Annotated in this window: 57 protein-coding genes (1 of these 57 running past the window's edge); 36 read left to right on the top strand and 21 right to left on the bottom strand. The window is 64.3% G+C overall.

The features are described from left to right. On the top strand, positions 1–231 hold the final stretch of the coding sequence (locus C7G42_RS34475; protein ID WP_106953273.1) for an NAD-dependent epimerase/dehydratase family protein. 666 nt of this gene lie to the left of the window's left edge; the window shows 231 of its 897 coding nt (coding positions 667–897); its start codon lies off the left edge, out of view; its stop codon occupies positions 229–231. A 229-nt stretch (positions 232–460) separates the two neighbouring features. Here the strand turns inward: C7G42_RS34475 and C7G42_RS34470 are convergent, their stop codons facing one another. Next, positions 461–1,438: a LysR family transcriptional regulator gene (locus tag C7G42_RS34470; RefSeq protein ID WP_106953272.1), complete on the bottom strand. Its 978-nt coding sequence runs from the start codon at positions 1,436–1,438 to the stop codon at positions 461–463. A 119-nt stretch (positions 1,439–1,557) separates the two neighbouring features. On the opposite strand from C7G42_RS34470, the gene C7G42_RS34465 reads away from it, so the two are divergent. From C7G42_RS34465 to C7G42_RS34415, 11 genes are all read left to right on the top strand, one after another. Further along, the gene (locus C7G42_RS34465) at positions 1,558–2,595 is read left to right on the top strand and encodes a class 1 fructose-bisphosphatase (protein ID WP_106953271.1); all 1,038 of its coding nucleotides are present in this window, start codon (positions 1,558–1,560) and stop codon (positions 2,593–2,595) included. A gap of 12 nt (positions 2,596–2,607) precedes the next feature. Next, the gene (locus C7G42_RS34460; protein WP_106953270.1) at positions 2,608–3,483 is read left to right on the top strand and encodes a phosphoribulokinase; all 876 of its coding nucleotides are present in this window, start codon (positions 2,608–2,610) and stop codon (positions 3,481–3,483) included. 16 nt (positions 3,484–3,499) lie between these two features. Beyond that, entirely contained in the window at positions 3,500–5,518 is a 2,019-nt protein-coding gene (tkt, locus tag C7G42_RS34455; protein ID WP_106953269.1) for a transketolase, read from the top strand. A gap of 21 nt (positions 5,519–5,539) precedes the next feature. Further along, on the top strand, positions 5,540–6,625 hold the full coding sequence (gene fba / locus C7G42_RS34450) for a class II fructose-bisphosphate aldolase (RefSeq protein WP_106953268.1): 1,086 nt from the start codon (positions 5,540–5,542) through the stop codon (positions 6,623–6,625). A 41-nt stretch (positions 6,626–6,666) separates the two neighbouring features. Beyond that, positions 6,667–8,127 (top strand): form I ribulose bisphosphate carboxylase large subunit, encoded by a 1,461-nt coding sequence (locus C7G42_RS34445; RefSeq protein ID WP_106953267.1) that lies wholly within the window; start codon positions 6,667–6,669, stop codon positions 8,125–8,127. A gap of 12 nt (positions 8,128–8,139) precedes the next feature. Beyond that, the gene (locus C7G42_RS34440; protein WP_106953266.1) at positions 8,140–8,547 is read left to right on the top strand and encodes a ribulose bisphosphate carboxylase small subunit; all 408 of its coding nucleotides are present in this window, start codon (positions 8,140–8,142) and stop codon (positions 8,545–8,547) included. Between the two features lie 96 nt (positions 8,548–8,643). Continuing rightward, positions 8,644–9,558 (top strand): CbbX protein, encoded by a 915-nt coding sequence (cbbX, locus tag C7G42_RS34435; protein WP_106953265.1) that lies wholly within the window; start codon positions 8,644–8,646, stop codon positions 9,556–9,558. Beyond that, complete coding sequence (gene rpe / locus C7G42_RS34430; RefSeq protein ID WP_106953264.1) at positions 9,555–10,292, top strand: ribulose-phosphate 3-epimerase; 738 nt, start codon at positions 9,555–9,557, stop codon at positions 10,290–10,292. The genes cbbX and rpe overlap by 4 nt, the downstream gene beginning before the upstream one ends. A 209-nt stretch (positions 10,293–10,501) precedes the next feature. Beyond that, a complete protein-coding gene (locus tag C7G42_RS34425; RefSeq protein WP_106953263.1) occupies positions 10,502–11,653 on the top strand; it encodes an FIST signal transduction protein in 1,152 nt (383 codons plus the stop codon). 2 nt (positions 11,654–11,655) lie between these two features. Beyond that, positions 11,656–13,527 carry a putative bifunctional diguanylate cyclase/phosphodiesterase gene (locus tag C7G42_RS34420; RefSeq protein ID WP_245428153.1) on the top strand — a complete coding sequence of 624 codons (1,872 nt, stop codon included), beginning with the start codon at positions 11,656–11,658 and terminating at the stop codon, positions 13,525–13,527. A gap of 181 nt (positions 13,528–13,708) precedes the next feature. Next, positions 13,709–13,918, top strand: a complete 210-nt coding sequence (locus tag C7G42_RS34415) for a hypothetical protein (RefSeq protein WP_106953261.1) — start codon at positions 13,709–13,711, stop codon at positions 13,916–13,918. 15 nt (positions 13,919–13,933) lie between these two features. Here the strand turns inward: C7G42_RS34415 and C7G42_RS34410 are convergent, their stop codons facing one another. Then, positions 13,934–14,770 (bottom strand): universal stress protein, encoded by an 837-nt coding sequence (locus C7G42_RS34410; protein WP_199581297.1) that lies wholly within the window; start codon positions 14,768–14,770, stop codon positions 13,934–13,936. A gap of 207 nt (positions 14,771–14,977) precedes the next feature. On the opposite strand from C7G42_RS34410, the gene C7G42_RS34405 reads away from it, so the two are divergent. Both C7G42_RS34405 and C7G42_RS34400 read left to right on the top strand, forming a co-directional pair. After that, the gene (locus C7G42_RS34405) at positions 14,978–16,513 is read left to right on the top strand and encodes a Do family serine endopeptidase (protein WP_199581296.1); all 1,536 of its coding nucleotides are present in this window, start codon (positions 14,978–14,980) and stop codon (positions 16,511–16,513) included. Between the two features lie 272 nt (positions 16,514–16,785). After that, positions 16,786–17,148, top strand: coding sequence for a hypothetical protein (locus C7G42_RS34400; protein WP_106953285.1), 363 nt, complete (start codon positions 16,786–16,788; stop codon positions 17,146–17,148). A 12-nt stretch (positions 17,149–17,160) separates the two neighbouring features. Here the strand turns inward: C7G42_RS34400 and C7G42_RS34395 are convergent, their stop codons facing one another. The 3 genes from C7G42_RS34395 to C7G42_RS36285 all read right to left on the bottom strand — a co-directional run bounded on the left by C7G42_RS34395 (position 17,161) and on the right by C7G42_RS36285 (position 18,222). Next, the gene (locus C7G42_RS34395; RefSeq protein WP_106953258.1) at positions 17,161–17,466 is read right to left on the bottom strand and encodes a DUF6496 domain-containing protein; all 306 of its coding nucleotides are present in this window, start codon (positions 17,464–17,466) and stop codon (positions 17,161–17,163) included. 85 nt (positions 17,467–17,551) lie between these two features. Further along, positions 17,552–17,746 carry a DUF3072 domain-containing protein gene (locus tag C7G42_RS34390; RefSeq protein ID WP_106953257.1) on the bottom strand — a complete coding sequence of 65 codons (195 nt, stop codon included), beginning with the start codon at positions 17,744–17,746 and terminating at the stop codon, positions 17,552–17,554. Between the two features lie 38 nt (positions 17,747–17,784). Then, the gene (locus tag C7G42_RS36285; protein WP_158537657.1) at positions 17,785–18,222 is read right to left on the bottom strand and encodes a hypothetical protein; all 438 of its coding nucleotides are present in this window, start codon (positions 18,220–18,222) and stop codon (positions 17,785–17,787) included. Positions 18,223–18,473: 251 nt separating this feature from the next. Here C7G42_RS36285 and C7G42_RS34375 point away from each other — a divergent pair, with 251 nt between their 5' ends. Beyond that, positions 18,474–19,034 (top strand): type 1 glutamine amidotransferase domain-containing protein, encoded by a 561-nt coding sequence (locus tag C7G42_RS34375; RefSeq protein WP_106953254.1) that lies wholly within the window; start codon positions 18,474–18,476, stop codon positions 19,032–19,034. 74 nt (positions 19,035–19,108) lie between these two features. Here the strand turns inward: C7G42_RS34375 and C7G42_RS34370 are convergent, their stop codons facing one another. Next, positions 19,109–19,357, bottom strand: coding sequence for a hypothetical protein (locus tag C7G42_RS34370; RefSeq protein ID WP_106953253.1), 249 nt, complete (start codon positions 19,355–19,357; stop codon positions 19,109–19,111). Between the two features lie 95 nt (positions 19,358–19,452). Next, positions 19,453–19,710 carry a hypothetical protein gene (locus C7G42_RS34365; protein ID WP_106953252.1) on the bottom strand — a complete coding sequence of 86 codons (258 nt, stop codon included), beginning with the start codon at positions 19,708–19,710 and terminating at the stop codon, positions 19,453–19,455. On the opposite strand from C7G42_RS34365, the gene C7G42_RS36060 reads away from it, so the two are divergent. Continuing rightward, a complete protein-coding gene (locus C7G42_RS36060; RefSeq protein ID WP_245428148.1) occupies positions 19,709–20,089 on the top strand; it encodes a hypothetical protein in 381 nt (126 codons plus the stop codon). The two genes, C7G42_RS34365 and C7G42_RS36060, sit on opposite strands and share 2 nt — an antisense overlap. A gap of 52 nt (positions 20,090–20,141) precedes the next feature. On the opposite strand, the gene C7G42_RS34355 is transcribed toward C7G42_RS36060, so the two are convergent. The 3 genes from C7G42_RS34355 to C7G42_RS34345 form a co-directional block, all read right to left on the bottom strand. Next, positions 20,142–21,629, bottom strand: a complete 1,488-nt coding sequence (locus C7G42_RS34355) for an HWE histidine kinase domain-containing protein (protein ID WP_106953250.1) — start codon at positions 21,627–21,629, stop codon at positions 20,142–20,144. Between the two features lie 14 nt (positions 21,630–21,643). Continuing rightward, complete coding sequence (locus C7G42_RS34350; RefSeq protein WP_106953249.1) at positions 21,644–27,940, bottom strand: HAMP domain-containing protein; 6,297 nt, start codon at positions 27,938–27,940, stop codon at positions 21,644–21,646. A 413-nt stretch (positions 27,941–28,353) separates the two neighbouring features. Next, a complete protein-coding gene (locus tag C7G42_RS34345) occupies positions 28,354–28,866 on the bottom strand; it encodes a DUF4142 domain-containing protein (RefSeq protein WP_106953248.1) in 513 nt (170 codons plus the stop codon). A 94-nt stretch (positions 28,867–28,960) separates the two neighbouring features. Between C7G42_RS34345 and C7G42_RS34340 the strand changes: the two genes are divergently transcribed. From C7G42_RS34340 to C7G42_RS34335, 3 genes are all read left to right on the top strand, one after another. Beyond that, positions 28,961–29,155 (top strand): hypothetical protein, encoded by a 195-nt coding sequence (locus tag C7G42_RS34340; protein ID WP_106953284.1) that lies wholly within the window; start codon positions 28,961–28,963, stop codon positions 29,153–29,155. Positions 29,156–29,272: 117 nt separating this feature from the next. Continuing rightward, positions 29,273–29,404 (top strand): hypothetical protein, encoded by a 132-nt coding sequence (locus tag C7G42_RS36220; protein WP_283809880.1) that lies wholly within the window; start codon positions 29,273–29,275, stop codon positions 29,402–29,404. A 70-nt stretch (positions 29,405–29,474) separates the two neighbouring features. Then, the gene (locus C7G42_RS34335) at positions 29,475–29,711 is read left to right on the top strand and encodes a hypothetical protein (RefSeq protein ID WP_106953247.1); all 237 of its coding nucleotides are present in this window, start codon (positions 29,475–29,477) and stop codon (positions 29,709–29,711) included. Positions 29,712–29,865: 154 nt separating this feature from the next. On the opposite strand, the gene C7G42_RS34330 is transcribed toward C7G42_RS34335, so the two are convergent. Beyond that, a complete protein-coding gene (locus C7G42_RS34330) occupies positions 29,866–30,114 on the bottom strand; it encodes a hypothetical protein (protein WP_106953246.1) in 249 nt (82 codons plus the stop codon). A 172-nt stretch (positions 30,115–30,286) separates the two neighbouring features. Between C7G42_RS34330 and C7G42_RS35615 the strand changes: the two genes are divergently transcribed. Then, the gene (locus C7G42_RS35615) at positions 30,287–30,445 is read left to right on the top strand and encodes a hypothetical protein (RefSeq protein WP_199581295.1); all 159 of its coding nucleotides are present in this window, start codon (positions 30,287–30,289) and stop codon (positions 30,443–30,445) included. 405 nt (positions 30,446–30,850) lie between these two features. Here the strand turns inward: C7G42_RS35615 and C7G42_RS34315 are convergent, their stop codons facing one another. Together C7G42_RS34315 and C7G42_RS34310 are read right to left on the bottom strand one after the other, a co-directional pair. After that, a complete protein-coding gene (locus C7G42_RS34315) occupies positions 30,851–31,741 on the bottom strand; it encodes an SDR family oxidoreductase (RefSeq protein ID WP_199581294.1) in 891 nt (296 codons plus the stop codon). Positions 31,742–31,943: 202 nt separating this feature from the next. Continuing rightward, positions 31,944–32,495 (bottom strand): DUF4142 domain-containing protein, encoded by a 552-nt coding sequence (locus C7G42_RS34310; protein ID WP_106953243.1) that lies wholly within the window; start codon positions 32,493–32,495, stop codon positions 31,944–31,946. A 240-nt stretch (positions 32,496–32,735) separates the two neighbouring features. Between C7G42_RS34310 and C7G42_RS34305 the strand changes: the two genes are divergently transcribed. Then, positions 32,736–33,110, top strand: coding sequence for a PRC-barrel domain-containing protein (locus tag C7G42_RS34305; RefSeq protein WP_106953242.1), 375 nt, complete (start codon positions 32,736–32,738; stop codon positions 33,108–33,110). A gap of 20 nt (positions 33,111–33,130) precedes the next feature. Then, positions 33,131–33,289: a hypothetical protein gene (locus tag C7G42_RS35610; protein ID WP_199581293.1), complete on the top strand. Its 159-nt coding sequence runs from the start codon at positions 33,131–33,133 to the stop codon at positions 33,287–33,289. Positions 33,290–33,422: 133 nt separating this feature from the next. On the opposite strand, the gene C7G42_RS34300 is transcribed toward C7G42_RS35610, so the two are convergent. After that, positions 33,423–33,887, bottom strand: a complete 465-nt coding sequence (locus tag C7G42_RS34300; RefSeq protein WP_106953241.1) for a winged helix-turn-helix transcriptional regulator — start codon at positions 33,885–33,887, stop codon at positions 33,423–33,425. 162 nt (positions 33,888–34,049) lie between these two features. Between C7G42_RS34300 and C7G42_RS34295 the strand changes: the two genes are divergently transcribed. The 5 genes from C7G42_RS34295 (at position 34,050) to C7G42_RS34275 (ending at position 39,305) form a co-directional block, all read left to right on the top strand. Continuing rightward, positions 34,050–34,787 carry an SDR family oxidoreductase gene (locus C7G42_RS34295; RefSeq protein WP_106953240.1) on the top strand — a complete coding sequence of 246 codons (738 nt, stop codon included), beginning with the start codon at positions 34,050–34,052 and terminating at the stop codon, positions 34,785–34,787. Positions 34,788–34,949: 162 nt separating this feature from the next. After that, positions 34,950–35,951, top strand: a complete 1,002-nt coding sequence (locus C7G42_RS34290; protein ID WP_106953239.1) for an NAD(P)H-dependent flavin oxidoreductase — start codon at positions 34,950–34,952, stop codon at positions 35,949–35,951. A 108-nt stretch (positions 35,952–36,059) separates the two neighbouring features. Further along, the gene (locus C7G42_RS34285; RefSeq protein WP_106953238.1) at positions 36,060–36,479 is read left to right on the top strand and encodes a hypothetical protein; all 420 of its coding nucleotides are present in this window, start codon (positions 36,060–36,062) and stop codon (positions 36,477–36,479) included. Between the two features lie 118 nt (positions 36,480–36,597). Next, complete coding sequence (locus C7G42_RS34280; RefSeq protein ID WP_106953237.1) at positions 36,598–38,172, top strand: alkaline phosphatase D family protein; 1,575 nt, start codon at positions 36,598–36,600, stop codon at positions 38,170–38,172. A gap of 314 nt (positions 38,173–38,486) precedes the next feature. Beyond that, on the top strand, positions 38,487–39,305 hold the full coding sequence (locus tag C7G42_RS34275; protein ID WP_106953282.1) for an aldo/keto reductase: 819 nt from the start codon (positions 38,487–38,489) through the stop codon (positions 39,303–39,305). A 99-nt stretch (positions 39,306–39,404) separates the two neighbouring features. On the opposite strand, the gene C7G42_RS34270 is transcribed toward C7G42_RS34275, so the two are convergent. Both C7G42_RS34270 and C7G42_RS34265 read right to left on the bottom strand, forming a co-directional pair. Then, entirely contained in the window at positions 39,405–39,638 is a 234-nt protein-coding gene (locus C7G42_RS34270; protein WP_106953281.1) for a hypothetical protein, read from the bottom strand. A gap of 95 nt (positions 39,639–39,733) precedes the next feature. After that, the gene (locus C7G42_RS34265; protein ID WP_199581298.1) at positions 39,734–40,186 is read right to left on the bottom strand and encodes a hypothetical protein; all 453 of its coding nucleotides are present in this window, start codon (positions 40,184–40,186) and stop codon (positions 39,734–39,736) included. A gap of 156 nt (positions 40,187–40,342) precedes the next feature. On the opposite strand from C7G42_RS34265, the gene C7G42_RS34260 reads away from it, so the two are divergent. Continuing rightward, entirely contained in the window at positions 40,343–40,615 is a 273-nt protein-coding gene (locus C7G42_RS34260) for a helix-turn-helix domain-containing protein (RefSeq protein ID WP_026202606.1), read from the top strand. Positions 40,616–40,633: 18 nt separating this feature from the next. Next, positions 40,634–41,488, top strand: coding sequence for a 3,4-dihydroxyphenylacetate 2,3-dioxygenase (gene hpaD, locus C7G42_RS34255; RefSeq protein ID WP_106953235.1), 855 nt, complete (start codon positions 40,634–40,636; stop codon positions 41,486–41,488). An 8-nt stretch (positions 41,489–41,496) separates the two neighbouring features. On the opposite strand, the gene C7G42_RS34250 is transcribed toward hpaD, so the two are convergent. Continuing rightward, complete coding sequence (locus C7G42_RS34250; RefSeq protein WP_106953234.1) at positions 41,497–42,729, bottom strand: aminotransferase-like domain-containing protein; 1,233 nt, start codon at positions 42,727–42,729, stop codon at positions 41,497–41,499. A gap of 89 nt (positions 42,730–42,818) precedes the next feature. Then, positions 42,819–43,346 carry a DUF3124 domain-containing protein gene (locus tag C7G42_RS34245; RefSeq protein WP_199581292.1) on the bottom strand — a complete coding sequence of 176 codons (528 nt, stop codon included), beginning with the start codon at positions 43,344–43,346 and terminating at the stop codon, positions 42,819–42,821. A gap of 67 nt (positions 43,347–43,413) precedes the next feature. On the opposite strand from C7G42_RS34245, the gene C7G42_RS34240 reads away from it, so the two are divergent. The 4 genes from C7G42_RS34240 to C7G42_RS34225 all read left to right on the top strand — a co-directional run bounded on the left by C7G42_RS34240 (position 43,414) and on the right by C7G42_RS34225 (position 48,821). Further along, complete coding sequence (locus C7G42_RS34240) at positions 43,414–45,144, top strand: cation:proton antiporter domain-containing protein (protein ID WP_106953233.1); 1,731 nt, start codon at positions 43,414–43,416, stop codon at positions 45,142–45,144. Positions 45,145–45,291: 147 nt separating this feature from the next. Continuing rightward, complete coding sequence (gene ribB / locus C7G42_RS34235) at positions 45,292–46,368, top strand: 3,4-dihydroxy-2-butanone-4-phosphate synthase (RefSeq protein ID WP_106953232.1); 1,077 nt, start codon at positions 45,292–45,294, stop codon at positions 46,366–46,368. Between the two features lie 127 nt (positions 46,369–46,495). Continuing rightward, on the top strand, positions 46,496–47,710 hold the full coding sequence (locus tag C7G42_RS34230; protein ID WP_106953231.1) for an acyl-CoA dehydrogenase: 1,215 nt from the start codon (positions 46,496–46,498) through the stop codon (positions 47,708–47,710). Positions 47,711–47,900: 190 nt separating this feature from the next. Continuing rightward, on the top strand, positions 47,901–48,821 hold the full coding sequence (locus C7G42_RS34225; RefSeq protein WP_106953230.1) for an MBL fold metallo-hydrolase: 921 nt from the start codon (positions 47,901–47,903) through the stop codon (positions 48,819–48,821). Between the two features lie 129 nt (positions 48,822–48,950). Here C7G42_RS34225 and C7G42_RS34220 read toward each other — a convergent pair whose 3' ends face one another. Both C7G42_RS34220 and C7G42_RS34215 read right to left on the bottom strand, forming a co-directional pair. Then, positions 48,951–49,805: a DUF1499 domain-containing protein gene (locus C7G42_RS34220; protein ID WP_106953229.1), complete on the bottom strand. Its 855-nt coding sequence runs from the start codon at positions 49,803–49,805 to the stop codon at positions 48,951–48,953. 164 nt (positions 49,806–49,969) lie between these two features. After that, positions 49,970–51,598, bottom strand: coding sequence for a fatty-acid--CoA ligase (locus tag C7G42_RS34215; protein WP_106953228.1), 1,629 nt, complete (start codon positions 51,596–51,598; stop codon positions 49,970–49,972). Between the two features lie 64 nt (positions 51,599–51,662). On the opposite strand from C7G42_RS34215, the gene C7G42_RS34210 reads away from it, so the two are divergent. Continuing rightward, complete coding sequence (locus tag C7G42_RS34210; RefSeq protein WP_106953227.1) at positions 51,663–52,739, top strand: extensin family protein; 1,077 nt, start codon at positions 51,663–51,665, stop codon at positions 52,737–52,739. A 36-nt stretch (positions 52,740–52,775) separates the two neighbouring features. Here the strand turns inward: C7G42_RS34210 and C7G42_RS34205 are convergent, their stop codons facing one another. Beyond that, positions 52,776–53,462: a L,D-transpeptidase gene (locus tag C7G42_RS34205; protein ID WP_106953226.1), complete on the bottom strand. Its 687-nt coding sequence runs from the start codon at positions 53,460–53,462 to the stop codon at positions 52,776–52,778. 336 nt (positions 53,463–53,798) lie between these two features. Here C7G42_RS34205 and C7G42_RS34200 point away from each other — a divergent pair, with 336 nt between their 5' ends. Then, positions 53,799–54,776: a magnesium transporter CorA family protein gene (locus C7G42_RS34200; RefSeq protein ID WP_094975514.1), complete on the top strand. Its 978-nt coding sequence runs from the start codon at positions 53,799–53,801 to the stop codon at positions 54,774–54,776. A gap of 204 nt (positions 54,777–54,980) precedes the next feature. Next, on the top strand, positions 54,981–55,199 hold the full coding sequence (locus tag C7G42_RS34195; protein ID WP_094975513.1) for a hypothetical protein: 219 nt from the start codon (positions 54,981–54,983) through the stop codon (positions 55,197–55,199). Positions 55,200–55,610: the final 411 nt, after the last annotated feature.

Genomic DNA, 55,610 nt, shown 5'->3' with positions numbered 1-55,610 from the left:
GAGGTACGCAGCCTGCGCAGCGTGATCGAGCATGTGGCTGGTCTGCTCGACGCAACGCATCTGGTCAGGTTCGGGGCCCTCGCCGCAACGGGCGTCGATGCCGAACCGATCCTGGCCGCCGACGTCCGCCGCATGCGCGGAGTCACCGCCGGCGTGCCGGTCATCGGATTCGCGGCGGGCGCTGCGCGCACTCTCGCATGGTGGCTTGACCGTCTGCCGGGGATGGGATGACGTGCGGTCTCCGCGCAACAGGCCAGCGGCAAGCGGCAGGCGTGGCAATTACGGAGTTGTCTCGCTGGCCGCCTGTGCTAGCAACGGGCCGATCGAAATCTCCTTCACGTCGGCCGGGGCAAGTGATGACCACGTTCAACCGCATCTTCACGACCGAGCGCCTGTTCCAGATCATCGTGGTTCTGGCGGCGACCGTCGCCATGAAGCTGATGAGCTGAATGCCGTCCGGTTATCGCGCGCCGAAGTCGGGTACGTCGGGCAGATAGTTCGACCCTTCCGAGCCCAGAAAATCGAACATCGCCTGCGCTGGCGGCAGCAGCACCTTGTCGCTGCGGCGGATCACATACCATTGCCGCACGATCGGCAGGCCGGCGACGTCGAGTACGACGAGCCGGCCCTCGGCGAGTTCGTGCGCGACCGTGTGGGCCGAGATGAAGGCGATGCCGAGCCCGGCGATCACGGCCTGCTTGATGGTCTCGTTGCTGCTCATCTCCATGCCGACGATCGGCTCGAGGTCGGACTTCTGGAACATGCCCTCCATCAGCGTCCGCGTGCCCGAGCCGGGCTCGCGGGTGAGAAATGTCTCATGCACGAGGTCGGTCAGGTTGAGGCCGGAATCGTTCTCCAGCCAGTGCCCCTTGCGCGCGACGATGATGTGCGGATTGCGCCCGAGCTGGCGGACGTCGACGGTGACGTCGGCCGGTGGCCGACCCATCACCGCGAAATCCAGGTCGTAGCCGTGCATGGCCTCGCGGATCTCCTTGCGATTGCCGATGGTCAGCTTGATCTCGATCTTGGGGTGGCGTTTGGAAAATGCTGCGATCGCATGCGGCACGAAATATTTCGCGGTCGAGACCGCGCCGAGATGCACGCTGCCGCCGGTCCGCCCGGCGAGCAGGTCCAGCGCGCCCTGGCAGTCCATGATGGCGGCCTCGACCCGCTCGGCCAGCACCAAGACCTCCTTCCCCGCCTCGGTCAGCAGCATGCCATCGCCGGTCCGCTGCACCAGCGGCAGGCCGGCGAGATCCTGAAGCTGCCGCAGCTGCTGGGTCACGGCCGGCTGGGTCAGCCCGAGATGGCCGGACGCCGCCGTCACGCTGCCCTTGGCTGAGAGCGCCGCAAGCGAACGCAGCTGACGGATCGTCAGGTGCCGGAGCTGGGCGGTCGCGTGGCCGGGACCATTATAAGAAAATTCTTTGACGCTCATTATGATTAGAAATTTCCCTTATTAAGCGGCCCCTGTCAATCTCCTGATGCCGGGACTGACCGTACCGACCTCCAGAGCGGACGGAACTGGATACGGCACCGGCAACGGGATGGACGCTGATGACCGGGCAACTGAGGCTGGACGACCACCTTCAACGGTATTCCGAGACCGCGCCTCATGCGCTGGCCGTGGCGGCCGCGGTCGACGCGATCGCGGCGGCCGCGATCGAGATCGCCGATCTCATTGCCACCGGTGATCTCGCGGACGCCTCCGGCCTGACCACCGGCCGCAACAGCGACGGCGACGTCCAGCGCGATCTCGACGTGCAGGCGGACGCGATCCTGCGCCGCTGCCTCAACAGGCTGCCGATCGCAGCGCTTGCTTCGGAAGAGATGCGCGAGGCCCAGTTGGGCGATCGCGAAGGCTGCATCTGCATCGCGATCGATCCGCTCGACGGCTCTTCCAACATCGACATCAACATGACGGTCGGCACAATCTTCTCGATCCTGCCCGCGCCCGATGACCTGTCGCTCGCCTTCCACCAGCGCGGCACCGCGCAGCTTGGGGCGGGCTTCGTCACCTACGGCCCGCAGACCTCGCTGGTGCTGACGCTCGGCGAGGGCGTCGACATCTTCACACTCGACCGCAAGGCGGGCTGCTTCCGCCTCGCACGCAGCGGTGTGCAGATCGCCGAGGCCTGCGAGGAGTTCGCGATCAACGTGTCGAACCGCCGTCACTGGGAGCCGCCGGTGCGCGCCTATGTCGACGAATGCCTCGCGGGCGTCGAAGGGCCCGCCAACCACGATTTCAACATGCGCTGGGTCGGCTCGCTGGTCGCCGAGGCCTATCGCATCCTCACCCGCGGCGGCGTCTTCCTCTATCCCTCGGATGGGCGCGCCGGCTATGGCGACGGCCGCTTGCGGCTGACTTACGAGGCGCATCCGATGGCGATGATCATCGAGCAGGCCGGCGGCTCCGCAACGACGGGGCGCGAGCGAATCCTCGACCTCGCGGCGCAAAACCTGCACCAGCGCGTGCCGCTGATCATGGGATCGAGCAGGGAGGTGCGGCGGCTCGAGGAGCTGCATTGCGACCCGCTGCTGGTGGCCAGCGGCTCATCGCCGCTGTTCGCGCGGCGCGGATTCTTCCGCATCTGAACGAGGCCACGCATGTCCAGGAAGCATCCCATCATCTCCATCACCGGCTCTTCCGGCGCCGGTACCACGTCGGTCAAGAAGACCTTCGAGCAGATATTCTTCCGCGAGAAGGTCAATGCCGCCTACATCGAGGGTGACGCCTTCCATCGCTACGACCGCGCCGAGATGCGCACGCAGATGGCAAAGGAGGCCGATCGCGGCAACAAGCATTTCAGCCATTTCAGTCCCGAGACCAATCTGTTCGAGGAGCTGGAGCGCGCGTTCCGCGACTATGGCGAGACCGGCACCGCGACGACACGGCATTACGTGCATGACGCCGAGGAGTCTGCGTTGCACGGCACGGCGCCCGGTACCTTCACCGATTGGAAAAAGCTGCCGGAGAATTCGGACCTGCTGTTCTACGAGGGTCTGCATGGCGCCGTCGTCACCGACAAGGTCAACGTCGCGCGCTATGCCGACCTCAAGATCGGCGTCGTGCCCGTCATCAATCTCGAATGGATCCAGAAGCTGCACCGCGACCGCAGCGCGCGCGGCTATTCGACCGAGGCGGTCACCGACACCGTCCTGCGGCGGATGCCCGACTACATTCACTACATCTGCCCGCAATTTTCCGAGACCGACATCAACTTCCAGCGCGTGCCGACGGTCGACACTTCCAATCCGTTCGTCGCCCGCTGGATCCCCACGCCGGACGAATCGATGGTGGTAATCCGCTTCAAGAATCCGCGCGGCATCGACTTCCCCTACCTGCTCTCGATGCTGCCGCAAAGCTGGATGTCGCGTGCGAACTCGATCGTGTGTCCGGGCGCGAAGCTCGACCTCGCGATGCAGCTGATCCTGACGCCGCTGATCATGCAGCTGATCGAGCGCAAGCGAAATCTGAAGTGAACGAGGGGAGAATCCAATGAACATCTCCGTCCACGCCGAAGCCGACCTCTACGCGGTCAGCCACAACAATCTCGCCAACGCTGTCCGCTTCCTCGCGGTCGACGCCATCGAGACCTCGCAGTCGGGCCATCCCGGCTTGCCCATGGGTATGGCCGATGTCGCCACTGTGCTGTTCTCGCGTTTTCTGAAATTCGACTCGGCGCATCCGAACTGGCCGGATCGCGACCGCTTCGTGCTGTCGGCGGGCCACGGCTCGATGCTGCTCTATGCGCTGCTGCATCTGACCGGCGGCGATGTCAGCCTCGACGATATCAAGGCTTTCAGGCAATGGGGCTCGAAGACGCCGGGTCATCCGGAATACGGCCATACGCCGGGCGTCGAGATGACGACCGGGCCGCTGGGGCAGGGCATCGCGACGGCTGTCGGCATGGCGCTGGCCGAGCGGATGGGCAATGCGCGGCATGGAGATGGCCTCGTCGATCACTTCACCTACGTGATCGCAGGTGACGGCTGCCTGATGGAGGGCCTCAGCCAGGAGGCGATCTCGCTCGCCGGGCACCTTCAGCTCGGCCGTCTGATCGTGTTGTTCGACGACAATGGCATCTCGATCGACGGACCGACCTCTCTGGCAACCTCCGACGACCAGCTCGCGCGCTTCGCCGCCTCCGGCTGGTCGGTGCGCAGCATCGACGGACACGATCCCGAAGCCATCGCAAAGGCGATCGCAGAGGAGCGCGAGACCGCAAAGCCGTCGCTGATCGCCTGCCGTACCATCATCGGCTACGGCGCGCCCGACAGACAGGGCACCGAGAAGGCCCATGGCGCGCCGCTCGGCGCCGAGCAGACAGCGGCGGCGCGCCGGGCTCTCGGCTGGGACTATCAGCCCTTCGTTGTGCCGATACCGATCGGCAAGGCATGGCGGATGATCGGACAGCGCGGGCAGGTGGACCGGCTCGCCTGGCTCGATCGCTATGAAGGCGCGACGCCCGAGCAGCGCGACATGTTCGTCGAAGGCAAGGCGGTTGCCCTGCCGGCCGCCTATGCGTTGGCCGCGGCGAAATTGCGCGAACGCTTTGCGTCCGAGCGTCCGAAGCTCGCGACCCGGCAGGCCTCGCAACAGGTGCTCGATGGCATCGCAGGGACGATCGCCGGCCTGGTCGGCGGCTCCGCGGACCTCACGCACTCGAACCTTACGCACGCCAAGGTGCAAGTCCCCGTCAAGCGCGGGGCGTTCGCCGGCGACTACATCCACTATGGCATTCGCGAGCACGGCATGGCCGCCGCGATGAACGGCCTTGCGCTGCATGGCGGCTTTATCCCGTATGGCGGCACCTTCCTCGCGTTCTCGGATTACAGCCGGCCGGCGATCCGCCTTGCGGCCCTGATGCGGCTGCGCGTCATCCATGTGATGACCCACGATTCCATCGGGCTCGGCGAAGACGGCCCCACGCACCAGCCGGTTGAGCATCTGGCGGCGCTGCGGGTGATCCCGAACCTCCTGGTGTTCCGCCCCGCCGACGCGGTGGAGACGCTGGAAGCCTGGGACTGCGCGCTCAATTCCGAAAACCGCCCCTCTGTGCTGTGCCTCTCGCGTCAGGCGTTGCCGACTTTCCGCAGCGATGCGCGCGGCAAAAACCGGGTCTCGCGCGGCGCCTATCTCGTCGTCTCGCCGGACGGCGGCCGCGACGTGACGCTGATCGCGACCGGCTCGGAGGTGTCGATCGCACTGGAAGCCGCCCGCCTGCTCGCGACCGAGCACATCCGCGCGGCCGTCGTGTCCGCGCCTTGCTTCGCCCTGTTCGAGGAACAGCCGGACGAATACCGCGCCACCGTGCTCGGCACCGCGCCGCGCGTCGGTGTCGAGGCGGCCGTACAGGGCGATTGGTCGCGCTGGATCGGTGCTGACGGCGCGTTCGTCGGCATGCGCGGCTTCGGCGCCTCGGCACCGGCACCCGTGCTGTACCGCGAATTCGGCATCACGCCGCAAAGCATTGCGGAAGCGGCCCGCCGGGCGATCGCCCGCACGAGGCAATAAAGACAATAGGGAGGACAACTCGTGGCACGTATCACCCTCAGGCAATTGCTCGACCATGCAGCCGGCCACGGCTACGCGGTGCCGGCGTTCAACATCAACAACATGGAGCAGGGCATCGCGATCATGCAGGCGGCTGCCGAGGTCGATGCGCCCGTGATCATCCAGGCCTCGCGTGGCGCGCGCAGCTATGCCGGCGATCTCATGCTCTCGCATATGATCGACGCGTTGGAGCGGACCTATCCGGACATTCCACTCTGCATGCATCAGGACCACGGCAACGACGAGGCGACCTGCGCCTCCGCCATCGCCCACGGCTTCACCTCCGTCATGATGGACGGCTCGCTCGAGGCCGATGCCAAGACGGCGGCCGATTACGACTACAACGTCGCGATCACCCGCCGCGTCGTCGATCTCGCGCATTGGGTCGGCGCCTCCGTTGAAGGCGAGCTTGGCGTGCTCGGCTCGCTGGAACATGGCGGTGGCGAGCAGGAAGATGGGCACGGTGTCGAGGGCAAGGTCAGCCACGACCAGCTCCTGACCGATCCTGATCAGGCGGTCGACTTCGTTCGTGCCACCAAGGTCGATGCGCTCGCCATCGCGATGGGCACCTCGCACGGCGCCTACAAATTCAGTCGCAAGCCGGATGGCGACATCCTGGCGATGCGGGTGGTTGAGGAGATTCACCGCCGGCTGCCGAACACGCATCTGGTGATGCACGGCTCCTCGTCTGTGCCGCAGCCGCTCCAGGACATGTTCAACCAGTTCGGCGGCGAGATGCCCCAGACCTGGGGCGTGCCGGTCGAGGAAATCGTTCGCGGCATCAAGAGCGGTGTGCGCAAGGTCAATATCGACACCGACTGCCGCCTCGCAATGACGGCGGTGTTCCGCAAGGTCGCCGCGCAAAACCGCAGCGAGTTCGACCCACGAAAATTCCTCAAGCCCGCGATGGATGCGATGCGCGAACTCTGCCGCGAGCGTTTCGAGCAGTTCGGCACCGCAGGCCATGCCAGCAGAATCAAGGTGATCCCGATGAGCGAGATGGCGCGGCGCTACCGCGCAGGCGAGCTCGATCCACGCATCGATGCCCGTGAGCCCGTCGCTGCCTGAGCAGAGTCAGAGACCAGAAGAGAGAAACGAGGGAGAGAGCCATGAACGCACATACAGGAACCGTCCGCGGCAAAGAGCGCTATCGATCGGGCACGATGGAATACGCTCGCATGGGCTATTGGGAGCCCGACTATGTGCCGAAGGATACTGACGTCATCGCGCTGTTTCGCGTGACGCCGCAGGAAGGCGTCGATCCGATCGAGGCCTCTGCTGCGGTGGCCGGTGAATCCTCGACCGCGACCTGGACGGTGGTGTGGACCGATCGCCTCACGGCCGCGGAGAAATATCGCGCGAAATGCTACCGCGTCGATCCGGTGCCGGGCACGCCGGGCTCGTACTTCGCCTACATCGCCTATGACCTCGACCTGTTCGAGCCGGGCTCGATCGCCAACCTCTCGGCCTCGATCATCGGCAACGTGTTCGGCTTCAAGCCGCTCAAGGCCCTTCGCCTGGAGGACATGCGTTTCCCGGTCGCCTATGTGAAGACGTTCCAGGGACCCGCGACTGGCATCGTGGTCGAGCGCGAGCGGCTGGACAAGTTCGGCCGGCCTTTGCTGGGTGCGACCGTGAAGCCGAAGCTCGGGTTGTCGGGACGCAACTACGGCCGCGTGGTCTACGAGGCGCTCAAGGGCGGACTCGATTTCACCAAGGACGACGAGAACATCAACTCGCAGCCCTTCATGCACTGGCGCGACCGTTTCCTCTATTGCATGGAGGCCGTGAACCGCGCGCAGGCAGCCTCCGGCGAGGTGAAGGGCACGTACCTGAATGTCACCGCGGGTACGATGGAAGACATGTACGAGCGCGCGGAGTTCGCGAAAGAGCTCGGCTCGGTCATCGTCATGATCGACCTCGTGATCGGCTACACCGCGATCCAGTCCATGGCGAGATGGGCGCGCCGCAACGACATGATCCTGCATCTTCACCGCGCCGGTCACTCGACTTATACGCGGCAGAAGATCCACGGCGTGTCGTTCCGCGTGATCGCCAAATGGATGCGACTCGCCGGTGTTGACCACATCCACGCCGGCACCGTGGTCGGTAAGCTTGAGGGCGACCCCCACACCACGCGCGGCTACTACGATGTCTGCCGCGAGGAGTTTAATGCGACCAAGCTCGAACATGGTCTGTTCTTCGACCAGTCGTGGGCGAGCCTCAACAAAATGATGCCAGTCGCCTCGGGCGGCATCCATGCCGGCCAGATGCACCAGTTGCTCGATCACCTCGGCGAGGACGTCGTGCTGCAGTTCGGCGGTGGCACCATCGGTCATCCCATGGGGATCGCGGCCGGTGCAATCGCAAACCGCGTGGCGCTCGAGGCGATGATCCTCGCGCGCAACGAGGGGCGCGACTACGTCCACGAAGGTCCGGAGATCCTGGCCAGGGCGGCGGAAACCTGCACGCCGCTGAAGGCCGCGCTCGAGGTCTGGAAGGACGTCAGCTTCAACTATCAATCCACGGACACACCGGACTTCGTGCCGACCGCGCTGGAAACCGTTTGAGGAGACGACATCATGAAACTGACCCAAGGCTGCTTCTCGTTCCTGCCTGACCTCACCGACGACCAGATCACCAAGCAGGTGCAGTATTGCCTCGCCAACGGCTGGGCGGTGAATATCGAGTTCACCGACGACCCGCACCCCCGCAACACCTATTGGGAGATGTGGGGCCTGCCGATGTTCGATCTCCAGGACGCCGCCGGCGTGATGATGGAGCTTGCCGAATGCCGCAGGGTTTATGGCGACCGCTACATCCGCATCAGCGGCTTCGATTCCAGCCATGGCTGGGAATCGGTGCGGATTTCGTTCCTGGTCAACCGGCCACCGCAGGAGGCGGAATTCGAGCTGGTGCGGCAGGAGATCGGCGGGCGCGCAATCCGCTACAGCACCGTCCGAAAGAACGTCGCGCACGCGCCGCAATAGCCATTCGTCTCCGCGCGGAGCCTTGTTGCTCCAGATCCTTGGCGGACAACTGCTTCGCCGCCGCCCCGCGGCGAAGCCCTTTTATTCGAGGCGCCGATGCTTGATGTGTCCACCACCGAAACTGCGTTCGACCTTCGCAAAGAGGCCGAAGCAGCCGGCATCACCGATACGCTGCAGCAACTCGATCAGGAGCTGATCGGCCTGCGGCCGGTCAAGGACCGCGTGCGCCAGATCGCTTCGCTGCTGCTTATCGAGCGCATTCGGCAGCGTGCAGGCCTGGCCTCCTCACCGCCGACGCTGCATATGTCGTTTACCGGCAATCCCGGCACCGGCAAGACCACCGTCGCGCTGCGGATGGCGAAGATCCTGCACGGTCTCGGCTTCGTGCGGCGCGGGCAGGTGATCTCGGTCACGCGCGACGATCTCGTCGGTCAGTATATTGGCCACACCGCGCCGAAGACCAAGGAGATCCTGAAGAAGGCGATGGGCGGCGTGCTCTTCATCGACGAAGCCTATTATCTGCACCGGCCCGACAACGAGCGAGACTACGGCCAGGAGGCCATTGAGATCCTGCTCCAGGTCATGGAGAACCAGCGCGAGGACCTCGTCGTGATTCTGGCCGGCTATCGCGAACGGATGACGACCTTCTTCGGCTCCAATCCCGGCTTCCGCTCCCGCATCGCCCATCATATCGAATTCCCGGACTATTCGCAGGCCGAGTTGCTGGTCATTGCCGAATTGATGCTGAAGGAACGTGGCTACCGCTTTTCCGCGGCAGCCCGCGAGGCCTTCGAGAAGTACATCGATCTGCGCCGGACCCAGCCGTTCTTCTCCAACGCGCGCTCGATCCGCAACGCCGTCGACCGCATCCGGCTCCGGCAGGCCGACCGCCTGGTCTCCGACCTCGACCGCATGCTCAACACCGTCGACCTCGAAACCATCGACCCGGCCGACGTGCTGGCCAGTCGTGTTTTCAGCGGCGGCGCGGATGCCCGGAGGGCGGAGCCATGACCGGAGAGATCATCATCGCTCCCTCGATCCTTGCCGCGGATTTCGCGCGTCTCGGCGAAGAGATCGCGGCGATCGACACGGCCGGCGCCGACTGGATCCATTGCGACGTCATGGACGGACATTTCGTGCCGAACATCAGCTTCGGTGCCGATGTCATCAAGGCGATCAGGCCGTCGACGAAGAAGATCTTCGACGTGCATCTCATGATCGCGCCTGTCGATCCCTATCTCGAGGCGTTCGCGAAGGCGGGGGCTGACGTCATCACCGTTCATGCCGAAGCCGGCGCCCATCTCGATCGTTCGCTTCAGGCCATCCGCGCGCTCGGCAAGAAGGCCGGTGTCAGCCTGTGCCCGTCAACGCCCGATGCCGCGATCGAATATGTGCTCGATCGTCTCGACCTCGTACTGGTGATGACGGTCAATCCCGGCTTTGGCGGCCAGTCCTTCCTGGACTCTCAGCTCCCCAAGATCGAGCGGATCAAAGCCATGATCGGCGACCGGCCGATCCGGCTCGAGGTTGACGGCGGTGTCACGCGCGACAATGCCGCTGTGGTGGCCGCCGCGGGCGCCGATACGCTGGTGGCGGGTTCCGCGGTGTTTCGCGGCAAGAGCGTTGCCGAATATGCCGCAAATATCGTGGCCATTCGGACCGCGGCCGAGGCGGGTCGGGTTCCGAAGCGGCAAGATCATGCCGTGCAGCCGATGCGCATCGGCGAAGGCGCGCGCATCCGGTAAATTACTCAGGGCAATGCCAAGCGCTTGGGCCGAGGTGTCGATCGTCTCATCGGGCGCATTTTTCTCCGGGTTCCTACGGAGAATCCAACGCGACTCGGGCAATCCCCTTCATGCTGGGGTAACCAACGGTGTCGAAGCACCCGCGCGATTAACGGGGATGCAATGCGCCGCTCCACAATCTGTGGTTCAAGAGCTGCAGAGAGCGTGGGATGCACATTCAATATATTCACTGGAATGCGGCTCATGGCTGGCGCGGTGCGGATGCCCTGCGAGAGCCTGCCCAGCTCGTGCTCTATTTCGGCAGCCGTGAGCAACTGGCGGACGGCGAGCGTTATCGCGACCTGCGCGGTCTCTATCCCGAAAGCCACATCATTGGTTGCAGCACCGGCGGACAAATCCATGGCGACGACATCTGCGATGACGAAGTCATCGCAGTCGCCCTGCGCTTCGCCCATACGCAAGTGCGACTGGTCCAGGAGGTTGTCGAAGCCCGCGATGCGTCGCGGGCTTGCGGCGCGCGTCTTGCCCACCAGGCGCAGGCGGCGGATCTAGCGGGTCTGTTTGTCCTGTCGGACGGATTGGCGGTGAACGGCGGCGAACTGCTTGCCGGAATCACCGAAGTTCTGGGACCTGATTTGCCTGTTACCGGCGGGCTCGCCGGCGACGGCACCCGGTTCGAGCAGACGATCGTTGGAGCCGACGCCGAACCGTCGCCGAACCGCGTCGCCGCCATCGCATTCTACGGCGCCTCGTTCCGTTTCGCACATGGCTGTGCCGGCGGCTGGGATGTGTTCGGCCCGCGTCGCAAGGTGACGAAGTCGGAAGGGTCCGTGCTCGTGGAGCTCGATGGCGAGCCGCCGCTGGACCTCTACACCCGCTATCTCGGCGCGGAAGAAGCCGAGGCGATGCCGGGTTCGGGTCTGGCATTCCCCTTGCGCATTCACGACGAGGCCGAGCCGGACCGGCAGATCGTACGCTCGGTTTTCGCGGTGGATCGCAGTGCCCGCACCCTGACGTTCGCAGCGGACATTCCGGAAGGATGCACTGCTCAATTGATGCGGGCCAATTTCGACAGTCTTGCTGCAGGGGCCGGCGAAGCCGGCAGGCAAGCGCGCAGCGCGCTCGCAGAGGTCGTTGCCGGCGACAAGCTTGCCATCCTGGTGAGCTGTACCGGTCGCCGCAGGGTGATGGGGCAGCGCACGCAGGACGAGCTGGACGCCGTTGCCGCCGAGCTTGGCGAGGATTTCGTCCGGATCGGATTCTACTCCTACGGCGAGATCGCCCCGCCGGCCGCGTCCGGCCGCTGCGAGCTGCACAACCAGACCATGACCGTTACCGTCATCGCGGAGGCGGTAGCTTGACCATGCACCGGCTGCTCGCAAGACAGATCCGCCAGTCGACGGATGAATCCGGACAGGTCGACCTGATCAAGCTCGGCGAGCTCGTCAGTGCGGCCTACGAGGAGGGCGATCGCGATCGCCGCCGCACCGACCGTGCGATCAAGCTGATGATCGAGGAACTCGAACTGACGCACAAACGCGCCGAGCAGGATCTGCGGCGCGCGCGCGAATTCCTCGACAGCATCATCGAGAACATCCCGATCGCGGTATTCGCCAAGGATGCAAAGGATTCCCGCTACGTCCTGCTCAACCGCGCCGGCGAAGAGTATTACGGCATGCCGCGCGAGGCGATGCTGGGCAAGACTCCGCAGCAGATTTTTCCGGACCATATCGCCCGCGTCGTCAACGAGCAGGATCGCCGCGTCGTCGACAGCGGCACGCCGATGTTCCTGGAGGGGCATCTGCTCGAGATCGGCGTGAAGGGCCACGATCGTCTGGTCAATTCGCGCAAGCTGCTGGTCAGGGACGGCAGCGGCGCGCCGCAATATCTGGTCGGCGTGATCGAGGACGTCACTGAGAGGATCACGAACGAGGCGCGGATCAGCCATCTTGCGCATCATGACGCGTTGACCGACCTGCCGAACCGCAGCGCCTTCAACGCCGCACTCGGCGAGCGGTTGGAGCGGGCGCAGGAGGCGGCGACCAGTTTTGCCGTGCTCAGCCTCGATCTCGACCGCTTCAAGGAGGTCAACGACGTGTTCGGCCATCCGGTCGGCGACATGCTGATGCGGGCGGCGGCCGACCGGCTTGCCGCGGAAGCCGACGGCGCCTTCGTCGCCCGTATCGGCGGCGACGAGTTCATGATCCTGATGCCCGACGGAATCAGGCACGAGGACGTTCTGGCGCTCGCCGAACGGCTGGTCGAAACGATCGGCAACGAACTCAAGGTCGACGATTATCTCCCCCATGTCGGCCTCAGCGTCGGCGTCGCGTTTTATCCCGATGACGGCGTGAATGCCGTCACCTTGCTCGCCAACGCCGATTCCGCGCTCTATCGTGCCAAGCGCGAGGGCCGTGGGCGCGTCCGCGTTTTCGAATCCGAGATGGACCAGGAGCTGCGCGACCGCAGGCTGTTGCAGCACGATCTGCGACAGGCGCTGGAGCTGAACCAGTTCCTGGTCTACTTCCAGCCGCAGGCGCGGGTGGATGGCGAGGTCATCGGCTTCGAGGCTCTGCTGCGCTGGAATCACCCGACGCGGGGCTTCGTGCCGCCGGACCAGTTCATTCCGCTTGCCGAGGAGAACGGGTTGATCGTCGAGATCGGCGAATGGGTCTTGCGCGAAGCGTGCCGCGAGGCGGCATCCTGGCCGCGGCCGCTGCAGGTCGCCGTCAATCTGTCGCCGGTCCAGTTCCAGGCCGGCGATCTCGAACGTTCGATCCACCAGATCCTGCTGGAGACCGGGCTTACGCCGACGCGGCTCGAGGTCGAGATCACCGAGGGTGTGCTGATCGGTGATTTCACCCGCGCGCTCAATCTGCTCAGGCGGCTGAAGGCGCTCGGTATCCGCATCGCAATGGACGACTTCGGCACCGGCTATTCCTCGCTGTCCTATCTCCAGTCGTTCCCGTTCGACAAGATCAAGATCGATCGCAGCTTCATCTCCAATCTCGAGGCGACGCCGCAATCGGCCGAGATCGTCCGCGCGGTCCTGAGCCTCGCGCACGCCCTGAATATCCCGGTCATTGCCGAGGGGGTGGAGACGGAAGCGCAGCGTGCCTTCCTGGCGCGGGAGGCCTGCGAGGAGATGCAGGGCTATCTGGTCGGCCGGCCAGACCTGATCGAGCGCTATCTCCATCTGGTCGGCGTGACCGTGGAGCGCCGGCTCTACGCCTAGCCGATGGATCCGGGCCCCCGGGCGTCAATCGACCCAGGTTTGGAACTTTGGGCCGGACATATATTTCCTAAAAGACAGGCCAAGGCCAGGCGCGCGCTGGGCGCAGAAAATCTTTTGCACAACCGCCATCGGCCTGACGCAAATCGGAGCAATAAGCCCAGTGAATGCGAGGGAGGGTCTCATGGAGAACGTACGTCGCTACCGGGCGCTGGCGTCGCTCTGTCGTCAGCAGGCGGCTTACCGGCCGCTTCAGACCTGGGAGCTCCTCGGCCAGGCCGAACATTTCGAACATCTCGCCGAGGTCGAGCTCAAGGCGCATTTCGACGCGTGCAATGTGCCACACAACGAGGACGCCGTGCCCGCGACGTGGGAGACCCCGGTCGCAGCGTAACGGCACCTGCTGGTCTCAATGCGACATCAGCGTCGGGACCGTCATGGCTTCCAGCATGGCGCGGGTGACGCCGCCGAGAACGCGCTCCTGCAAGCGCGAATGGCCGTAGCCGCCCATCACCAGCAGATCGAGTGCCTCGTCGGCCGCCAGCGACAGAATGGTCGGCTGGATGTCGGCGCGGCTCGCCGACAAGCCGACCGTTCGGGTCGACAATCCGCGCCGGCCGAGATGTCTTGCCAGGTTGCTCGCTGACACTTCGTCGGACACGGCCTTGGCTTCGTTGATGGTGATGATCACGATCTCGTCGGCGCGCGCCAGGAACGGTGCGGCGTCGCGCACGGCGCGGGCCGAGACGCGGCTGCCGTCCCAGCAGATGCCGATCCGGCTTGCCTTGAAAGCTCCATGGAAGGTGTAGGGCAGGAACAACACCGGACCGCCTGCCTGGAACAGGATCTCGCGGGGTACGTCGTTGTCGAACGAGCCCTGCGCAGGATCAGGCTGGAGCACGACGCTGAGGTCGTGCAGTCGCGCCATCTCGCCGAGCGAGCCGGCTGCATCCGCCGGGATCGCGCCGAGCGCGCGGCAGCCGTAGGAGACGCCGGCGTTCGCCGCTTCGATCCCAAATACCGAGAGCGCGGCCTCGGCCCGCTCCACGGCGCGCTCGCGTTCCAGTTCGAACACGGCCGCGACCGCGGCGCCGCCCTCCATCACGTAGGCCGCACTGGTTGCGACATAGCCGATCGCGACCGCGTCGAGATGGGCGTTGAACTGCGCCGCGAGCGAAATCGAGCCGTCGATCGCCGAGCGCATCGGGCGTTCGGTAGGGATGTGGACGAGAATGTCTTTGTACATGGCGCGCCTCCGAGGGACATCATCCGGTGGCCGCAGTTTTTCACCGTCCGAAGGACGCGCGTTGAGCTGCATCAAATGCGCGGGCGGCGATCTTCCGCGGGGCCGCGCGTTCTTTGCCAAGATTTAATCGGACGGACGGGACGTCGTAAGGTGGCGAGGGCCATGTTGGAGACAAGGCGACACCTTACCCAACATGGACATTCCGACATGAACGATCGCGTCAATTCCGACATCCCGACGTCCCGCAGGATCTTGAGGCCGCGCCGGCTCGCGCTGCTCGGCACCGTCGCCGCGCTCGGCGTGGCCGTGCTGGCGGCTTCTCCCGGCTCCTTGCCGTTCGGTCCGAACTCCTTCATCGCGCCGGCCCAGGCCGCGGAGTCCGCTGCGACTCCGCCGGGCTTCGGTGATCTCGTCAGCAAGGTCAAGCCCGCCGTCATCTCGGTGCGGGTCAAGATCGACCAGGACAACGACAAGAGCGCGATGCTGCAACAGAACCGGATGGATCAGGACGAGGATTCTCCGTTCGACCAGTTCTCCCGGCAGTTCGGGTTCCGCGGCCCGGGTGGCATGAACGGCATGCCGCGCCAGCGCCATCAGATGATCACGGGCGAGGGCTCCGGCTTCTTCATCTCCGCCGACGGCTATGCCGTCACCAACAACCACGTCGTCGACCATGCCGAGTCGGTGCAGGTGACCCTGGATGACGGCACCAGCTACACCGCCAAGGTGGTCGGCACCGATCCGAAGACCGATCTCGCGCTGATCAAGGTCGACGGCAAGAAGGATTTTCCGTTCGTCAAATTCTCCGACCAGAAGCCGCGCATCGGCGACTGGGTGGTTGCGGTCGGCAATCCCTTCGGCCTCGGCGGCACCGTGACCGCCGGCATCGTCTCGGCCAGCGGCCGCGACATCGGCAACGGTCCCTATGACGACTTCATCCAGATCGATGCGCCCATCAACAAGGGCAATTCCGGCGGCCCGGCCTTCGACATGAACGGCAACGTGATCGGCGTGAACACCGCGATCTTCTCGCCTTCCGGCGGTTCGGTCGGCATCGGCTTCGACATTCCGGCCTCGACCGCAAAGCTCGTCGTCGCGCAGCTGAAGGACAAGGGCGCGGTGACGCGCGGCTGGCTCGGCGTGCAGGTGCAGCCGGTGACCGCCGAGATCGCCGACAGCCTCGGGCTGAAGGAGGCGCGCGGCGCCATCGTCGACACCCCGCAGGACGGCAGCCCGGCGGCGAAGGCCGGCATCGAGGCGGGTGACGTCATCACCGCCGTCAACGGCACGACGGTCAAGGATTCGCGAGACCTTGCCCGCACGATCGCGACCCTTGCACCCGGCAGCTCGGTGAAGCTCGACGTCTTCCACAAGGGCGACAGCAAGACGGTGACGCTGGCGCTCGGCGAGCTGCCGAACGAACGGCAGGCCAAGGCCGATGTTGGCAAGGAGCAGTCGGGCCCCGACACTCCGCGCCTCGGTCTTGCTCTGGCTCCGGCCGGCGACGTCCAGGGCGCCGGCCAGAAGGGCGTCGTCGTCACCGAGGTCGACCCGCAAGGGCCGGCGGCGCAGCGCGGCATCCAGACCGGCGACGTCATCCTCAATGTCGGCGGCAAGGCCGTCGCCAATGTCGGCGATGTCCGCTCCGAACTGGCGCAGGCCAAATCGTCCGGCAAGCGCAGCGTGCTGTTGCAGGTCAGGAGCGCGCAGGCGACCCGGTTCGTCGCGGTACCGTTCGCCTGAGGCGAACGTCGATCGGCATTGAACAAGAAAGGCGGCCCTCGTGGCCGCCTTTTCCGTTCGCCTTCGGGCTTGCCGGGATGCGAACGATAACATTCTCGTCAACGCCAGCGATGACGACGCGGTTCGTCCGAAAAAGCCGTGTTCGCTCGTCACACTTTCAAGTTGCTGAAGGCTTGGCGGCAATGACGCCGCCAGGTCGCATGCGAGCGTGGAACCTGGAACCTGCCGCGGCTCGCGGAATCGGCCGCTGGTTCGCATTGGTCGGTGCCGACATGGATCGATTGAAGCTCTCGCTAAGAAGTGCGCTGCTCGTGGCGCCCCTCGTGCTCTGGGGCGGAAACGCGCTCGGGCGGGACGGCGGCCGCTACGCGGACTCACCCCTGAAGCCATGGTTCGACGGTTTGCGCAGCCACCTCGGTCCGTGCTGCTCGGATGCTGACGGGTTTGCCGTCGCCGATCCCGACTGGGAGTCGCATAACGGGCATTATCGCGTGCGTCTCGACGGCGAATGGATCGAGGTGCCGGACGAGGCCGTCATCACCGAGCCGAACCGGGCCGGCCGCACCATGGTGTGGCCGGTGAAGACCGCGTTCGGGGTCTCGATCCGCTGCTTCATGCCGGGCAGCATGATCTGAGACGGAGCGCCGTCAGCGCTTGCTGGATTTGCGCTTCGACGATTTCTTGGTTGTCTTCTTCTTGGTCGTCGTCTTCTTGGTCGTCCTTTTCTTCGACGATGTCTTGGACGATGTCTTGGCAGCCTTCTTCGGGACCTTCTTGCCCTTCTTGCGTGCCTTCGACAGTCCGATTGCGATTGCCTGCTTGCGGCTCTTCACGCGACCGCCACGGCCTTTGGGGCCGCTCTTCGCGGTGCCCTTCTTGTAGCGGCGCATCTCGTTCTCGACATCGCTGCCGGAGCTGGGCGAGTAGCGGCGTTTCTTTGCCTTCCGTGCCATGCATGTTCTCCCTTGGCCCGGGAAAACCTCTCGATAGGGGCATGGTTCCGAAAGCGCATCCAACGTTGCAGATGCGCGACGCAGCCTAGAACGAATTCGCCAGCTCGATCTCGGCTTCCAGAACCTGGATGCGCCGGGCGGCCTCGCTGAATGATAGATCGCGCGCATATTGTGCGGGCTGATAGGCCTCCTCGCTCAGCCGTTTCAACCTCAGCCCCTGCGTCCGCGTCATCTGCTCGGTCAGGAAAACCTTGGCGTCGTATCGACCTTGAACCTGCATGTCGCTCTCCCTCCTGACTCCTGAAAATCGTGGCTTGACTATATGTTCTTATTTTGTTCTAACAAGCCATGGACAACAGAATTAATGAAATTCGACGTAAAATCAGCGCCTTGAGGCTTGAAATGGCCGGCGTCGAGGCCTCGGTGCGCGATCTCATCAATGGCGATCGCGATTGCGCCGAGCAGGCCCTGGTGCAGATGGATCTGCGCCGGAAGGTCGACCTGCTGATCGGCGAATGGAAGGCTGCCGGCGGCGGCGGTGTGCTGCCAGACGTCCGCGACCGGGCGCGCTTTCGTCTTGTAAAGACAGCCGGCAATCCCGAGCGCGCGCGCACCCGGCGCTGAAACCTTTGAGGGGGCGCCATGGAAGAGGACCCGGACACTTACCGGATCTTGAGGTTGCGCGCCGAGATTCTCGAACTGGGCTCTGCCATCCGGCAATTGCAGCGTGCCGGTCTCGATGATGCTGCGGCTCAACTTCTGCTCGGACGCAAGCGGTCGCAGCTCGAGCAACTCGTGAAGACGAACTCCGCGGGCGGCGGCCTTAACACCGCTGACATCCGACGCAGCTAAGCGTGCCCGCAAGCGATGCGCTGGATCTGCCTCTGCCGCGTACGTTTCTGGAGCCATCGAGGCCAGCCGCACATCCCCGTGAGCTGCGCCAGTGCTCGGAACGGAAGCGTGATGGGCCGATTGACCGGGCTCCTGACCCAGCATTGGAGCGTTCCATGGATATCAAAGGCAAGACCATTGCCATTCTCGCGACGAATGGTTTCGAGCAGTCGGAACTGGAAGTGCCGCGCGACCGTCTGAAACAGGCCGGCGCAACGGTTCACGTGATCTCGCTTGCAGCCGGCGAGATCAAGGGCTGGGACAAGAAGGATTGGGGGCGGTCGGTGAGGGTCGACAAGACGCTGGACCAGGCTTCCAGCAGCGACTACGACGCCCTGGTATTGCCGGGCGGACAGATTAACCCCGACCTGCTTCGCCTCGAGCCAAAGGCATTGTCCTTCATCAAGGACATCTTCAATGCGAAGAAAATCGTTGCCGCCGTCTGCCATGCGCCGTGGCTCCTGATCGAGACGGGCATCGCCAAGGGCCGCAAGATGACGTCCTACAAGTCCATCAAGACCGATGTCATCAATGCCGGCGCGGCATGGGAAGACTCCGCCGTGGTGGTCGACCAGGGCATCATCACCTCGCGCAATCCCGGTGACCTGGAAGCGTTCAGCGCCAAGATCATCGAAGAAGTAAAGGAGGGCCGTCACGTGCAGCGCAACGCTGCCTGAGTGGCAACAGCTCTCCTGCAACGAAAAAGCCCCGCGTCGCCGCGGGGCTTTTGTCTGAACCGGTCGGCCTGGGCCTACTTGGTATTGGTCATGCCCTTGCCGTTCTGGTTCGTCATGGTGCCGCCCTGGTCCGAGCCGGGACCGGAACCGCCCTGACCGGAGGGATCCGCGCCCTTCGAGGCCTTGGTGTTGGCGCCGGTGGTCTGTGATGACGACATCGATGATCCGTGTTTCGCCTTGTGCGACTTGGCCTGTGCGGCGAGCGGCGCAGCGGCGAGGCCGGTGGCCAACATGGCGGTGAGAACGAGTTTGGTCGTTGTCATGCGGGGACCTCCCTGGGTTAAATTGACGCAGGCAGCCAACCGCTATTTGCCGAAGGAGTTCCGGACAGGCGTATCTCCGAGAGGTCACGGACGCTTCAAGATTGCTTGTCTTCCACCAGGATGAACACCGCGCCGGTGAGTGTGGCGCCGATCGCGAACGTCGTCACCAATGTGAGGGCGACGACGATCGCGGCGTGGCTTCCGCTGTGATCGAGCAGGCTGGCGACGGCGGGATTGGACAGGATCAGCGTGACGCTGAAGGTGAGGCCGAGGGCTGCGCCCATCAGCGCATGCGTCATCAACTTGATGAGGCCGGCGGGTGAGATCAAATCCGAAGACTTTTTTGCGCGCATGGGAACTGCATCCCGGAACTGGCATGCAAACGCGGGCGATATTGACCGGTTCCAAACGGATGAAGGATTGTCGTGGTCGGCTTCATCCGACGTTCATGCCGGATTGGCGATGATGAGCACCAGCAAAACGGGTACATTCGAAACGGGAACATTCGCTATGGGTAAGGTCGTCTTTCTTTACCGCTCGCTGGCCTATCGCAACGCGGCGGCGGATATGCTGCGCAAAGCCCGCAAACTGCCGCGCGGCGCGGAGCGAAGTGCGGCCCGCCGCTACGCGAGGGCGCTACGCGATCTCGCCCGGACGGAAGCCTGGCTCGAAGGACGCCTCGCCGAGGAAGCGCTGCCGCAGCGGCAATCGAGGATGGTGGCGTCGGGCTAGGGCAAACGCCAACGTGAAGCGGGGTGACGATTCATCCTGATCGCATCGCGCTTCAGCCCGAGGCGCGTTGCAATTCGGCCGCGCTTGCGGCGTCGAATTTTCCGGGTGCGGTCGCCGCCGCCTTGCGTGTCAGCGGCACCTCCAGACGGCACAACAATCCCTCGGCTCGCCAATTGAATTGCGCCTGTCCACCGAGCTGGGACTCGACGCTCGCAAGCAGACTTCGCGTGCCGAAGCCGCGAGACTTCGGGGGCATGACGAGTGGACCGCCGGTTTCATCCCAGTTCAGTGTCAGCAATTCGTCCTCGACTTGCCAGCCGATCGCGAGCCGACCCGATCTGGTCGAGAGGGCGCCGTACTTGGCCGAGTTGGTGAAGAGCTCATGCAGCGCGAGCGCCAAGGTCTGGGCCGTCGTCGGCATCAACTGGACCTCCGGACCCGCCAACACGATCTGGCCGCCGAGCGAATAGGGCGCAAGCTCCTCGTCGATCAGCCTGGAGAGCTCGGCGCCTTGCCAGCTCGACAGCGACAGGATGGTGTGCACGCGCGCCAGCGCATTGATGCGTCCTTCCACGGCGTTGACATAGGCCTTGACCTCGTCGGCGCGGGTGAGGCGCACGATCGATTGCGCCAGCGCCAGTGCATTCTTGGCACGATGATCGACTTCCCGGGCCAGCAGATTCTGCCGTTCTTCGGCACGCTTGCGTTCGGTGATGTCCACGGTGACGCCGCTCACGCGCACGACGCGACTGCTGTCGTCCACCGTTGCTGCTGCCGTGCCCACGCACCAGCGCACCTCTCCGTCGGGCCGCAGGATGCGGAACTCGGTCTCATAGGCCCGCGTGCCCTTGTTGAATTCGGCAACCGCCTTGCGCAACTGCTCGACGTCGTCGGGATGCAGCAGCGCCTGAACGTTGGCCGGGTTGACCGCGAAGCTGTCGGGGCTGACGCCAAAGATGCGATATTGCCCCTCGTCCCACATCCAGTCGCCGCTGATCCAGTCCCAATCCCAGGAGCCCATCTTGCCGGCGGCGATCGCCATGCTGCGCCGCTGCTCGCTTTCGCGCAGCTTGGTGGTGGAGTTCTCCAGTTCCGCCGTGCGTGCGCGGACGCGATCCTCGAGCTCCCGGTTCAGCCGTTCCAGCTCGCGGGTCTTGCGGTAGAGCTCGGCAAACACCTTGATCTTTGCGCGCAGCACCTCCGGCACGACCGGTACCGGCACGTAGTCGACCGCGCCCATCTCGTAGCCGCGCAACCGGTCGATGTCGCTGACCTGGATGGCGGAGATGAAGATCATCGCGGTCTTCTGGAAGCGCGGATGCTCGCGGATCATCGCGGCGAGCTCGAAGCCGTCGAGCTCGGGCATGCAGACGTCGACCAGGATCACCGCGATCTCGGTCTTGAGCAGCACCTCCAGGGCCTCACGGCCGGACGAGGCGATCACGAGGTTCTCGCCGAGTTCCTTCAATATCACCTCATAGGCGAGCAGCTTTGCGGGCTGGTCGTCGACGAGGAGGATGTTGACCTTTTCGTGGTCCATTCGCGGGTCCAAACTCAACGGTGCAGCCACATGCGGATCGCAAGCAGCAATTGATCGGTGTTGACGGGTTTGGCGAGGTAGTCGGACGCGCCGGCCTCCAGGCATTTTTCGCGGTCGCCCTTCATCGCCTTGGCGGTCAGCGCGATGATCGGTAGGCGGGCGAAGGCCGGGTTTTCGCGAATGACGCCGATGGTTTGGTAGCCATCCATCTGCGGCATCATGATGTCCATCAGCACGATGGCGATCTCCGGATTGGATTCGACCAGCGTGACGGCTTCACGGCCGGTCGTGGCCGTCAGAACCTTCATGCCGCGCCGTTCCAGCACGCTCGACAGCGCGAAGATATTGCGGGCATCGTCGTCGACCAGCAGGGCGGTCTTGCCGATCAGGTCCTCGTCGGAACTGTTCAGCTTCTCCAGCATGCGCTGCTTCTCGACCGGAAGTTCCGTGATCACGCGGTGCAGGAACAGCGCGGTCTCGTCGAGCAGGCGTTCCGGCGATTCCACGCCCTTGACCACGATGCTGCGCGCCATGGTGTGAAGTTCCGCGTCCTCCTCCGCCGACAGCTCGCGGCCGGTGAAGACGACGACCGGGACGTTCGACAGCGCCTCGTCGTTGCGGATCTGGTCCAGCACCTCGAAGCCGCTCATGTCGGGCAGCCTGAGATCGAGCACCACGCAATCGCAGGGCTCCTCGCGCAGTGTCGAAAGCGCGCCGGCGCCGGTGTCGGTGGTCACGATCTCGATGTCGTCGTGATGCAGCAACTCGCGGATCGAGAGCTGCTCGGCCTCGTTGTCCTCGACGATCAGGAGCCGCTTCCGCCTGGGACGCGCATATTCCTTGATCTGCGTGAGCGCGGCCGAGACGCCCTCGGTCGTCGTCGGTTTGTTGACGAAAGAGAACGCGCCACGCGCCAGCGCATGCTGGCGGTCTTCGTCGAGCGTGATGACCTGCACGGGGATATGGCGGGTCAGGGGATTGTGCTTGAGCTGGCTCAGCACAGTCCAGCCGAGCATGTCGGGCAGGAACACGTCGAGCGAGACCGCGCGCGGCTGGTACTGCTTGGCAAGCTCCAGCGCCTCGGCGCCGCGGGCGGCGACCAGCACCTTGAATCCCTTGTCGCGCGCGAGGTCGACCAGCACGCGCGCGTAATGCGGGTCGTCCTCGACGATCAGCAGGATGCTGTCGCCGGGCTCCAGGTTGAGCCGGTCGTCGGGAAGCTGCTCGATGACGCGCTGCTGCTCCGGCGCGGCCAGCTGCAGCGCCGGCGGCTGGTTGTGTGGCTGCGGCGTCGGCGCCGCACGCGGTGCGAGCGTCGGGCCGGAATATTTGAGCGGCAGATACAGCGTGAACGACGAGCCCTTGCCCGGCAAGCTGCGCAGATGAATTTCGCCGCCCAGCAGGCTCGCGAGTTCGCGGCTGATCGCAAGTCCAAGGCCGGTGCCGCCGTATTTCCGGCTGGTACCCGCGTCGGCCTGCTGGAACGCCTCGAAGATCAGCTTCTGCTTCTCCAGGGGAATGCCGATGCCGGTGTCGGACACTTCGAACGCGATCACGGAGGGCGCGGAGTTCAGCACCGGGTGATCAGTTCCCCAGCCGCCGACCGCCCCGGTGACCTTCAGGCGCACCTCGCCTTCGGCGGTGAACTTGAAGGCGTTGGAGAGCAGGTTCTTCAGAACCTGCTGCAGCCGCTTGGAGTCGGTGACGAGGCTGCGCGGCAGGTTCGGATCGATGTCGATCTTGAACGATAGATTGCGGTTGTCCGCCTCGTGCCGGAACGGCCGGCCCACGGTCTCGAGCAGGTTCGCGGTCAGGATCTCCTCGGCGTCGACCGTCACCGTGCCGGATTCGATCTTGGACAGATCCAGGATGTCGCTGATGAGATTGAGCAGGTCGGTGCCGGCGCCGTGGATGGTGCGGGCGAATTCGACCTGCTTGGCCGAGAGGTTGCCGTCCGGATTGTCGGTGAGCTGTTGTCCAAGGATCAAGATCGAGTTCAGCGGCGTGCGCAGCTCGTGGCTCATATTGGCGAGGAATTCGGACTTGTATTTCGAGGTCAGGGCAAGCTCGGTTGCCTTTTCCTCCAGCGCGCGGCGGGCCTGCTCGATCTCCTGGTTCTTGCGCTCGACCTCGACGTTGCGCTCGGCGAGCTGTTGGGCCTTCTGCTCGAGCTGGTCGTTGGTCTGCTGCAATTCGCGCTGCTGGGTCTGGAGCTCGCCGGCAAGCTGTTGCGACTGCTTGAGCAGGCCTTCGGTCTGCATCGTCGCTTCGATCGAGTTGAGCACGATGCCGATGGAGTCGGTGAGCTGCTCCAGGAACGTCATCTGCGAGGTCGTGAAGGAGACGAGCGAGGCGAGCTCGATCACGGCCTTGACCTGGCCCTCGAACAGCACCGGCAGCACGACGAGGTTCTTCGGTGCGACGCGGAACAGCGCCGAGTTGATCGGCACCACGTCGGACGGGATGTCGGCGACCATGCGCGGCCTCTTGTCGAGCGCACACTGACCGATCAGGCCGTCGCCGAACTGCAGCACGCGCTGATAGGGATAGATGCCGTCGCTGGCGTAGGAGGCGAGCAGCAGCAGCTGCGGATTGTCCTCGCTCTCGACCTGGTAGATCACGCCGGTATGGGCATTTACCAGCGGCGACAATTCGGTGAGCAACAGCCGGCCAACAGTGGTCAGGTCGCGCTGGCCCTGGAGCATGTTGGTGAATTTGGCGAGATTGGTCTTCAGCCAGTCCTGCTCGGTGTTCACGTCCGTCGTGAGACGGAGATTCGTGATCATCGTGTTGATGTTGTCTTTCAGCTCGGCGACTTCGCCGCGGGCGTCGACCTGGATCGACCGCGTCAAATCGCCCTTGGTCACCGCGGTCGCGACTTCTGCGATCGCGCGCACCTGCGAGGTGAGGTTGGCCGCGAGCAGGTTGACGTTGCCTGTGAGGTCCTTCCAGGTGCCGGCGGCACCCGGCACGTTGGCCTGACCGCCGAGGCGGCCTTCGACGCCGACCTCGCGCGCCACCGACGTCACCTGGTCGGCGAAGGTCGCAAGCGTCTCGGTCATGTTGTTGATGGTGTCGGCGAGAGCGGCGACCTCGCCCTTCGATTTCACGGTAAGGTTCTGCTTCAAATCGCCGTTCGCGACGGCGGTCACAACCTTGACGATGCCGCGGACCTGCTCGGTCAGGTTCGCAGCCATGAAATTCACGGTGTCGGTGAGGTCCTTCCAGGTGCCGGCAACGCCGGGCACCTGGGCCTGGCCGCCGAGCTTGCCTTCGGTGCCGACCTCGCGCGCAACGCGCGTGACTTCGCCGGCGAAGGCGTTGAGCTGGTCCACCATGGTGTTGATGGTGTTCTTCAGCTCGAGGATTTCGCCCTTCACGTCGACGGTGATCTTGCGCGACAAGTCACCGCGGGCGACCGCCGTGGTCACTTCGGCGATGTTTCGGACCTGAGTGGTGAGGTTCGCCGCCAGAAGGTTGACGTTGTCGGTCAGATCCTTCCACGTGCCGCCGACGCCGGGCACGACGGCCTGACCGCCGAGGCGGCCTTCGGTGCCGACCTCGCGCGCGACGCGCGTCACCTCGGCGGCGAAGGAGCGGAGCTGCTCGACCATGGTGTTCAAGGTGTCCTTGAGCAGCAGGATCTCGCCGCGCACGTCCACCGTGATCTTCTTCGACAAATCGCCGCCGGCGATCGCGGTCGCGACCTCGGCGATGTTGCGGACCTGGGCGGTCAGGTTCGAGGCCATGAAGTTGACGTTGTCGGTGAGGTCCTTCCACGTGCCGGCGACGCCGGGCACCTCGGCCTGGCCGCCGAGCTTGCCTTCGGTGCCGACCTCGCGCGCCACGCGCGTCACTTCGCCGGCGAAGGCGTTGAGCTGGTCCACCATGGTGTTGATGGTGTTCTTGAGCTCGAGGATTTCGCCCTTCACGTCGACGGTGATCTTGCGGGAGAGGTCACCGCGTGCAACCGCCGTGGTGACTTCGGCGATGTTGCGGACCTGGGCGGTGAGGTTGCCCGCCATCGAGTTCACGGAGTCGGTGAGGTCCTTCCAGGTGCCGGCGACGCCGGGCACGTTGGCCTGCCCGCCGAGGCGGCCTTCGGTGCCGACCTCGCGCGCGACGCGCGTCACCTCGCCCGCGAAACGGTTGAGCTGGTCGACCATCGTGTTCAGCGTGTCCTTGAGCTGCAGGATCTCGCCGCGCACGTCCACGGTGATCTTGCGCGAGAGGTCGCCGCCGGCGATCGCGGTCGCGACCTCGGCGATGTTGCGGACCTGGGCGGTGAGGTTGCCCGCCATCGAGTTCACGGAGTCGGTGAGGTCTTTCCAGGTGCCGGCGACGCCGGGCACGCCGGCCTGGCCGCCCAGCTTGCCGTCGGTGCCGACCTCGCGCGCGACGCGGGTGACTTCGCCGGCGAAGGCATTGAGCTGGTCGACCATGGTGTTGAGCGTTTCCTTCAGCTGAAGGATTTCGCCCGACACGTTCACCGTGATCTTCTTCGACAAATCGCCCTTGGCGACCGCGGTCGCGACCTCGGCGATGTTGCGGACCTGGCCGGTGAGGTTCGAGGCCATCGAGTTGACGCTGTCGGTGAGGTCCTTCCAGGTGCCGCCGACGCCGCGCACGACGGCCTGGCCGCCGAGCTTGCCTTCGGTGCCGACCTCGCGCGCCACGCGCGTGACTTCGCCGGCGAAGGCGTTGAGCTGGTCCACCATGGTGTTGATGGTGTCTTTCAGCTCCAGGATCTCGCCGCGCACGTCCACGGTGATCTTCTTCGACAAATCGCCGCCGGCGACCGCGGTCGTCACCTCGGCGATGTTGCGGACCTGCGCTGTCAGGTTCGAGGCCATCGAGTTGACGCTCTCGGTCAGGTCCTTCCAGGTGCCGGCGACGCCGAGCACGTTGGCCTGGCCGCCGAGCCGTCCTTCCGTGCCGACCTCGCGCGCGACGCGGGTGACTTCGCCGGCAAAGGCGTTGAGCTGGTCGACCATGGTGTTGAGCGTTTCCTTCAGCTGAAGGATTTCGCCCGAGACGTTCACCGTGATCTTCTTCGAGAGATCGCCGCTCGCGATCGCGGTGGCGACGTCGGCGATGTTGCGGACCTGTGCCGTCAGGTTCGAGGCCATGAAGTTGACGTTGTCGGTGAGGTCCTTCCAGGTACCGGCGACGCCGGAGACCTGGGCCTGGCCGCCGAGCTTGCCCTCGGTGCCGACCTCGCGCGCGACGCGCGTCACCTCCGAGGCGAAGGCGTTGAGCTGGTCCACCATGGTGTTGATGGTGTCCTTCAACTCCAGGATTTCGCCGCGCACGTCCACCGTGATCTTGCGCGAGAGGTCGCCGCGCGCCACGGCGGTCGTCACGTTGGCGATGTTGCGGACCTGCGCGGTGAGATTGCCGCACATCGCATTCACGGAGTCCGTCAAGTCCTTCCAGGTGCCGGCGACGCCGGGCACGATCGCCTGGCCGCCGAGCTTGCCGTCAGTGCCGACCTCGCGCGCGACGCGCGTCACCTCGGAGGCGAACGAGCGCAGCTGGTCCACCATCGTGTTGATGGCTTCCTTGAGCTGAAGGATCTCGCCGCGGACGTCGACGGTGATCTTCTTGGAGAGGTCGCCGTTGGCGACCGCGATCGTCACCTCGGCGATGTTGCGAACCTGGTTGGTCAGATTGTTCGCCATCGAGTTGACGCTCTCGGTCAAGTCCTTCCAGACGCCGGTCACCTCCGGCACCTGGGCCTGGCCGCCGAGCTTGCCCTCGGTGCCGACCTCACGCGCCACGCGCGTCACCTCGGAGGTGAACACGCCGAGCTGCTTGATCATGGTGTTGACGATGGTCGCCGATTGCAGGAACTCGCCGCGCAGCGGCCGGCCGTCGACGTCGAGCTTGACGGTCTGGAGCAGGTCGCCTTGCGCGACGGCGGCGACTGCGCGCGTCACCTCGCGCGTCGGCCACAGCAGGTCGTCGATCAGTGTGTTGACGGAACCCTCCATGTCGGCCCAGGAGCCGGAGGCGAGGCCGAACTTCACGCGCTGGCGCGTCTTGCCTTCGCGGCCGACCACCTGGCCGACCAGTTCGAGCTGCTGCGCCATGCGCTGGTTGGCGGCGATGATTTCATTGAAAGTGTCGGCGATCTTGCCGTCGATGCCGAGATAGTCGCCGCTCATGCGGACGGAAAAGTCGCCGCTGCGCATGGCTTGCAGGGCGAGCAGCAGTTCCGCCCGCGAATCCGGATCCGATACACCACTGGGTTTTGGCTTTGGAACGCGACGACCGGACCGTGATGCAGATCCGGGATCGAGGTCGCTCATATTGATTCCCCCGCAGGTGTCGGCCGAATCCAAGGCCAGACGCGATTGGTCGAAATAGAGCGTCAGCCAAATTCGAAATCAAGCGCCAACGTTGCGGCGCGAGGATATGGAACCTGTCCTGCTCAGCCCGACGCCAATAACGGCGAATCCTCGAATTGGTTCCATGTCGTGTGGAAAAAAGGACGACAGGGCACTGCTCGGCTTTCCGTGTCCGGCATCTTGGCTGCCGAAGCGCCGTGACCGGCGATCCCGCCGGGGATACGCCGACCACGGGGGCGGCGACCCGATCGAAGCCGGGCGGCAGCGGGGACTCATCGTCGGGCGGCAATGGCGGCCTGGACAAAATGCCCGAAAGCAACCGCGCGGTCCGCCCGGAGAGCCAGCAACATCATCCGAATGACAAATAAAGGTCGCTACTTGTCTGCCATCGTGCGCTCGGCGTCCTTGACCTGCGCACGCAGCATCGGGAGCTGCTCGCGGGCGAACGCCGCGAGCGCGGTGTTGTCGGGCCCTTTCAGATAGCGGTCGAGAAGCTCAATGGCCGATTCATATTCGGGAATCTGCGAGGCATAGAAGGTTCGAACGTAAGTCGGTCCGTCCGCAGTTTCGGGCTCCACGAGGCTTGCGCTGACAGACGTCGTCTTGCCTCCACGCGGTTCTGAGCCAATCTCCTCCTGGATCTGCTTCAACGTCTTGTCACGCTTGGCCGCTTCCTCGGCGCGCAAGGCGGCGAGATTCCTGACTTCGGCGTTGCCCTTCAAGTCCGCGCTCTCTAGCAGGCCTTGCTGGAAGCGGCTGAAATTGTAGAGGCCGGTGATGACATCGGTCGCGCTCGGTGCGCGCTCGGCAGTCCTTTGCTCGCCGGTACTGTCGGCAAGCACTGCAGTGCTGATGAATGCCAGGATGATCGCGACGAAAATTCGCATAATGGTCAACCCCAGGCGAGAGGCGAAGTTCCCGGAAACATTACGATCCGGCAACCTGGTTGCGATGCCGGAGTTCCGTCCCCAATTCTTCTGGATGAAACAGTCTGACATCTTCAGGGACAACGCCGACAATTGTCTTCAGCTCGCAGAGCGCGCCGAGGGACAACCCGCCAACAAACGTTATTCGCGCATGGCAAGCGCCTGGACGGCGCTCGCTCACGAGCAAGACTGGCTCGATGGCGAAATTCCGCCGGTCGCGAGGCGTTTTGCTCAACAGCGGGAGGCGTGAGCGCTCTCCTTTTCGTGAATCAGCGTGTGAGGCCGCTCACGGAATGCCCGCGCCCAACCGGGGATGATCCAGAATAGTCGATCGCGTTGTTTTTTGCTTCCAGAAGGAGGTTTTGTGATGGCTCCACGTCTGGCACTTCTTTCACTGGTTCTCGCCTTTGGTGTCTCGGTCGCGTTTGCGACTGTGACGACGGTGCGCCAGGTTCATCTGGAGAAGGCTTCGGCTGCGATCCACGCGGCGCACAGCTAGCACCGCACCGGAACATTCGACGCCGCCATGCGTAAGCGCTTCGACACATCAGGAGAGGCGAAGGCATATCATGGCCCATTCCGACCACGGCATCGTCAAAGACAAGCGGGCGGAGGAGCAGCCCCGCGACAAGCAGCGCGCGCAGTCCGTGCACACGACGGACACACCGAACACGGATCCGCAGAAGACGGGTTCGAGCGGCTCGCCGTCGCGAGAGGCGACCCGCGATCCCAAGCTGAACGACAACAGCAAGACGCCGGGCTCCGGGATGACGCCGAACGATTCCGGCGACGCGCCGACCGGCTAGACGCTTTCAATCCGGCGCGAGGAACGAATCCTCGCGCCGGGAGTCGACAGGTTGCTTCCGGTCGTCATGCCCCCGGTGCACCGGAAGCAATCTCCAAGGACGGCCCTGGCACCCACCGTGCCGGGGCCGTTCGCTTGTGGACAGCCTTTCCGGGTTAGGTGCCGGTGCTGTTCTCGGGATCTTCCTGCGTGTGTCCGTCGGGCCCGCGGCCGAACACGCCAAAGCTGCTCGACTTCACGCCGGCTGCAGCGTCAACGCCCGCAGCAGCGAGCCCGAACTTGAGAAGCTCGCGAACCGCGGCAGCCCGCGTGGGCATACGATGCTTGAACCGGAAGTCGTCAAGAGCAGCCAACTCGTCCGGCGAGAGCATGACCTGAAGGCGCTCGGCACGAAGGTCGTTCATGGTCGATCACGCGATTTGAGTGGTTTGAGCAACTTACTCAACGAACCAACTTGGCTGGAGTTCCACCAGAGCCGATAAAGGCGCCAAATGAGTAAAAATATTCAATAAAATCAACTAGTTATTGTTGAACGACTCTCGCCGTGGCGCGTTTGGTTACAAAGGGAGAGAAGCCATGACGGACGAAGTCAGGTTGCCCCGCAAGCTTTCCGAAGAGCAGGAAGCCCCCAAGCCGGTGCGTCCCAGCCTCCAGAAGGTCATCGAACAAGTCGAGCGCTGGGCCAACAGCCCAGGGTTACAACCGCCAAGGACGGACAATGCGAAAACGGTCTGAGCCACATACATTCGAGCAACGTCTGAGAGCGCAGAAGCTGCGGCTCGAGCACGAACTGTCCAGCCTGCCGGACGGCCGCCAGCGTGAAGTTGTTCGCGCGCGCATCGATCAGCTTCAGACGGCCGCCGAGATGCATGGCTTTCTGACGACGCTACGAGAAGAGTCCGCGCCCCCTCGCTGACGACCCGAGGCGATCGGTCTGCCTGGTGCGCGAGGTGATACGAAGCTTTCGCCTCAGCTACCATGCCGCTTCCGACCCGAACTCACGAACCCTGCGACGACCGTCGCCGGCCCGCCGCGCATGAAGCGATATTCGTACCAGCGCTTCTCAGCGTCGTTTGTAAAACCGGCAGAGAGGGAAGGTTCCTCAACCCGGCCGCGTCGCATCAAGCCAGCGATCGGATGTTACGGCTGTCCGGATCCGCCGGCAGCGCCATACACTTGGCCCGTCGCATAGCTGGCATCGGAGGCGGCAAGCTGCACGTAGATCGAGGCGAGCTCGACCGGCTGACCGGGGCGTCCGAGCGGCGTCATGCCGCCGAATTTTTCGAGCTTCTCCATCGTGGCACCGCCGGAGACCTGAAGCGGCGTCCAGATCGGCCCCGGCGCCACGCCATTGACGCGGATGCCCTTCGACGCCAGCTGCTTGGCCAGTGCCTTCACGTAGTTCATCGTCGCCGCCTTGGTCTGCGCATAGTCATAGAGATCGGGCGAGGGGTCGTAGGCTTGCTCGGAGGTCGTGCCGATGATGCACGAGCCGGGTTTGAGATGCGGCAGCGCCGCCTTGATGATCCAGAACGGCGCGTAGACGTTGGTCTTCATGGTCGCGTCGAAGTCTTCCGAGGAGACGTCGAGGATGGAGGCGCGGGTCTGCTGCCGCGCCGCGTTGTTGACGACGATATCGAGGCCGCCGAGGCCCTGCACGGCTTGCTCGACGAGCTGCTTGCAGAAGGCTTCGGCTTGGAGATCGCCGGGGATCGCCAGGCCGATGCGGCCTTCCTTCTTGATCAGGGCGATCACTTCCTGCGCGTCGGGTTCTTCCGCCGGCAAATAATTGATGGCGACGTCGGCGCCTTCGCGCGCATAGGCAATCGCGGCGGCGCGGCCCATGCCGGAATCGCCGCCGGTGATCAGCGCCTTGCGGCCGGCGAGCCGGCCGGAGCCCTTGTAGCTGGTCTCGCCATGGTCGGGGCGCGGCTCCATCTGACCGGCGAGACCCGGCCAGGGCTGCGATTGCTTCTTGAACGGCGGCTTCGGATAACGGCTGACGGGATCGATGAGACCGTGCTCGGCCATGGAGGTCTCTCCTTTCGCTGTGGATGCCAGCGAAGCCGCCGCGAGCGTTGCGCTCGCAGCGTGGACGACGTGCCGGCGGGACAGTGAGGTTTTGCTGTGGTTCGACATCTTGCTCTCCGCGATGGTCGAGGCTCTATGCGCGGAGGCGGTCGACGTTGCCAAGCAAAGGACGCCGGGCGCGCCGGCGTCCTTCAGCAATCCGTTACTTCGTCTGGCCGACGCTCGGCGCCTTGCCGAGCTCCTTGGCCATCTCGAGATGGTGCTTGAGCGCCGGCAGGGTCTTGCCGGCCCAATCCTTCAGCGCCGAATTGTCGCCACCCTTGGCGTAGCGCTCGAACAGCGACACGGCATCCTCGTGCGCGCTCACCTGATAGGAATTGTAGTCCGAGCTGAAGTCCTTGCCGTTCGCGTTCTTGAGCTTGTCGAGCTTGCTCTGGTGCGAGCTGTCGAGCGCCGTCGGAAGCGTCGCCTGGACCTTCTTGTCTCCGACCAAGCCCTTGAGCTCGGCGCTGGTCTTGGTGTGGTCGGTGATCATCTGCTGCGCGAAGCTCTTCTCCTGCGCGTTGCCCTTCTGCTGGGCGAGCTTGCTCGACTCGATCTCGAACATGTCGCTGATGGCGACTTCCTTGACGAAGTCGGCGGTCGCAGGCGCGACGCCGAGCGCGGAGTTGACGCCGGTCTTCTCGCCAAGCGACTGAGCGAGCGCAGGGCCTGCGAGAAACACGCAGGCAAGGGCGATCATTGTGCGTTTCATATCTGGTTGCTCCGATCGGGCGCGCGGCTTCATGCCACGCGATGTTGCGCCGACTAACACGCCTGAGTGGCTGTGGTTCCTAACGATCAGTCCGCAGGGTTCCGCCCCGTGCGCGTGGTTCTTCTCGATTGTGCATGAAGCTCTGAGCGACTCCTCCCTTGCAATGTTCGGGGAGCACCGGTGCCGGAACGATCGCTTGCTTATCAGGTTGAATCCAATGGGCTGAGTGGAGGAACGACAATGCTGAATCAGGGCGAATTGGACCGCGACGAGATGGGCCGGCTGATCGGAAGCGACAAGGTCGAAGGAACATCGGTCTATGGGGCTGATCGAAACAAGATCGGTTCGATCGAACGCGTGATGATCGACAAGGTCAGCGGCAAGGTGTCCTACGCCGTGCTTGGCTTCGGCGGATTCCTGGGCCTTGGCAACGATCATTACCCGTTGCCATGGCAGTCGCTGAAATACGACACGGAGCTTGGCGGCTATGTCACCGGCATCACCACCAAGGAACTGGAAGGCGCGCCCAAATATGGCGAACGAAGCGAGTGGAATTGGGGTGATGACGCCGCGGTGCGCGGTATCGACACCTACTACGGCGTTCCCGCCGCGTGACCTTTAAGGAAGGAAAAACAATGAGCAAGGAACAGCCGAACGACGATCCCCGGCACCAGAGCGACTGGGGTTCGCACCGACAGACCGACAAGCCCTGGAAGGGCAATCCGGAGAAGGAGCAGGGCTCGGACGATCACACGCCCGATCTCGAGAAATGGCACGAGACGAAGACGCACTGATACACGCGCGCTTCCCGCACGATGTCAGAGACGAGCGCGGCACCCATTGTGCCGCGCTTTCGTTTTTGAGCGCACTGTTGAGCGTACTGGATGTCCTGGTCGAGCCGGGCATGACAGCTCTATTTGGAGCGGCCTAAGCGACCGCCTCTTTCCGCCCCGGTCCCGGATGCACGTGCACCTGCTTCGCATGCAACGCCTCGCCGCATTCCGAGCACACCATCACCGGGTCGAATCGTTTGCCGCAGGTCTTGTGCTCGTGCAGCAATGGCCGGCCGCGCTCGTCGCCCATATGGATGTCGCCCCAATGCACCATCGCCATGATGATCGGGTAGAGGTCGAGGCCCTTCTGCGTGAGGATGTACTCGTAGCGCTTGGGCGCCTCGGAATAGGGGACGCGGCGCAGGATGCCGAAGCGCACCAGCTTCTTCAGCCGCTCCGAGAGCAGGTGCCGCGTGATCTGCAGTGAGGACTGGAATCCCTCGAACCGGCGCACCCGCAGGAAAGATTCGCGCAGGATCAACAGCGTCCAGCGGTCGCCGACCACGGCCACGGTGCGGGAGAGCGAGCACTGCTCTTCATCCAACGTGTCCCACTTCATGATCGGTCTCCGGTGCAGCCTAGTCAGTCAGAAAAAGGAACTGACTTGAATGTTCGTGGAAATTTCCAAGTTAAGCTAGCATTTCGCCCGAAAGTTTGACAGTTCTATTTTGGAACGATAGCCTCCATCTCAATTGCACAGCGCTCACCGGAGGAGGCGACCTTGCCCAAGCGAAACGCGACAGCGGCCGTGATCGGGGCCGGCGATTTCATCGGCTCCGAAATCGCCAAGAAATTCGCCTCTGAAGGGTTCACGGTTTTCGCCGGACGCCGCAACGGCGACAAGCTGGCCCCGCTGGTGAAAGACATCGAGGCCGCCGGCGGCGAGATCCACGCGCGCTCGCTCGATGCGCGGAATGAGGACGAAGTCATCTCCTTCCTCAACGACGCCGACAAGCATGCGCCGCTCGAGGTCTGCATCTTCAACGTCGGCGCCAACGTCAATTTCCCGATCCTCGACACCACCGAGCGCGTCTTTCGCAAGGTGTGGGAGATGGCCTGCTATTCCGGCTTCCTTGCGGGTCGCGAAGCGGCGCGGCTGATGCTGCCGCGCGGCGGCGGCAACATCTTCTTCACCGGAGCGACTGCGTCCTTGCGCGGCGGCAGCGGCTTCGCCGCCTTTGCCAGCGCCAAGTTCGGACTTCGTGCGGTGGCGCAGGCGATGGCACGCGAGCTCGGTCCGAAGAACATCCATGTCGCCCATCTCATCATCGATTCCGGCGTCGATACCGAATGGGTGCGGCAGCGCCGGCTCGAGGCGCTGGGGCCCGATGCGCTCGACAATCCCGATCTGCTGATGCCGCCCTCGGCGGTCGCCGATGCCTATTGGCAGCTCTACCAGCAGCCGAAGAGTGCCTGGACCTTCGAGATGGAGATCCGCCCGTTCGGAGAGAAATGGTGACCGCGGCGCGAAAGTCCGGTTAGACGTTTTCGAGCGAAGTGGATACCGGTTCGCGGGAAGAAAACGCGTCAAAACAGGATCTCGAGCTCCGTTCCGATTTCATCGGAACGGAAACGGCTCTAGACTGGACCCAACAACGAGACAATTCCGGGAGGTATTTTAGTGAAGACCGCGATCACCGAGCTGTTCGGCATCGAGCACCCCATCATTCAGGGCGGCATGCATTTCGTCGGCTTTGCCGAACTGGCTGCGGCCGTCTCCAATGCCGGCGGGCTCGGCATCATCACCGGCCTCACGCAGAAGACGCCGGAATTGCTCGCCAAGGAGATCGCGCGCTGCCGCGACATGACCGACAAGCCGTTCGGCGTGAACCTCACCTTCCTGCCGACCTTCGCGGCGCCGCCTTATCCGGAATACATCGCCGCCATCGTCGAGGGTGGTATCAAGGCAGTGGAGACGGCGGGCCGCAGTCCAGAACAATACATGCCGGCGCTGAAGGCGGCGGGCATCAAGGTCATCCACAAGTGCACCTCGGTGCGTCACTCGCTCAAGGCCGAGCGCATCGGTTGCGATGCCGTCAGCGTCGATGGTTTCGAGTGCGGCGGTCACCCTGGCGAGGACGATATCCCGAACATGATCCTGCTGCCGCGGGCGGCGGAGGAATTGAAGATTCCGTTCGTGGCGTCCGGCGGCATGGCCGACGGGCGAAGCCTCGTCGCGGCGCTGTCGCTGGGCGCGGCCGGCATGAACGTGGGCACGCGCTTCATCGCCACCAAGGAAGCGCCTGTGCATCAGAACGTGAAGAACGCGCTGGTCGCTGCGACCGAGCTCGACACCCGCCTGATCATGCGCTCCCTGCGCAACACCGAACGCGTGCTGAGGAACGCCAATGTCGATCGCCTCATCGAGATCGAGCGGGAGAAGGGCGACAAGCTCAAGATCGACGACATCCACGACCAGGTCGCGGGCGTCTATCCCAGGATTATGCTGGAAGGACAGATGGACGCCGGCGCCTGGAGCTGCGGCATGGTTGCCGGGCTGATCCACGACATCCCCTCCTGCAAGGAACTCGTCGATCGCATCATGAGCGAGGCGGAACAGATCATCCGCAGCCGTCTGATGGGGTTCCTCGACGGACCTGGTGCGGCGCGAAAGGTCGCCTGACACCGGCAAACTTCTTAACCACGGCGGCACTTGGCCGCTGGAATTGCGCGCGACGCCTCCTAAATAGAGGTAAATTACCTCTTTCAAATTCAATTTCAGGAGGCGTCCGTGGTCCTGAAGAGCGTTCCTTTTGCAGTTGCCCTTGCCCTCATGCTCGCATGGGGCGGCGTCGCGCGCGCTGACGACTACAAGCCAGACGAATATCTCGGTCTCGATCTCTCCAAGGCCGTGCTGTCGCCGAAACGGCTCGGGCCCGAGACGCAATTCGCGCCGGTTGCGCTCGAAGCGCGCGGCGGCAACGAGGCGCAGGCGCGCGCCAAGCCGGTCGACGTACCGAAGAAAGTTGCCGCCGAGCGCGTCCGTGTAGCCGAGCCGAAGGTCGTGCATGCGAGGCCCGCCCAGCCGCGCGGCGCGGCGCGCGCGAAGCTCGCGCATCGTCACGGCAACCCGCTCGACGCGCAGGCGATGGACACCCGCATCCAGACCTGGCCGTGCCGCTCTGGCGGCATCTGCGCCTGGAAGCGCTAGACAGGACTTTTCGCGTCATCCCCACGTCGCAAAACCGTAGGCGCGGGGTCAAGAAACCGTAAGCCGGCAGTCAAACGGCGCAGGCACCTTCCGTCGCGATTCGACGAAGGTTTCCTGAATGGCAACGATCCGCGCTTCGCGCGCATGGACCCGGCGGCAATTCCTGGTCCGCTCCACCTCCAGCCTGGCCGTCGCCTCGCTCGGCACGCTCGCCGCTCCCAACCTCTGCCGCGCCGTCGACCGGCCGCGGATCGCAGGCGGTATTCAATCCGGCGATGTCTCCGGCGACTCCGCCGTGGTCTGGGCGCGCGCCGACCGTCCCGCGCGGATGCAGGTGGAATGCTCGACCGTCGAGAGTTTCAAGACCATCGTCGCGGCAACTTCGCGCGATGCTTTGCCCGACGCCGATTTCACCGCAAAGCTGCAGCTCGACGATCTGCCGTCCGGCCAGGATATCTTCTACCGCGTGCGCTTCGACGACATCGCGACCGGCATTGCCGGCGAGAGCCGCGTCGGCCATTTCCGCACCGCGCCGGCCGCTGGTCAATCGATCTCGTTCCTGTGGTCCGGCGATGTCGCGGGGCAGGGCTGGGGCATCGACCTCGCGCGCGGCGGTTATCGCAGCTATCGCACCATGCTCGACAATCGTCCGGATTTCTTCATCCACTCCGGCGATCACATCTACGCCGATTGCACGGTCCCTTCCGAGCAGAAGCTGCCGAACGGCGAGATTTGGCGCAACCTCGTGACCGAGGACAAGTCCGAAGTCGCGCACACGCTGGCGCAGTTTCGCGGCAATTACAAATACAACCATCTCGACGAGAATTTTCGCGCCTTCCACGCCGAGGTCCCGATGTTCGCGCAATGGGACGATCACGAGGTCACCAACGACTGGTCGCCTGCCGGCAGCCATGACGAGGCCGGTTATGAGGACGACGGCACCCCGCGCCTGGTCGCACGCGCCCGCCGTGCCTTCTTCGACTTCATGCCGATCCGCGATATCGGTGCGCGGCAAGGCCGGGTCTATCGCAAGATCGCCTACGGCCCGCTGCTCGACGTCTTCATGATCGACATGCGCAGCTATCGCGACGACAGCTGGAACAAGGGCGGCGATCACCGCGGCTGGATTCTGGGCGCCGAACAAGTCGCCTGGCTCAAGCGCGAGCTGGCCGCTTCGCGCGCGACCTGGAAGGTCATCGCCGCCGATTTGCCGATCGGCCTGATCAGCCTGGACGCCGTCGCGCTCGGCGATGGGCCGCCCGACCGGCGCGAGCACGAGATCGCCGACCTTCTGGCCTTCGTCAAGCGCGCCGGCGTGCGCAATATCGTCTGGCTCACAGCCGACATGCACTACACCGCCGCGCATTATTACGATCCCGGCAAGGCGCAGTTTCAGGACTTCGAGCCGTTCTGGGAGTTCGTCTCAGGCCCGCTGCACGCCGGCACCTGGGGCCCGGGCGAACTCGATGACACCTTCGGTCCGATCGCGATGTACCAGAACGGCTGCAGCGCAGCGCAGGGCGAGAATTTGGCGCCGTGTTTCGGCTTGCAGTTCTTTGGCCGCGTCGACATCGACGGCGCCAGCGGCGTGATGACCGTGACCCTGAAGGATGTGGACGATCGCGACCTCTGGTCGGTCGACATCGTACCGCGGCCGCACGCGCGCCCGGCCGTGGTGGCGCAGCATTCGTGAGGGGCTGCTCCTTTAACCTCTCCCGCTTGCGGGAGAGGTCGGCGCGAAGCGCCGGGTGAGGGCTTTCTCCTCTAGGGGATTGTTCCGTTGGGGATGCACCCTCTCCCCAGCCCTCTCCCGCTAGCGGGAGAGGGGGGCGACCTCGCCCGAGGCCACAGTCAAAGCCTAATTCCACCTAACCCGATCTTGATTGGCCGCCACCGGCCTCCCTCGCTATACTTGCTCTCCCGCCACCTCTTTTCCATCATCAAAGAGTCTGTTCCCTGCGACCTCACCGCGCGACCGGCGGGATGCAATATGTCAGGAGCCTGTTCATGGACAATCTGAAGACGCAGGGCATCAGCATGCCCAAGCTCGGCCTCGGCACCTTTCGCATGCAGGGCGATGCCTGCCGCGCCGCGGTCGAGAGCGCGCTGTCGATCGGCTATCGCCACATCGACACCGCCGAGATGTACGCGAACGAAGAAGCCATCGGCGCTGCATTTGCCGCGGCTCGTCTGCCGCGCGGCGAGCTGCACGTCACGACCAAGATCTGGCATGAGAATCTCAGCCCCGACGCGATCCGCCGCGCCTTCGATGCCAGCCTGAACAAGCTCAGGCTCGATCATGTCGATCTCTACCTGGTGCACTGGCCGTCGAAGGCTGCCAACTGGGGGGCGGTGTTCGAGACCCTGATGAAGCTGAAGCAGGAGGGGCGCACGCGGGCGATTGGTGTTGCCAATTTCACCACCGCGCTGCTCAAGATCGCGGTCGAGGACATCAGGGCGCCGATCGCCTGCAACCAGATCGAATATCACGCCATGCTCGATCAATCGAAGGTGTTGGCCTATCTCGCCGCGAAGTCGATCCCGCTGGTGGCCTATTGCCCGCTTGCGCAAGGGCGCGTTGCCTCGGAGCCGGTGCTGGCTGAAATCGGAGTCAAGCACAACGCGACTGCCGCGCAGGTGGCGCTGAAATGGCTGCTCGACCAGGACGGCGTCGCCGCGATCCCAAAGGCCTCACGCCGGGAGAGCCAGCAGGCCAATCTCGATGCGCTGAAGATCACGCTCGACGAGGCTGATCGCGCAAAAATCGCCGCGCTGCCGAAGGACAGGCGCTGTGTCAATCCGGGCTTTGCTCCGGCTTGGGACTAGCTGCGTATCAAACGGACATCGTAGGAATTGCAGGTTAGGCAAAAGTGACCGCGCATAGAAAATGGCCCCGTGAGGGGCCATTTCCAAATGCGCTTTGCATTAGTCCCAGTGGTGACGATGACTGCGCTTGATCACCACGACCTTGTTGCGATTGTGCCAGCCACGATGCCAGCCGTGGTCGCGGTGGCCACGGAATTCGGCGCGAGCGCCGTACGGGGCGTGATGATGGTGATAGCCACCACGCTTGATCACCACGGTCTCCGCGCTTGCCAGCGTCGGCGCCGCGATCACGAGCGCACCCAGGGCCGCAACTACAAAACCAATCTTCTTCATGATGTCCTCCTCCAAAAGAATGCACATCTAAACCGCGCATTCATGCGAACGTTCCGGAGGAACTGCAGGAGAATTCTGAACGGCTGTTCAGGTGGTTAATCGCAACGTTGTTGTCTCGGCGTCGGCGCGCCCGTCGCGACGTATTTGCCGTCTTTGATCGTGTACTCGCCACGCTCGCTGCGATTGTAGATCGCGCGGAGGCTACCGTCCCTGGCCAGCAGCAACCCGAACTCACGCGTCTGATGCAGCGACGGGAAGTACACCATCACATTGAGCAGGCCTTCGACGTTCACCGTGGCCGACACCACCTCGTTCTCGTCCCGGGCCTCGCCGAAATCGCGCCGGTACATCACCCTTCCGTCTTTCCGGATTTCATAAGTCAGAAGCGCGCCCTTGTCCCGGTCGGGCCGGGCGGCACAGTCGACAGCCCATGAGCCGAGCAGGCCCCATTGCTCGACCGTCGCGGTCAGTGTTGCGGCACCTGCCGTGGAGGTGATCGCCGCCCACAGCATCGCAGCCGCGATCCAGCGGCCCAAACAACGCGTCATGTCCTGAAAGAACCCCGCCTCGAAGACTTCCAATGTATCATCCCGCCCGCTTCCGTCCATGGCCGTTGCCGATCGCTCGCGAATTTGATCCGCGTCAATGAGGCCGGTCTTTTCCGGGGTAGGATGGCGGTCCCGAAGGCGAACCTGGATAGACCAATGCTGAATCAAGTCATGGATTTTGCGGGCGAAGTGCTGCCGGGGAGCTGTGCCGTGCCGCCTTATTCCGAGACCGCGTTTCTGACCGAACTGGGCGATCGCTTGAGATCCTCGCGCATGCGCTGCGACCTGTCGCGCCGCGAACTGGCCCGCCGTTCCGGGATTTCCGAGCGCTATATCGCCCAGATCGAGGCCGGCAAGGGCAACGTCTCGATCGTCCTCCTGCTGCGGCTGGCCTCAGCGATCCACGGCAGCCAGCCACAGGCGGCCTGACGCTTCGAGGTGACCGCGATGGGGCAGCTCGTACTCGCAGCCAAGGTCACTCACGTTCCATCGTTGATGCTGTCGGAGCAATCTGGCAGCCCGTTGCGCGACGCGCGCGAGCCGGCGGTCAGGTCCTTGCGTGAGCTCGGCCGGCGGGCGAAACAGCGCGGCGTCACCTGCTTCGTGGTGTTCGACACCCACTGGCTCTCCAATTTCGGCTACCACATCAATGCCAATGCGCGGCATCGCGGCTCGTTCACGAGCCACGAGGCGCCGCATATGATCCAGGATCTGCGCTACGATTTGCCGGGTGACACGCGCCTGGGCAATGCCATCGCTGCCAGAGCCGGGGACGCCGGACTGAACGTGATCGCCCATCAGCTGGCCAGCCTCGGGCTCGAATACGGCACCATCGTGCCGATGCACTACATGAACCCGGACGGCTTCGCAAAGGTGGTTTCGGTCGCCTCGCCGCTCTTCACCTCATTCGAGGAGAGCCGGATTCTCGGTGAAGCGGTCCGACGCGCCATCGATGACTCCGATGAACGGGTCGCGATCCTTGCAAGCGGTTCGCTGTCGCACCGGCTGTGGCCCAACAGGAAGCTCGGCCCGGAAGCATGGACGTCGATCGCCAGCGAGTTCAACCGTCAGGTCGACCTGCGCGTGCTCGAGTTGTGGCAGAGCCGCCGCTATCGCGAATTCCTCGACATGCTCCCGGACTACGCCACCAAGTGCAACGGCGAAGGCGGCATGGCCGACACGATCATGCTGTTCGCCGCGCTCGGCTGGTACGATTACAGCGGCGCCGCCGAGCAGCTTTGCGACTATTTTCCGTCGTCCGGCAGCGGCCAGGTCAACGTGGAGTTTCACGTCGAGGCGTGAGGGCGGCCTCAGGCCCGCTTCTCCACATTGGCGCTGCGGGCGGGCACGCCGAACTCCTTGCGACAGACCTCGGCCAGCACGGCGACTCCCTCGCGGATCTGCTGATGCGTGGGGCTCGCAAAGCACAGCCGCAGACGTGAGCTGGAATGGCCCTTGTTGGTCGACCATTCCGGGCCCGGATTGATCGAGACGCCGGCGGCGAGCGCGGCCTGATACAGCTTCAGCGTGTCGACCTGGTCGGGCAGCTTCACCCACAGGAAGATGCCGCCCTTGGGCTCCTCGAACTCGGCGGCGGTCCCGAACTGTTCGTTCAGCGCCTCCATCAGCGTGTCGAGCTTGGTGCGCAGCGCCTTGGTCAGGGCCGGCACATGGCTCGCGAAATGCGGCTTGCAATAGGCGGCGAGCACTATCTGCTCCAGTGCGCCGGAGCCTGCATCCGTCTTCAGCGCCAGCATCCGCGACATCACCTCCCACGGCGCGACGATGAAGCCGACGCGCAGCGCCGGCGCGATCGATTTGGAGAACGAGCCGATATGGATCACGCCGCCGCTCTTGCTCATCGCATGGATCGCCGGCGGCCGCTGCCCTGACCACACGAGGTCGGCATAGCAATCGTCCTCGAAGATGGGCACGCCATATTCGGTCGCGAGCCGTATCAGCTCGGCGCGGCGGCTCTCGGGCATGATGCTGCCGGTCGGATTCTGCACGGTCGGGATGGTGTAGATGTATTTCGGCCGGATGCCGCGGCCCTTCAGGTCAGCCAGCGTCGCGGCCAGCACATCCATGCGCATGCCCTCCTCGTCGAGGGGGACGCCGACGACGTTGACGCCGAGCCGCGCCAGGCGGGTCAACGAACCCTGATAGCTGTCCTGCTCGAAGATCACGGTATCGCCGCGCGTCAACAGCGTCGCGTTGACGAGGTCTAGCGCCTGGAGCGAGCCGGACACGATCATGAGATCGTCGACGGTGCAGGTGATGCCGGCATCGCGTTTGAGCTTCGTCACCAGGAATTCGCGCAACGGCAGATAGCCCTGCGGGCCATGCGCCAGTCCGTAGGTGGCGAGTGAGCGGCCCTCGCGTTGCAGCGCGAGGTTGGTCGCTTCGATCAGCCCTTCGAGCGGCAGTTGCTCGGAATCATTGTTGCCGCCCACGAAACTGTACTTGGCAAGGCCCGTCCAGCGCACGGAAGGGGCCGGCAGCCCCGCCGGAAACAGGGGTGCGAAATCGAAGCTGGACGTCATCGGGCGTTCCTCGTTTATGTTCTTGTTGAGCCAGCCGGCGTTGCGCCGGCCAGCCTTGTTTCCTGGCTAACCGTCCGGGTCGGACGGACTCATTTCTTTGTCGCCGTCCGGGTCGGACGGCCCTGGCTGATGAAAGCGTAATGCGCATTGGCGACGCCGCCAACCATCAGGGCCTCGATCACGGGCTCGGCGATCTCGCCTGTCGCGGCCCAGTCGACCAGGAAATTTGCCCCGGTCCCGCCGCGCACGTCATCGGTCGGAATGAAGATCGAGACGGTGGCGAGCGGCCTCAAGGCCACCGGCGCCTTCAGATAGCTCTCGACCTGCTTGCCTGCGGTGTCGAAATAGGCGATGCGTTTGATCACCAGCGGCTGGGTCTCGGAGGCGTTGTGAACACTCAAGGTCACCGCGAAGTCGACGCGCAGCTTGCCCTGGCTCATGGCGACGCTGGAATAAGCGGGCACGTAGAATCCACCGGAGACGGCGAGTTCCTCATTCGGCAGCGCGGTGAGGGAATCGGCAAAGTTCTGTTCGATATTGACCTTGGATTGTGCGGCGGCCGGCACGGCAGAGGCGAGGGGGCATAGCAGCATTGCTGCGAACAGCCCTTTCCGCATGTGACGAATTGCTCGCTTGCCGCGCCGCACCCTGTCTCTAGGGTGCGGCAAAACGGACCAATTTGGTATGCACGAGCTCATTCGCGACATCACTCTCTGTATTCTGTTTGCCTGGATGCTGGGCCTGCTCGCCCATTTCACCCGGCAGCCGTTGATCCTGGCCTATCTTATCGCCGGCTTCTGCATAGGTCCATTCGGCGCCGGCTGGGTCCATTCGCAGGAATCGATCAGCGTCATCTCCGAGCTCGGCCTGATCTTCATGCTGTTCATGATCGGGCTGGAGATCGACCTGAAGAAGATCGTGCGGGCGGGAAAGGTGATCCTGTTCGCGGCGGGCGGCCAGCTGCTCGGCGGCTGCCTGCTCGGGGTCCTGTTCTTCGTCGGCATCGGCCTGTCGCTCGGCGGCGGGCACTTCGATGCGGTCTATCTCTGCGTCGCCTGCGCGCTGTCGAGCACCGTGATCATCGTCAAGGTGCTCTACGAGAAGCGCGAGCTCGACACGCTGCCGGGGCGCATCACGCTCGGCGTGCTGGTGCTCCAGGACATCTTCGCCATCCTGTTCCTGGCGGTGCAGCCGAGCCTTGCCAATCTGGAAGTCAGCGTCATCCTGCTCTCGATCGGCCGCGTTGCGGTGCTGGTTGCGGCGGCGCTGCTGGTCAGCCGCTACGTGCTGCCGCGCGTGTTCCACCAGATCGCCCGGCGGCCCGAACTGATCCTGCTCGGCGCGCTGGCCTGGTGCTTTCTCGTGGCCGAGACCGCCGAGCGGCTGTCGCTGTCGCGCGAGATGGGCGCCCTGATCGCCGGCGTCTCGCTCTCGACCTTTCCCTATGCACTCGACGTCACCGCCAAGGTCACCACGCTGCGGGACTTCTTCATCACGCTGTTCTTCGTCGCGCTCGGCATGACCATTCCCGTACCCGGCCTCTCCGTGATCGGGCTGGCGCTGATGATCGCGGCTTTCACGGTGGTCAGCCGCCTCGTCACCACCTTCACGCCGCTCTACCTGATGAAGCAGGGCCTGCGCGCCAGCCTGTTGCCGGCGCTGAACCTCGCGCAGATCTCCGAGTTCTCGCTGGTGGTGATCCAGACCGGCGTCAACGATCACCATATCGCAGCGCAGACGGCGAATGCCGCCTCCTTCGCCTTCGTGGTGCTCGCGGTGCTCTCGACCTTCGCGATGAGCCGCAGCGACGAGATCACCCGCTGGGCGATCGGCCCCCTGAAGCGGATCGGCCTGCGCGATCTCGACCACGGCAACGGCCACGGGGAGGAGGGGCACGAGGGCGGCCATGGTGAGGCCCGCCGTATCGTCATCCTCGGCTTTTTCCGTGCGGCGAGCGCGCTGCTGGCCGAGATCGAACGGCAAGCGCCGGTGCTCTTGGAGCAGATCACGGTGATCGACTTCAATCCCAATGTGTACCAGACGTTGTTGTCGCGCGGCCTGCACGTGATCTATGGCGACATCAGCAGCGCGGATACGCTGCTCCATGCCGGGGTCGGCAAGTCCGAGATGATCATCCTCAGCGTCCCGGATTCGCTGCTGAAGGGCGCCAGCAACGAGAAGCTGGTCCGCCACGTCCGCACCCTGAATCCCACCGCCATGATCGTTGCCACGGCCGATCTGCTGTCGGACGTGGAGGAGCTCTATGCGGCCGGCGCCAGCTATGTCACCGTGACCCGGCTCAGCGACGCTCATGAACTGTTTACCGTGATCGAGGCCGCGCAGGCCGGCCTGCTCGCCGACAAGCGCGCCGAGCTCGACCAGCGGCTCGGCGAGCGCCGCGAAGTGCTGCCCTGACGAGCGCCGGAAATCCCTGGTATCTTCGGTGCAAGCCCGTCCGACCTTGGCAGGCCTGCCCGCGGCATATGCGGTTGCGTCCAGGACACTAGCGCCCCGGCCCAAGTCCGGCTAAGCCTCCCGCTCATAACCGATAGAGATTGGGACATGCCCGATAGCGTCCAGGAAGTCTTGCAGGCCTTTGCCCGGGGTGAGCTCGTCGTCGTCACCGACGACGACGACCGCGAGGGCGAGGGCGACCTCATCGTCGCCGCCTCGCTCTGCACCGCCGAGAAGATGGCGTTCATCATCCGCCACACCTCCGGCATCGTCTGCGCGCCCGTGACCTCCGAGGACGCGCGTCGGCTGCGGCTCGATCCGATGGTCGCCCACAACGATTCCGCGCACACCACGGCGTTCACGGTGTCGATCGACTACAAGCCCGACGGCGGCACCGGCATCTCGGCCGAGGAGCGCGCCTCCTGTTGCCGCGCGCTGTCCAATCCCAATGCCGGCGCCAATGATTTCGCACGCCCGGGCCACATCTTCCCGCTGATCGCCAAGGACGGCGGCGTGCTGCTGCGCTCGGGCCATACCGAGGCCGCGGTCGATCTTTGCAAGCTCTCCGGCCTGCCGCCGGTCGGTGTCATCAGCGAATTGATGAACGATGACGGCAGCGTGATGAAGGGCGAGCAGGTCGCCCAGTTCGCGGCCAAGCACAAGCTCAAGCACGTCACCATCGCGGACATGATCGCCTACCGCCAGGCGCGCGAGAAGCTGATCGAGCGGGTCTCGACCTTCGTCACCGAAAGCCCGATCGGTCCCTTGCAGGGCTATGCCTATCGTTCGCCGTTCGATTCCATCGCCCACGTCGCGTTCGTCTACAACGGCGTCGGCGACGGCAAGAACGTGCTGACGCGCTTTCACAAGCCGAACATCGTCAAGGACATCTTCACCGGCCACAAGCGCATGGCGGCCGTGCTCGAGCATTTCAAGAAGTCCGGCCGTGGCGTGCTGGTCTATTTGCGCGACGGTGCGGCCGGCGTTCCCGTGGCGGCGCTGCCGGACGAGTCTGCGTCGGAAGCCGACCGCAACCGCCAGTGGCGCGAGGTCGGCGTCGGCGCGCAGATCCTGCGCGACCTCGGCGTCACCTCGATCCGGCATCTGACCTCCTCGGTGCACGACTACAAAGGCCTGTCGGGCTTCGGCATCGAGATCGTCGCCAACGAGCAGCTCGAAAGCTGACTCCGCCGTTGCCGGGCTCGCGCCGTCGCGCGCCCCGGAATGACCGAATCAGGATGCAATTGCACTTGTTGCCGCGGCGCTTTAGTTTGTCGGGCAAATTTGACGGAACCAGACGAAAGGACGTTTCATGAGCGTGCGCCCCCAGGCCAAGGACAAGCCGGCTGCGGCTTCTTTCCAGTGGGATGATCCGTTCCTGCTCGACGAGCAGCTGACCGAAGACGAGCGCATGGTGCGTGACACCGCCCGTGCCTACGCCCAGGACAAGCTGATGCCGCGCGTCACCAAGGCCTATCTCGAGGAGAAGACCGACCGCGAGATCTTCAACGAGATGGGCGAGCTCGGCCTGATCGGCATCACGCTGCCGGAGGAATATGGCTGCGCCAACGCGAGCTACGTCGCCTATGGCCTCGTCGCGCGCGAGATCGAGCGGGTCGATTCCGGCTATCGCTCGATGAACTCGGTGCAGTCCTCGCTGGTGATGTACCCGATCTACGCCTATGGCGACGAGAACCAGCGCAAGAAATACCTGCCGAAGCTCGCCAGCGGCGAGTGGGTCGGCTGCTTCGGCCTGACCGAGCCGGATGCCGGCTCGGATCCGGCCGGCATGAAGACGCGTGCCGAGAAGGTCGCGGACGGCTATCGCCTCACCGGCAGCAAGATGTGGATCTCGAACGCGCCGATCGCCGACGTGTTCGTGGTCTGGGCCAAGTCGGCCGCGCACGACAACCAGATCCGCGGCTTCGTGCTGGAGAAGGGCATGAAGGGCCTGTCCGCACCGAAGATCGGCGGCAAGCTGTCGCTTCGCGCTTCGATCACCGGCGAGGTCGTGATGGACGGCGTCGTCGTTCCCGAAGACGCGCTGCTGCCCAACGTCTCCGGCCTCAAGGGTCCGTTCGGCTGCCTCAACCGCGCCCGCTACGGCATCTCCTGGGGCGTGCTCGGCGCGGCCGAGGATTGCATGCATCGCGCGCGCCAGTACACGCTCGACCGCAAGCAGTTCGGCAAGCCGCTGGCCGCGACCCAGCTGGTGCAGAAGAAGCTCGCCGACATGCAGACCGAGATCGCGCTCGGTCTGCAAGGCTCGCTGCGTGTCGGCCGCCTGATGGACGAAGGCAAGTTCGCGCCCGAGATGATCTCGATCATGAAGCGCAACAATTGCGGCAAGGCCCTCGACATCGCCCGCGTGTCGCGCGACATGCACGGCGGCAACGGCATCTCGGCCGAGTACCACGTCATGCGCCATGTCCATAACCTCGAGACGGTCAACACCTACGAGGGCACTCACGACGTCCACGCGCTGATCCTCGGCCGCGCCATCACGGGCATTCAGGCGTTCTTTTAGTCGCCGCGGAATTCCCTGGTGGCTGCCTTGCTCCGCTGTCATCGTCCGCCTTGTGCGTAGTTGCGCACTGGGGCGGACGATCCAGTATTCCAGAGACCTCGCCTTCACCTCGGACGCCACGGCGTACTGGATACCCCGCCATCGCGGGGTATGACCGCAGAGAGTGTTGGCGGCACGTACAGGAAGTCCCATGTCCGACAATGACGACGTCCCGTTCAACCGCAACTTTCCGCTGAAAGCCGGCGTCGTCGAGGAAGTCCGGCCCGGCGTGCGCCGCGTGCTCTGCAACAATCCGAGCCCGTTCACCTTCACCGGCACGGTCAGCTACATCGTAGGCCGGGGCAATGTTGCGATCATCGATCCCGGTCCGGACGACGAGGCCCATGCGGCTGCGCTGCTCGATGCCGTGCGCGGCGAGACGGTGAGCCACGTCTTCGTCACCCACACTCACCGCGACCATTCGCCGAACACGGCGCGGATCAAGCAGGCGACCGGCGCGCCGGTTTATGCCGAGGGCCCGCACCGCGCCTCGCGCCCGCGTTTCGAGAGCGAGAAGCACACTCCGGAATCAGGCTCCGATCGCGACTTCGTGCCCGATGTGAGGATCGCGCATGGCGACGTCGTCGAAGGCGACGGCTGGCGGCTCGAGGCCGTGGCGACGCCGGGCCACACCGCCAATCACCTGGCGTTCGCCTGGCTGGAGCGAAAGTTCAACTTCGTCGGCGATCACGTGATGGGCTGGTCCACCTCGATCGTGGCGCCGCCCGACGGCTCGATGATCGACTACATGGACTCGCTCGACCGGCTCGCCGCACGCGAGGAGGATCTCTATTTCTCCGGCCACGGCCCCGAGATTCCCGACGGCCAGCGCTTCGTGCGCTTCCTGATCCGCCACCGCAAGGCGCGCGAGGCCTCGATCCTGCACCGCCTCGCCAAGGGCGAGACCGACATCCCCACGATGGTCCGCGCGATCTATATCGGTATCGATCCGAGGCTGACGACGGCGGCCGGCTATTCCGTGCTGGCGCATCTGGAAGATCTGGTTGCCCGCGGTATCGTGGCGACCGACGGCGATCCCGTGATTGGCGGGACGTATCGGATGGCAAACTAACCTCGTCATTCCGTGGCTCGCGAGGCGAGAACTATGGTGCGCAATTGCGCACCTGAGAATTCATCGGGCCGCACACTGGTCGATAAATTCCGGGCTCGTGCTTCGCACGCCCCGGAATGACGGCTGGGCCTATTTCTTCACCGTCTTCGCCGGCGCCTTCGGCGGTGCCACCGGGGTCTTCTTCACCGGCTTGAGCGCGTCGGCATCGGCGGCGGTGTTGAGATCGTCCATGAATTTCTTGACGCGGGCGGCATTGGTGCCGAGATCTCTGTCGAAATTGCGCGAGGCCGAGCGGATGTCGACACGGGAATCGTCGCCATCAGGCACGAACCTGATGGAAATGTCCTCGCGAAACCCCATGATCGGCGTGCGCGCCACCGCCTCGATGCGGCCGATGCGGCGCGGCGGCTGCGGTGCGCGCTCGTCGATGACGATCCATTTGCGCTTGTTGACGAGCTGGAGCGCGATCGCATAGGCGCGGTCGACGGAAATCTCGAGCTCGACGGGCTCGATATCAGGGTAGAAGTGGCGCTGCTGCTCCGCCGAATAGAGACCGGCATAGACCGCGGTGTTGTTGCCCTCACCGGTGCGCAGACGCGCCAGCGCGTCGAAACGCGGCGGATCGATCGGGTCGGTGGTGATGTCGTAGATCGGCGGCAGCTTGCGATATTGCAGGGCCAGATAGGCGGGATAGGCCAGGATCGCGCCGTCGATCAGGAACGCGAGCAGGATGCGCGCCATGCCGCGCGAGCCGTTCTGCCAGATCGCGGCAAAGCCGGCGAGCCCGAACAGGATCGACAGGCCCGATATCGCGAGCCCGCCGAAGAAGGTCGCAAGCGCCGGCTTCGGCTCCAGGAAATCGAAGCGGACGATGACGATCGACACCACCACCGCCACCACCGCGAACACGGCCAGATTGCGCGCCCAGCTCGCGAGACTGGACACGGGCTCCGACTGATAGGGAGCGGAAAACCTGCGGGCCATCGGGTGAGCTCTGCCGGGGTCTTTTGGGCGGTGCCGGCCGATCTGGCGCGACGATGCGCCGTTGAGACCACGGCCCGGAGGCAAATTCAAGGGAGTCCGGGTTGTTACTGCCCGTCATCCCGGGGGCGATGCAGTCATCGCCCCCGGAATGACGCGTGAGGCAGTTACGCCGCCGCGTTCGGGAAGCGGTAATCCTTGAACTGGTCGCGCAGCGCCGTCTTCAGGATCTTGCCGGTGGCGGTGTGCGGGATGCCGTCGACGAAAGCGATGTCGTCGGGCATCCACCATTTGGCGATCTTGCCGTCCATGTATTTGAGAATGTCCTCGCGACTGGCCTGCTGGCCCTGCTTGAGCTGCACGATCAGCAACGGCCGCTCGTCCCATTTCGGGTGGTAGACGCCGATCACGGCGGCCTCGGCCACGGCGGGGTGGCCGACCGCGAGATTTTCCAGCTCGATCGAGGAGATCCACTCGCCGCCGGACTTGATCACATCCTTGGAGCGGTCGGTGATCCGCATGTAGCCGGCCTCGTCGATGGTCGCGACATCGCCGGTGTCGAAGAAGCCGTCCTCGTCGAGAATGTTGGCGTCGACGCGGTAGTAGGCCTTGGCGACGGCGGGCCCGGAGACCTTGAGGCGGCCAAACGTCTTGCCGTCCCAGGGCAGCTCCTTGCCGGCATCGTCGGTGATCTTCATCTCGACCGCGAAGGGCGCATAGCCCTGCATCTGCAGCACGTCGAGCCGGGCTTCGCCGGTTGCGTTCTGGAACGGCGGCTTCAGCGCCGCGACGCTGCCGATCGGGCTCATCTCGGTCATGCCCCAGGCGTGGCGCACGTTCGAGCCCATGTCGAGGAAGGCCTTGATCATCGAGCGCGGCATCGCCGAGCCGCCGCAGATCACCATCTTCAGGTCGGGCAGCTTGAGATTGTTGGCGGACATGTGCTGCAGCAGCATCAGCCACACCGTCGGCACGCCTGCGGTGTGCGTCACCTTCTCGGTCGAGAGCAATTCATAGACCGAGGCACCGTCGAGCTTGGCGCCGGGCATGACCAGCTTGGTGCCCTGCGAGGGGGCGGAGAACGCGATGCCCCAGCTGTTGGCATGGAACAGGGGAACCACCGGCAGCATTGTCTCGGACGCACTGGTGCCGAGCGCATCGACATTGTTGGCCATCAGCGCATGCAGCACGTTGGAGCGATGCGAATACAGCACACCTTTCGGATCGCCCGTCGTGCCGGACGTGTAGCACATCGCGGCCGCCGTGTTCTCGTCAAAGTCTTTCCATTTGAATTTGCCGTCGGCCTCCGCAATCCAGTCCTCGTAGGCGACGACATTCTTCAGCGTGGTCTCGGGCATATGCGCCTTGTCGGTCAGCACGACGTAGCGTTCCACACTCGTCAGCTTGTCGGCGATCTTCTCCAGGACCGGAACGAAGGTGATGTCGGTCATCACGATGCGGTCCTGCGCATGGTTGATGATCCAGGCGATCTGCTCGGGGAAAAGGCGGGGATTGACGGTATGGCAGATGGCGCCGATCCCCATGATGCCGTACCAGACTTCGAGATGGCGCCAGGTGTTCCAGGCGATCGTCGCGACACGGTCGCCGAGCTTGATGCCCTCGCGATCCAGCACCTGCGAGACCTTGAGCGCGCGCTTGTGGATTTCAGCGTAAGTGGTGCGATGGATCGGTCCCTCGACCGAGCGCGTGACCACCTCCTGCTTGCCATGAATTTTGGCGGCGTGTTCGATGATCCGGTGGCAGAGCAGGGGCCAATCTTGCATCAAACCAAGCATTCCGACGTTCCTCCGGGAAGTCGCTGGGCGCGTTGTCGCTCTCAGCGTTGGGCCAAAGATTGCCATGGGTTTTAGCGTGCCGGACTTTCGCCGCAAATGGTCTTGTCGCGGCTATATGTCCGCTGGCGCGGCAATGGTTACCGCTGCGCTCGGGCTGTCGCTGGTGCTCGCCGAGAGGGCAGAGGCGCGAAAATATACATCCCCGCTGGATATCTTCGGTATCGCGGCACCACGGCCGCGCCCCGTGGTTCATTCCGCAAGGATCCCGCTCCCCAGACCGCGCCCCGAGGAGGCGCCCAAGGCCTCTGGCGAGGCCCCGCCTGAGCCGGACGGCAAGCCTCCCGCGGACAAGCCCGGCGCCGACAAGCCCGCCGAGGCCGCGGCACCGCCCGAGAAGCCGGTCTCCGCCTGCCGTCTGGCGTTGACGGAGGAGATCGCGATCGCGCCCTCCATTCCGGATATCCGCGGCCCCGGCGCCTGCGGCGGCGAGGATCTGGTGCGGCTGGAAGCCATCGTGCTGCCGGATAAGCGCAAGGTGACGGTCAAGCCGGCGGCGATCCTTCGCTGCACCATGGCCTCTGCGATCGCCGATTGGCTGCGCAAGGACATGGCGCCGCTGGCCACTAGCCTCGGCTCGACCATTGGCGAACTCGACAATTTCGACAGCTTCGAATGCCGGGGACGCAACCGCGTCGCCGGCGCGCTGCTGTCCGAGCACGGCAAGGCCAACGCCCTCGACGTCCGGGGCATCAAGCTGGCCAACGGGCAGTCGATCGGCCTCACCGACCGGACCATGCCGCGCGAGGTGCGCGAGCGCGTGCTGCATTCGGTCTGCTCACGATTTTCCACCGTGCTCGGCCCGGGCTCGGACTGGTACCATGAGGACCATATCCATCTCGATCTCGCGCAGCGGCGCAACGATTACCGGATCTGCCAGTGGAACGTCTGGGATCCCCTGCCGCAAATCGCCCCGCTGCTGCCGGCGGAGCGCCCCGAGGAGGCGCCGCCGCGCGAGGTCGCCGCCAAATCCGAGACCAAGTCCGAGACCAAGGAAGGAGCCGACGACGAGGCGGCGGAGAAGCCGGCGGCCGATGCCGGCAAGTCCCAGCCGCACAAGCCGGCAACAAAAAAGCGCCGGTGAAACCGGCGCTTTTGGATCTCGGAGATCAGCAGGCGATCAGTAGCTGCCGGCCTGGCCGGTCTGGCTGCCGCCGAGCGCCAGCCGCGAATTGTAGGGCGAGTCGCCGTGCTTCGGCTCGAGCACCACGACGAGGGTACCGACCTTGACGCGATCATAGAGATCGATCGCGTCCTCGTTGGTCAGGCGGATGCAGCCTGACGAGATCGAGGCGCCGATATATTCCGGCTGGTTGGTGCCGTGGATGCGGAACAACGTGTCCTTGCCGCCGGAATAAAGGTAGATCGCGCGAGAGCCCATCGGATTGTCCGGACCGGGTGCGACATAAGTCGGCACGCCCAGGCGCGAAATTTCGCCGGGAGTGGGGTGCCAGGCCGGCCACTCGGTCTTGCTGCCCACCTTGGCGATGCCCGACCAGGCCATGGCCTCTTCGCCGACGGTGATGCCGTAACGGATCGCCTTGCCGCCCTCCTGCACGTAATAGAGGTAATGGTTGTCGGAATCGACCACGATCGAGCCCGGCGATTCCTTGCGGTGGTAATCGACAATGGCGCGGCGGAAGGGCTCGGCAACCGGGGTGTTCTCGTACCGGACCTTGGCGAGCAGTTCCTTGTCCTTCGGCTTGAAGGCCTTCGTGTCGGTCGCCTCGAAATGCGTGGCCTGCATGCAGCCCGACAGCATCAGGCCGGCGGCCAGAATTCCCAACTTAACTTTCAGCGACGACATGATTTGGTTCCAATCAAAGCAATACCGTGCAGAAGGCCTGAGCTTACCGCCCAAGTTCCTCGACTCCGTTAATCCCATTATCGTTGAAATCTGCCACAATTCCAGCACGGAAGGGCTTATCCCGCGCTGCGAGACCCGAGCTGTGGCTTTTCTGCCGCAAGTTTTGCGGCCAGGTGAAGATTTTTGGGCCGAGATGGCCGGACTGTCGATTCCGGGCCACAGTTGAGCCATGGCGTCGCCACAAATGCCAACGCTCCGTTAATGTGGTTGTCATCGTGAACTTGTCAGAATCGCGCTAAGGGCTGTCATTCTGTCGCAGGTTCTCTGGAGTTGTGCATGTTTTCGGTGTTTGTTCCCTCCGAGTCCGTCCTGAAGAAGGCTGTCATCGAAGATCTCACCGCGTTGCCCGAAAGCGCGGTCTGGATCGATCTCGTCAATCCCACCGCGGCCGAGGACAAGGCGGTCGAGCGGCTTGCTGGCATCGCCATCCCGACCCGGGAAGACATGCAGGAGATCGAGATCTCCAGCCGCCTCTATATCGAGAACGGCGCGCGCTACATGACCGCGACGCTGATGTGCCACTCCGATACCGACATGCCCCGGACCACGGCGGTGACCTTCATCCTCGGCGACCACCGCCTGGTGACGGTGCGTTACGAACTGCCAAAGCCGTTCGCCCTGGTCGAGGCCAAGCTCGCCCGCTCCTGCACGCCTTCCATCACCGGCGAGATGGTGCTGATGGAGTTGCTGGACGCCGTGATCGACCGCTGCGCCGACATCCTGGAGCGCTGCGGTGCCGAGATCGACCAAGTCAGCCACGACATCTTCGAGCCCGAGAGCGAGCGCCACGGTCACGCCAAGCAATATTCCCAGATCCTGATCTCGATCGGCCGAAAGGGCGACCTGACCTCCAAGGTGCGCGAGAGCCTCGTCTCGATCGGCCGCGTCGTCGCCTTCCTCTCGGCGGTGGTGGAGGGGGTGAAATGGTCGAAGGACATGCGCGAGCAGCTCAAGACCATGCAGCGCGACGTCTCCTCTCTGACCGACCATGCCTCCTATCTCTCCAGCAAGATCACCTTCGTGCTCGACGCCATGCTCGGCGTCGTCAATCTCGAGCAGAACAACATCATCAAGCTGTTCTCGGTGATGGCCGTCGTCCTGATGCCGCCGACGCTGATCGCCTCGATCTACGGCATGAATTTCAAGTCGATGCCGGAACTGGAGTGGACGCACGGCTATCCGTTTGCACTGGTGATGATGCTGATCGCCGCCATCGTCCCGTACTGGATCTTCAAGTGGAAGAAGTGGCTCTGATCTGGTCGCGCTTGAAAAATAGTGACCGAGACCTTACGCCGGTCGCACAGACACGATGAATCGTGTCGCAGAATAGATCGGGATTGAGGCAGCGCGGTGATGGGTTCGCCGTGCCGCAATTCCTCCGGTAAAATTTGAGCGGTGGGCTGAACGTTTGCGCGAAACTTGTCTGCGATAAGCAGTGCGTAGCCGCGAGGAACAACCATGGTTGAAAAACACATAACGTCGCCCCGCAACGTCATCGACCTCGCGAACTATCGCCAGGTCCTGGCGAGCGGCAAGGCGTCGTCGATGTCGGCACGCATGTGCCGGCACTGTGGTGCTCCGCTGCTCGACGGTGAGAATGACGACGACTGCTCGACCGCATTCAGCACGGCCGCTCCAATGCCGCGCGACCGGTCACGTCGGATTCGAATCGATTGAGGAACGGAAGGAAAGGGCGATCCAGGTCTTGCGGCGGCGTTGTCTGGATCGTCCTGCTTCCCTTCTTCGAAGTCCCTTCAGGACAATCGGCTGAGGTCTGACCGGCGGGTGCACTGGAGGCTGACTGAACAGCCCGTCCAGCCAAAAACAGAGCCTGTGTCGGCCTCTGTCAATCCACGCTCGCAAAAATATTCCACTTTACCGAAATTCGGTTTCGGCGTATGTGTCGCTCATCCCGGCTCACCAAGAGGGGCGACGTGAAGTCGTCATGTTCGCGAGCCGGGCTTGCGGTGGACGCGGCAGCGTCGGCATGAGAGGTGCGGGCAGGGCGGGTAGTCCCTGTGAGCCCGAGGCTTCGTGCGGACGACGGCGCTGTCAGGCTTCGTCTCGCTCGTAAGTTTCCGGCTCCGT

This window comes from Bradyrhizobium sp. MOS003, assembly GCF_003020125.1.
Lineage (GTDB): Bacteria > Pseudomonadota > Alphaproteobacteria > Rhizobiales > Xanthobacteraceae > Bradyrhizobium.
This window is presented reverse-complemented; position numbering and strand designations above follow the sequence as displayed.

Coding starts and splice junctions, on each gene's coding strand:
- C7G42_RS34470 (WP_106953272.1), bottom strand. CDS start 1,438: ATGAGCGTCAAAGAATTTTCTTATAATGGTCCCGGCCACGCGACCGCC.
- C7G42_RS34465 (WP_106953271.1), top strand. CDS start 1,558: ATGACCGGGCAACTGAGGCTGGACGACCACCTTCAACGGTATTCCGAG.
- C7G42_RS34460 (WP_106953270.1), top strand. CDS start 2,608: ATGTCCAGGAAGCATCCCATCATCTCCATCACCGGCTCTTCCGGCGCC.
- tkt (WP_106953269.1), top strand. CDS start 3,500: ATGAACATCTCCGTCCACGCCGAAGCCGACCTCTACGCGGTCAGCCAC.
- C7G42_RS34445 (WP_106953267.1), top strand. CDS start 6,667: ATGAACGCACATACAGGAACCGTCCGCGGCAAAGAGCGCTATCGATCG.
- C7G42_RS34440 (WP_106953266.1), top strand. CDS start 8,140: ATGAAACTGACCCAAGGCTGCTTCTCGTTCCTGCCTGACCTCACCGAC.
- cbbX (WP_106953265.1), top strand. CDS start 8,644: ATGCTTGATGTGTCCACCACCGAAACTGCGTTCGACCTTCGCAAAGAG.
- rpe (WP_106953264.1), top strand. CDS start 9,555: ATGACCGGAGAGATCATCATCGCTCCCTCGATCCTTGCCGCGGATTTC.
- C7G42_RS34425 (WP_106953263.1), top strand. CDS start 10,502: ATGCACATTCAATATATTCACTGGAATGCGGCTCATGGCTGGCGCGGT.
- C7G42_RS34420 (WP_245428153.1), top strand. CDS start 11,656: ATGCACCGGCTGCTCGCAAGACAGATCCGCCAGTCGACGGATGAATCC.
- C7G42_RS34415 (WP_106953261.1), top strand. CDS start 13,709: ATGGAGAACGTACGTCGCTACCGGGCGCTGGCGTCGCTCTGTCGTCAG.
- C7G42_RS34410 (WP_199581297.1), bottom strand. CDS start 14,770: ATGTACAAAGACATTCTCGTCCACATCCCTACCGAACGCCCGATGCGC.
- C7G42_RS34405 (WP_199581296.1), top strand. CDS start 14,978: ATGAACGATCGCGTCAATTCCGACATCCCGACGTCCCGCAGGATCTTG.
- C7G42_RS34400 (WP_106953285.1), top strand. CDS start 16,786: ATGGATCGATTGAAGCTCTCGCTAAGAAGTGCGCTGCTCGTGGCGCCC.
- C7G42_RS34395 (WP_106953258.1), bottom strand. CDS start 17,466: ATGGCACGGAAGGCAAAGAAACGCCGCTACTCGCCCAGCTCCGGCAGC.
- C7G42_RS34390 (WP_106953257.1), bottom strand. CDS start 17,746: ATGCAGGTTCAAGGTCGATACGACGCCAAGGTTTTCCTGACCGAGCAG.
- C7G42_RS34375 (WP_106953254.1), top strand. CDS start 18,474: ATGGATATCAAAGGCAAGACCATTGCCATTCTCGCGACGAATGGTTTC.
- C7G42_RS34370 (WP_106953253.1), bottom strand. CDS start 19,357: ATGACAACGACCAAACTCGTTCTCACCGCCATGTTGGCCACCGGCCTC.
- C7G42_RS36060 (WP_245428148.1), top strand. CDS start 19,709: ATGGGAACTGCATCCCGGAACTGGCATGCAAACGCGGGCGATATTGAC.
- C7G42_RS34365 (WP_106953252.1), bottom strand. CDS start 19,710: ATGCGCGCAAAAAAGTCTTCGGATTTGATCTCACCCGCCGGCCTCATC.
- C7G42_RS34355 (WP_106953250.1), bottom strand. CDS start 21,629: ATGGACCACGAAAAGGTCAACATCCTCCTCGTCGACGACCAGCCCGCA.
- C7G42_RS34350 (WP_106953249.1), bottom strand. CDS start 27,940: ATGAGCGACCTCGATCCCGGATCTGCATCACGGTCCGGTCGTCGCGTT.
- C7G42_RS34345 (WP_106953248.1), bottom strand. CDS start 28,866: ATGCGAATTTTCGTCGCGATCATCCTGGCATTCATCAGCACTGCAGTG.
- C7G42_RS34340 (WP_106953284.1), top strand. CDS start 28,961: ATGAAACAGTCTGACATCTTCAGGGACAACGCCGACAATTGTCTTCAG.
- C7G42_RS36220 (WP_283809880.1), top strand. CDS start 29,273: ATGGCTCCACGTCTGGCACTTCTTTCACTGGTTCTCGCCTTTGGTGTC.
- C7G42_RS34335 (WP_106953247.1), top strand. CDS start 29,475: ATGGCCCATTCCGACCACGGCATCGTCAAAGACAAGCGGGCGGAGGAG.
- C7G42_RS34330 (WP_106953246.1), bottom strand. CDS start 30,114: ATGAACGACCTTCGTGCCGAGCGCCTTCAGGTCATGCTCTCGCCGGAC.
- C7G42_RS35615 (WP_199581295.1), top strand. CDS start 30,287: ATGACGGACGAAGTCAGGTTGCCCCGCAAGCTTTCCGAAGAGCAGGAA.
- C7G42_RS34315 (WP_199581294.1), bottom strand. CDS start 31,741: ATGGCCGAGCACGGTCTCATCGATCCCGTCAGCCGTTATCCGAAGCCG.
- C7G42_RS34310 (WP_106953243.1), bottom strand. CDS start 32,495: ATGAAACGCACAATGATCGCCCTTGCCTGCGTGTTTCTCGCAGGCCCT.
- C7G42_RS34305 (WP_106953242.1), top strand. CDS start 32,736: ATGCTGAATCAGGGCGAATTGGACCGCGACGAGATGGGCCGGCTGATC.
- C7G42_RS35610 (WP_199581293.1), top strand. CDS start 33,131: ATGAGCAAGGAACAGCCGAACGACGATCCCCGGCACCAGAGCGACTGG.
- C7G42_RS34300 (WP_106953241.1), bottom strand. CDS start 33,887: ATGAAGTGGGACACGTTGGATGAAGAGCAGTGCTCGCTCTCCCGCACC.
- C7G42_RS34280 (WP_106953237.1), top strand. CDS start 36,598: ATGGCAACGATCCGCGCTTCGCGCGCATGGACCCGGCGGCAATTCCTG.
- C7G42_RS34275 (WP_106953282.1), top strand. CDS start 38,487: ATGGACAATCTGAAGACGCAGGGCATCAGCATGCCCAAGCTCGGCCTC.
- C7G42_RS34270 (WP_106953281.1), bottom strand. CDS start 39,638: ATGAAGAAGATTGGTTTTGTAGTTGCGGCCCTGGGTGCGCTCGTGATC.
- C7G42_RS34265 (WP_199581298.1), bottom strand. CDS start 40,186: ATGACGCGTTGTTTGGGCCGCTGGATCGCGGCTGCGATGCTGTGGGCG.
- C7G42_RS34260 (WP_026202606.1), top strand. CDS start 40,343: ATGCTGAATCAAGTCATGGATTTTGCGGGCGAAGTGCTGCCGGGGAGC.
- hpaD (WP_106953235.1), top strand. CDS start 40,634: ATGGGGCAGCTCGTACTCGCAGCCAAGGTCACTCACGTTCCATCGTTG.
- C7G42_RS34250 (WP_106953234.1), bottom strand. CDS start 42,729: ATGACGTCCAGCTTCGATTTCGCACCCCTGTTTCCGGCGGGGCTGCCG.
- C7G42_RS34245 (WP_199581292.1), bottom strand. CDS start 43,346: ATGCGGAAAGGGCTGTTCGCAGCAATGCTGCTATGCCCCCTCGCCTCT.
- C7G42_RS34240 (WP_106953233.1), top strand. CDS start 43,414: ATGCACGAGCTCATTCGCGACATCACTCTCTGTATTCTGTTTGCCTGG.
- ribB (WP_106953232.1), top strand. CDS start 45,292: ATGCCCGATAGCGTCCAGGAAGTCTTGCAGGCCTTTGCCCGGGGTGAG.
- C7G42_RS34230 (WP_106953231.1), top strand. CDS start 46,496: ATGAGCGTGCGCCCCCAGGCCAAGGACAAGCCGGCTGCGGCTTCTTTC.
- C7G42_RS34225 (WP_106953230.1), top strand. CDS start 47,901: ATGTCCGACAATGACGACGTCCCGTTCAACCGCAACTTTCCGCTGAAA.
- C7G42_RS34220 (WP_106953229.1), bottom strand. CDS start 49,805: ATGGCCCGCAGGTTTTCCGCTCCCTATCAGTCGGAGCCCGTGTCCAGT.
- C7G42_RS34215 (WP_106953228.1), bottom strand. CDS start 51,598: ATGCTTGGTTTGATGCAAGATTGGCCCCTGCTCTGCCACCGGATCATC.
- C7G42_RS34210 (WP_106953227.1), top strand. CDS start 51,663: ATGGGTTTTAGCGTGCCGGACTTTCGCCGCAAATGGTCTTGTCGCGGC.
- C7G42_RS34205 (WP_106953226.1), bottom strand. CDS start 53,462: ATGTCGTCGCTGAAAGTTAAGTTGGGAATTCTGGCCGCCGGCCTGATG.
- C7G42_RS34200 (WP_094975514.1), top strand. CDS start 53,799: ATGTTTTCGGTGTTTGTTCCCTCCGAGTCCGTCCTGAAGAAGGCTGTC.
- C7G42_RS34195 (WP_094975513.1), top strand. CDS start 54,981: ATGGTTGAAAAACACATAACGTCGCCCCGCAACGTCATCGACCTCGCG.